Origin of the sequence: Rhizorhapis sp. (genome assembly GCF_035276005.1) — a bacterium.
GTDB lineage: Bacteria > Pseudomonadota > Alphaproteobacteria > Sphingomonadales > Sphingomonadaceae > Rhizorhapis.
The window spans coordinates 56339-112416 of the sequence record NZ_DATEMB010000059.1; the positions used below are offsets into that span (position 1 = coordinate 56339).

Sequence of the window (56078 nt, forward strand, 5' to 3'; positions counted from 1 at the left end):
CTGACTTCCAAGGATGTCGCCCCGCCGCAATCTGCCGTGCCGGTGCCGGTGGCGGAGAAGCCTTAATTTATCGACCTCTCTTGTAGACGAATTTTCAAAATACTGCCCAGCCCCGAAGGACCGGGCAGTATCTCCCCTGTTTAACGCTTGGTAGTCCTGCTGCTGAACAGCTTGGCGCTGCGTTCATGATGCTGTGCGATCTGCTCCATCAGCTTGTCGAGCGACGCCATGCCATTCCCGATCAGAATTTCCTCCGGCGGCGGCAGGCGGAACTCCACATTTTTGCGCCCGTCGCGGGCTGCCTCCTTCACCGCATCGGCGGCCTCCATCGTTGAGCGTACGAAGGCTCCAAGGACGGTGTTCTCGAAAATGACTGGATCGATGCCGCCGAACTCCACGGGCGGCCGCGGATCGTCGATCCTGGGCGGCCATTTGCGGTAGATTTCGATAAGGTCCCAGATCCGCTCCGTCACCCAACATGGCCCATAGATCCTGCCAAGATGGATGCGGAGGGCCTCGCCCAACTCCGATACTGGCTGACGGGGATGATATTCCTGGAAGCCGGGATATTGGAAATGGCTTTCCACTGCGGAAACATAGAGGCAGTGGGTGGTGAAGCCCGGAGGGTTGAGCCAGACTGCCAAGTTCACGAAATAGCGCCCGATTTTCTTCCAATCATCATTGTTCGCGGCCTTCAGCGCGTCGATGTTGGTATCCATCCAGTGGTGCCAGGTGGAATCCGTGGCCACTCGCCCAACGCCGGCCTTGTGCCCGTCATAGGCAGAGATCATGGGAAAGGATGCGCGGGCGGGCTGCGGCCCTTTCAGGAAATTATAGGGCGGGTCGCCCAAGGTGCTGCCATAAGCGATCACCTGCGGTTCGGGCTTGTCTCCGCCGCCAATGGCATCGGGATATTCAGCTTTTGCGCCGCCGCCGTCAAAATCAAAGGTTCCGTTCAACGGCACGCTGCCTGTGTCGACGCACAGCCCCTCATGCGCATGATCCGGCATGACGTTAATGGGTCCGAGGGTCGGATGGCAAAGCACCGGATGGGGGCGCTTTTTCCAGAAAACGGGCCAGAAGGAGCGTTGCCAGGCGACCCAATTGATCGGCTGGGGCTTGAGATCGGCCTGGTGCACGCCATTGCTCAGATCCAGCGGTCCTCCGGGCGCGCCGGGCTCATAGGCCGCCGAGGGCGGGCGGAGCGTATCGATCCGGGCCGGCGTGAATTGGGGCGGCACGCCGTCCGCGTTGGTCCACCGGCGCATGGAGCCCAGCCGGGGAATGCGATGGCACATGGAGGCGCCGAGGAAATGATGGTCGCCCGTGCCGAACAGGCCACCCTTTCTTTCGTTCATCCATGAGGAAAGCTTGGCGAGCTCCGCATTGCTGGCGGGGAAAGCGGAGGGCTGATCGATAGGTGCATCGCTGGTGTTCCCGCTGTTGCCGGGCGCGAAGCCGAAGCACCAGATCTGCTCATATTTGTCGATTACCGGGGTGCCGCCGTCCGTCATGTTGAAGCGGAAACCGCGATATTTGGCTCCATATTGGCCGGGAGAGGCCACCACCGACGGCGCTTCCCCGTTACGTATGGCCACATCGACATGGAAGTGCATGCAGCCAACCTTGCTGTTGCGGATATGCTGTATGACCGTGCTGATGCCGAAACCGTCGGCGACAGGTTCTATGGCTATGCCAGTGTCGACAACGACCAATATGTCCACATGCGTTTTGAACTTCCATGGAAGCAACAGATCGGCCAGCGGGCGCTTGAATTCGCTGCTGACATTCAGATGGCTTAATGTCTCAATTGCGTTTTCCACGATCTCTCTCCTCCAAACACAGAAGAAAACCGTACATTCCGACATGGAATGCACGAGATCGCGAGCCGACGGTTGGTGATTATGCGGTCTGATGCCGCAAGGAAGCCTTATATATCAGTCCATTGTGAAAATATTGGACAAATCGGACGGCGCGGAAGTCAAAAATCCGCGCTGAACCGGAGAGCCAGTCCCAGATCATCGGGATAGCTCGCAATGTTGCCGCTCTCCTTGCGATAATAGAGATTCGCCGTCAGGTCTCCGAAGGAAAGGGGACGGCTATAGGCCGCCTCTGCATTGATTTCCCGCCCCGACGGCGCGAGATTGTACCGCTGCACGGCATAGCTCGTCTGAAGCGTGCGATAGTCATAACCGTTGGGAAGTGTCAGGGCGAGGCCGCCGGAACTGATGCGAAGGGGTTGCGACAGGCGGAAGGCCATCCGGTCGCCGCTGCCGAAAAGCCCCTGTTTCGCCGCGTCGATGGCAAAGCTGCTGCTCTTGAGGAGCGCGCCGTCCTGCAGGGCTCCGCCGGATGCGGCCCAGGTCCATCCTTGGCGCCAGGCCGCACCAAGTGTCCAGCCATTACCGGCCATCCAGCGAAGATCGCCGTCGACGAAGAGCGTCCTTGCCGAACCAGCACCGAACAGCGGATTGAATCGCGCGCCAAGGACGGTGCTGTCCTCGCTCATATGGCTCGCCGTCAGGGACAGGGCGGCGGACCCGAATTGCCTGTCAATGCCCACGCTCACCAAGCTGTAGGGGCGGCGATCATAAGGATTGTGGGAAGAACCGGACCATTCCCGCCGGACAAGCGCATCGCCGCTTTCGCCCGCTAGGGTGAGGCCTAGGCTGCCTAGTTGGCGGCGTAGCGCGAAGCTCGCGCCGGGGGCGTTGCGGAAGCCTTCCGACCCTGAGGCCGGGGCTATCAGGAAGGCGGGCTCGTTGCTTCCCCGGACAATCGCCGCGAGAGAGCCCGCGCTGTAGGAAAAGCCGATAGCAAGATCAGTGGCTGCATTGATCCGCGTTGCTATATAGCCCGCTTGCGCTCGCGCTTGCCCCGCTTCTTCGCTGCTCAGCATCAAGGGTGTGATGCTTGCGTTGCCGTTCCGGCCGGGAGCGATGGAGACCGCCAACCTGGCGCCGCCCGCCATAGCGGCGAAGGAACGCTCGCCCGTCTGAAGCCGCGGAGCGAGCAGGAGGGAGGGCGTGTCCATCCGAAGCGACGAGCCAAGGTCCATGCCATAGGCGCGGCCATAGCTGTCCAGGATGACGGTCGAAAGGCTCGCCGTGGAAGCGGCATCCCCCATGGGCGCTGACAGTTCGCCATTGCCGGTCATGGAAACAGGTGTCGAACTTCCCGCAAGCGATGTGGTGCCTTGGGGTGCAAAGGCTGCGGCAATGTCCAAAATTCCTTGCCCATAGACATTATCGTCCCCGGCAGCACCGGCGTCTCTTGCCGAATTCATCAGCAACTGCACTATCTGGGCGCTGCTGAGGTTGGGAAAGGCCTGAGCGAGCAGAGCCGCCGCCCCGGCGATCTGGGGCGTGGAGAAGCTGGTGCCTGAAAAGGAAAAAGGTGAGGGCTCGCTCAAAAGATGAATGGACTGGACATTCTCTCCCCGTGCGGAGAGCACCGCTGACTGCGCATTGCCGGCCAGATTGCTGAACGGCGAAATGTCCCCGCTGCTGTTTATGGAGGTGGCAATGATGACAAGGCCATTGCCGGCAGACATGATGGCTGTAGCGAAGGGGCTGGGGTTGTTCGGATCATATGCGGGATTGGTTTCGCCCCGCTCATTTCCGGCAGCGACCACGATGATCACGCCCGCAGCCGTCGCCCGGTTGACGGCTGCAAGCAGGCTGTTGCTCGCGCCATTGCCCCCCAATGAGAGATTGACGACGCGTGCCCCGCTCACGGTTGCGTGGTCGAGCGCCGATGTAATGTCACTATCGAAAAATGTGCATCCGTCATCCGTTGTACAGCTTCCGGGCCGGTCGGCACGTAGCGCCATGATGGTGGAGTTGAACGCGATCCCCATGATCTGGCTGTCATTGCGCGCGGCGGCCAATATGCCGGTGACCGCAGTGCCATGGCCGTCTTCATCCTGATAGCTGCTGTTGCCGCCGAAGGCGCGGGAGGTGCCCCGGTCGATCCGGGCTGAAAACTCGGCATTGGCTATATCAATGCCGGTATCGATAACGCCGACCGTGATCCCCTGACCCGAAGCGCCATTCTGCCACGCGGTGATGGCGCCGTGGAACACCGCGCCATCGGTACGCCGGTATTCCGAAGTATCGAAATTGGTAATCGAAGCTGCAGGAGGCGGCGCGGGGGTGGAGTTGGTTCCGCCACCGCCACCTCCGCAAGCGGCGAGGCTCATCAGCATGGCAAGCGTGAGGCTGGTTGGCGCCCACCGGTGTGGCATCATCAGTAAAGTCCTTTGGAATCAATGGACTGATGGCCTATCATATTAGCACTAAACAAAGTTTACACTCACTCTATTATTGAAGCCTGCTTGCCCTTCCTCCAGGTCCCGTCTAGGCAGGCGGCATGCTTCCCGCCCTGGCCCATATCGGCAACTGGATTTTCGATCTGGATAACACCCTTTATCCGGCGAAGGCGGATCTTTTTGGCCTTATCGATGTCAAGATGGGCGAGTTCATTCAGGGCCTCCTTGGATGTGACGCCGACGAAGCCAAGCGTGTGCAGAAGCGCTATTTTCTTGAGCATGGCACGACGCTGTCCGGGCTGATGCGTCATCACGGCACTGACCCGCGCGAGTTCCTGGATTATGTGCACGACATTTCGCTGGACCGCATTGCGCCGGATCCCGAACTGAACGGCCATATCCGCGCCTTGCCGGGGCGAAGGCTGATCTTCACCAATGGCGATGCTCCTTATGCGGTGCGCGTGCTGGAAAAGCTTGGCCTTGGCGATGCGTTCGAGTTTATCCACGACATTCATGCCTGCCAATATGTGCCCAAGCCTGATCCTTCCGGCTATCGGGAACTCTGTGCGCGCTATGATCTTGATCCTGGCAGCAGCCTGTTTTTCGAAGACATGGCCCGCAATCTTAAGCCCGCCAAGGCGATCGGGATGATGACGGTCTGGGTGAATAATGGCTCGGAGGCAGGCCATGTGGGTGCACATCCCGACTTTATTGATTATGAGACGCACGATCTTGCGCCATTTTTGGCGGAAATCCTGAAAAATTGAGGAAAATGATGAACGAAACGCTGATCTCTACCATTGAAGCCGCATGGGAAAATCGGGCTGAGCTCGGCTTTTCCACCGAAGGGGCCGTGCGCGAGGCGGTGGCCGAGGCGCTGAACCTGCTCGACCTTGGAGAAGCACGCGTTGCAGAACCGGACGGCGAAGGCTGGAAGGTCAATCAGTGGCTGAAAAAAGCGGTACTGCTGTCATTCCGTCTCAACGACAATGCGCTGATTCCTGGCGGGCCCGGTGGCTCCCATTGGTGGGATAAGGTGCCTTCAAAGTTTCAGGGCTGGGGTGAGACGCAGTTCCGGGCGGCTGGTTTCCGGGCAGTTCCCGGTGCGATTGCCCGCCATGGTTCGCATATTGCCAAAAATGTCGTCCTGATGCCCAGCTTCGTCAATATCGGCGCCTTTGTCGACGAAGGAACTATGGTCGACACCTGGGTGACGGTGGGAAGCTGCGCACAGATCGGCAAGAATGTGCATCTGTCGGGCGGCGTCGGGATTGGCGGCGTGCTGGAGCCGCTTCAGGCCGATCCGGTCATCATTGAGGATGACTGCTTCATCGGCGCGCGTTCCGAAGTGGTGGAGGGCGTACGGATCGGACGCGGTTCGGTTCTCTCCATGGGCGTTTTCATCACCTCAACCACAAAGGTCGTGGACCGCAATAGCGGCGAGATATTTGTCGGACAGGTGCCGCCATATTCGGTGGTTGTGCCGGGAAGCCTGCCCGGGAAGCCGCTGCCTGACGGAACGCCGGGGCCGCACCTTGCCTGCGCGGTCATCGTGAAGCGCGCGGACGCACAAACGCGGTCGAAAACAGCGATCAATGATTTGCTGCGGGATTGAGATTTTGCGTCAGGGCCTGATGGTTTTTCCTTGACCCGTTCGACCCAGGCGAAGTCGAGACAAGGTGCCAAGCCAATGTCCATCGACTTCGCTCGGGACGAGCGGGTCAATTTAACGTCATCAAACTCTGAGATCTGGCCAGCCTCAATTCATCCGGCTCTTGGCGAGCGGCATGCCTAGCAGCCGCTCATATTCCTGTTCGGCGACACCATAGAGCCCGTCGGTATAATTTATGAGCGCGTTCAGGTCGGTGATGGTTACCGCCCCGCGCGTGGCGCGAATAAGGCCTGCGCCCTCCAGATTGTGAAGAGCCACCGTAACGCCGGCGCGCCGGACGCCCAGCATCGTGCTCAAAAATTCGTGCGTGAGCGGCAATGAATCGCCATCTCCGCGGTCATGCGCCATGGCGAGCCAGCGTGCCAGCCGCTGCTCCACATGCGCCTTGCCCGTCGCCAATGCGGTCTGGGATGCTTGGATCAAGAAGGCCTGGACGAACCGGCTGAAGCGTTGGCGAATGGCTGGACTCTTTTCCATCACCATTTGAAAATCGGCGCAATCGATGCTGAGCGATGTCGCAGGAAGCTGTATGACCGCCGTATTGGGCGAATATTCCGCGCTCAGGATACATGGCATTCCCGACATGCCTTCCCGCCCGACGATCCCCACTTCCACTTGCCGGTCCTGTGAGGCGGTAGCCACGATCGACAGCAGGCCGGACTCCAGAAAATGAATTTGAGTGACTGGCTGTTCGGGTGCTTCGAGTATCGTCCGAACCGGAAGTTCATGCCAACTCAGCAAAGGGCCAATCAGATTCATGTCGGCGCGAGACAAGCCAGCCAGCAATTTATTGGAAGATTTTGAAAGATCGTTGGGAGTGCCGGACATCGGCCATATTTCCTTTGGGACGTAAAAACGGATTCAATCGCCCTCAGTTCAGGACTACAAGACTTAGCATCTGCTTATAGAAACCTGGACCGGCTGCAACACAAGGTACGCTTTCGTACCGAGAGATTCTCCCTACTTTGTTATGAGAAATTACGTTTGGGAATGCAGCATTTCTGCGTAACCTCAGAAACAACTGTACGAATTCGTACGATAAAACAGTTTGAAAATGAACGCTAGTTCCAATATCTTGGATAGGTTGGCATATGGTCCATATATTACTGATGTGAATATGGATGGGGGAGCGCTTGGACGTGGGACGATGTTGTGCTTTTCGACGGGCTGCAGCCTTAATGGGGCAGCCTGACAAGCGCCGCCAATCCCGACCTGACATTGAACAGGAAGTGCTTTGCCCAGTGGCTTGATGTGGCCGGGGCATATCGTTGCCCTGCTGACCGACGCCCGGAATTCGCTGCAAGTGAAGCGAGAGATGTGCGGCCTGGCGAGGGGATCGAAGGAAAAGCTGTGATGCTAAGTCAAAATGATGTGGAATATTTCACCCGACGCCTGGAAAGCGAACGACGGATGGCCAGTGAGGCGATGGATGGGGCGGCGCGTCGGCTGCATATAAGACTGGCAAGCGAATATGCCCGGCGCACACGAAAAGCCGGAAGCTACAAGGTCATTTCATAATCAGCCCCTCGGGGTTTAGATCAAGAGTTCAAGGCGCGCGTGCAGGCTTTTGCGACCCAGCAGGCCGCGTGCCAGACTGCCGACGCCCCCAGCCCGAGGTTGGGGGCGGGCTCTTTTTTATCGCGCTTCGGCTGCCCGCTTTCCTTTGATCAAATGCCGGCCAGCACTGTGCCCCAGTGCGGCAATCTTCCCTCCCGCTACCGTGACGAACCGGCTTGGCGGAGACGGGAAAGGCGGCGGTGGAGGCCGGAAAGTCCGGGGTGGGGGCCGGGCAATGGGGTCTAGGCATTGCTGTCGTCCGGCCCCCGTTTGAAGCGAAACGCTCAGGGACGTTCCCAGTCTTGCACCGGCCATGCCAAATTTTGCGAAGCGGCTTTCAAGGCCGATCAGCGTGGTGAAGGCCGGTTAACCAATAACGGTTCCTGTCAATTCCGCCGACAGCCTATGCGCTACAGGCCTCTTGTTTCTGGCGCGGAAAGTGGCACATGGGGCGGCATGGATGTGAAAGAATTTCCGACGGGCGAACTGATGCGGTTGTCGCCTCTGGTTGCACGGGTGCTGGCGCCCAATCCGTCGCCCTTCACCTATACCGGAACACAAACCTATGTGGTGGGCGAGAGCGATCTGGCGGTGATTGATCCAGGTCCCGATGATGCCGAGCACCTCGCCGCGTTGATGCGTGTGATCGGCGGGCGGCCGGTTCGTGCGATCATGTCGACGCATACGCACCGTGACCATAGCCCCGGCAGCCGGCCCCTTTCCGAAGCGACCGGCGCTCCCATCATCGGCTGCGCTCCGCTGGCGCTGCAAGACGACGGCCCCCGTGCCGATGCGGCTTTCGATGAGGGCTATGCCCCCCATCGGGTGCTGCTTGAGGGCGATCATGTTCAGGGAGAGGGTTGGACGCTGCAGGCGGTCGCCACCCCCGGCCACACGTCCAATCATCTCTGTTTCGCGCTGCTGGAAGAAAAGGTGCTGTTCACGGGTGATCATGTCATGGGCTGGTCGACCAGCGTCATCTCTCCCCCGGACGGCGATATGGCGGCCTATATGGCGAGCATGCAGAAGCTGCTCGGCCGGGATGACCTGATCTATTATCCCGCCCATGGAGAGCCGGTCGATCAACCGCAGCGCTGGGTGCGGTCGATGATGGGGCATCGCAAGCATCGCGAGGGGCAGATATTGCGGTATTTGCGTGCCCATGAGACGGCATCTATCCCGGAAATGGTCGAAAAGATGTATAAGGGCGTCGATCCGCGGCTTTATGGCGCTGCGGGCCGGTCGGTGCTGGCTCATCTGCTGGACTTGCAGGCGAGAAATCTCGTCTTCAGCGAAAATGACCGCTGGAAAATAGCTGCATAATCGCTCCGAACACCTATATCGGCGGTTGAGGAGCCAATTGGAGGACATGATGGACGCACGTGGCGGAGTGGGCGGAAGCCTTGCGGGGCTGGACCTTCGCGCCGAGATCGACCGGCTGCGCAAGGAACGGAACGCCGTCATCCTTGCCCACTATTATCAAAAGCCGGAGATTCAGGATCTGGCCGATTTCGTCGGCGACAGCCTGGACCTTTCCCGCAAGGCGCAGGCGACCGACGCCGATGTCATCGCCTTTTGCGGGGTCCGCTTCATGGCGGAAACCGCGAAAATCCTGTCACCGGAAAAGATCGTTGTGCTGCCGGACATGGATGCCGGCTGTTCGCTTGAGGACAGTTGCCCGCCCGACAAGTTCAAGGCGTTCCGGGAGGCGCATCCGGATCATATCGCGCTCAGCTACATCAATTGCTCGGCCGAGGTGAAGGCGCTGTCCGACATCATCGTTACCAGTTCGTCCGCCGAGAAGATCCTGGCGCAGATTCCAAAGGGCCAGAAGATCATCTTTGGTCCCGACAAGCATCTGGGAGGCTATCTCTCCCGCAAGATGGGGCGCGAGATGCTGCTGTGGCCGGGCGTCTGCATCGTGCATGAGGCGTTCAGCGAAACCGAGCTGCTGAAGCTGAAGGCGCAATATCCCGACGCCCCCATTGCGGCGCATCCCGAATGCCCGGCGCACATTGTCGATCATGCCGACTATGTGGGGTCGACCAGCGGTATCCTGGATTACGCAGGCAAGATCGAGGGTGACACGCTGATCGTGGCCACCGAACCGCACATCATCCACCAGATGGAAAAGGCGATGCCGCACAAGACCTTCATCGGAGCGCCGGGTGCGGACGGCAACTGCAACATCTGCCCCTATATGGCTCTCAACACGATGGAGAAGCTTTATCTGGCGCTTCGCGACCTCCAGCCGCGCATCGAGATGGACGAAGAGCTGAGGCTGGCGGCGAAGAAGAGTCTGGACCGCATGCTGGAAATGGCCAGCGGCACGGTGGGGCAGGGGGATGTCGGCAGGCCGATGGTGACGGGAGCCTAAGTTCGAATTAGTGGCCAAGCCTTCGTCCCACGACTTCGCTCGGGGCGAGAGAAGTCGAAAGGGATCCGCTGCCGTGACCTTCACACTCGATCGTTTCAACCTGCCTGCCTTCATTGCCGCTACCTTGGCGGAGGATTTGGGGGAAGCGGGCGATATCACTTCGGACGCTGTCATTCCCGCCGATGCGATCTTCACTGGAGTCATGGATAGCCGTGACGCAGTTACCGTGGCGGGGCTTCCCATTGCCGAGGCTTTTTTCCGTGTCCTCGATCCCGACGTCGAGATCGAGCTGCTGGTTCAGGATGGCGACAGCGTATCTGCGGGCACCGAACTTATGCGCCTCAAGGGGCGGGCGCGGGCGATGCTTACCGCCGAGCGATCGGCCCTTAACAGCGTCCAGCATCTGACCGGTATCGCTACCATGACGCGGCAATATGTGGACCAGATCGCCGGGACCGGCGCGACATTGCTCGATACCCGCAAGACCATTCCAGGCCTGCGCATGCTGGAGAAATATGCGACGCGGATGGGTGGCGCGACCAATCATCGCATGGGCCTTTGGGATGCAGCGATGATCAAGGACAATCATGTCGCGGTCGCTGGATCGGTCGAGGAAGCGGTGCGGCGGGCTGCCGCCGCGGGGATAGAGTGCATCATCGTGGAGGTCGACCGCGTCGACCAGATCGAACCGGCCCTCGCAGCCGGTGCCACGCATTTGCTGCTCGACAATATGGATCCAGCGACGCTCAGGAGAGCTGTGACTTTGGTGAGCGAGCGCGTTCCGACGGAAGCCTCGGGCGGGGTCCGATTGGACACTATCCGGGAAATTGCCCAAACGGGCGTTACCTATATCAGCGTCGGCCGCCTTACCCAATCGGCTCCTGCGGCTGATGTCGGGCTCGATTTCACCCCTCGATGATCACGCCCGCGGGGTGGTGCTTATCGAGGTGGCGCTTGATGATCCGCAAATTCTTGCTGTTCGATTTGAAGAACAGGTCGAATGCGTCGCCCATGAAGGGAATGGCGCCAAGCGCGGTATCCACGGCCACATTGGCGCCCATCCGGGCAAGCTGAAACTTTGACATGCCAAGGTTGCGCGCCTCCCAGATGATCCAGGCGCCCATCGCGGCGGTGGCGATGTCTCCAACCACGGGAATGAGGCCAATGATGCTGTCGAGGCCCACGCGCCGGCGAGTGCCGGGGATTGTGAACAGCCCCTCCAGCATCGCCTCCAGCGCCTCGATCCGCGCCCTTACCGAGGCGGGATCCCGCCCCATGCCCGGCATGCGGCGAGCGAGGTCGTCGAACTGGTCCTGGGAAATGCGCATCATCTGCTCCTTGTTCAGGACCTATCTGGGCTCTGCGAGCAGTTGGTTCAATGGATGCAGCCCGCGCGGGCTTGGTTGGAAAGCGCGCAGGCGCCTCGATACCAGCGACCAGCGCACCGGCGCGCCGAGCGGAATATAGCCGCCATGGCTGATCATCAAGGACTCTGCTTCGTCGAGCTTCCTCAGCACTTCCTCGATATTTTGCGCTCGCTGCGCCTCCTTGATGCGCTGGTCGGCCTCGGCGCTGCATGACAATTCATGCGCGCAGCCGATACGGCCGAGATACCAAAGGGGGCTGTCATAGGGCGCCACTTCGTCGATAAGACTGAGATCGGCTTCCTCCTCGGCGCCCACCCGGACCGACGGCACTCCGATGCGGGCGAAATCCGAGGTCAGCATGCCGAACAGCAGGTTACTGCCGGGCCCGCGGGGAAGGGCGATGCGGAGCGGTGCGATCGCCCCATGTCGGCTTTTCCATCCCGCAACGACTACACTCGCATATTGCCGCCGCTGCTCGATGCCCAGGGCGGCCCAGCGGGGTTGCAATGGCGGCCGAGGCATTGCGAGCCCCTCGGGCAGTAGCGCACCTGTCACGACCCAGCCTGCCAGCGAGAAGAGCGTGGGCAGCCTTTCACGCTCGATTGCCATGGAAAGAGCCTCCCGGTTGGCGGCTTCGGCAAGAAAGCCCTCCTTTCCATGAATGGCCATGCCGAACAGGCCCTGCACAGGATCCACGCGAATGTCCCGGCTATCGACCTCGGCAAAGTTCAGGAGCGGAAGATCGGTATAGCGGCCGCCCAGGACAAGCGCGGCCTTGCCCTCACGGAAGCGCACAATGGCTACCGCCGTCCGCTCGGCTCTGACCACCCGGTTGGCGGTACGGGCGGGCTTTTCACCGGCTTCTTCAGTATCGCCGGAGTCGGTAACTGGCGTCAGCATCCAGGCCTTTTCCCGCCTGTCGCGGCGATAGGGACCGGCTCCGCCATTCTTGCCGGTGATGCCCAGTTCGGGCTGGGCCAGTATCTGCAGGAAATTGGGGCGGGGAGCGGACAGCCGCACTTCGACGACCTCGCCGGTCATCGCCAATATTTCCTCAACGGCATCAAGGTCGCCGCGAAGCGAGGATCGATTGGCCTTCTTCACACGGGCAGAAAGGATGCGTGCAACCTCCTGAGAGGTAATCTTGTCGCCGTCGGGCCAAAGCGCATTCCGCAAACGGAAGATGTAGCTCTTGCCATCGTCCACCACGATCCAGCGTTCGGCGAGCGCTGGCTGGATTTCCCCACGGGCATCGAAGGAGACCAGACCTTGAGCGGTCGCCTCCATCATCAGCTTGGCGGCGGGACGCGGGAGCCGGTCAAGTGGATCGGCAAGGTCGGCCGGAAATCCTACGACGCTCACCACAACAGGGCCCCGGTCTTCATCTCCGGTGCAACCTGCGAGCGTCAGCGCGCCCAATAGGGCGACAACGGTCTGCCGGAGATAGGGGAAAAGCCGCATCAGATTCCCTGCTGTAACCGTAGGGTATAGCTGGGGTGTATATTGCCTGGATTGTCTCGCCAACCCGCTATTCGTGGCGAAACCAGCGAGCGGCTCACATAGAAGTAAAGCGGGAGGACGGGCGCGTCCTGTGTCAGGATTCGCTCTGCAACACGCATTTTTGTTCCGCGAAGCGCCGGGTCAGGTTCGGCCATGGCAGTGTCGAGCGCTGCGTCAAAGTCCGGGTTGGCATAGCCTGAATAATTGGCCGGCCCCGCGTCGGACCGATGTACGGCAAGGAAATTTTCGCTCGCGGGAAGGTCGGCGATCCAGCCAGATCGCGCGAGTTGGAAATCGCCCGCCCGCAAGGCCGCGAAATGGAGCGCCGCCTCGCTGTTGAGCAGGGTCGCCTCGACGCCGAGCGGCTTCCACATGGCCGAAAGCGCTACCGCGACGCGGCGGTGATCGGTATCGCTGTTGAACCGGATTTCGAAATGCAGCGGCCGTTCCGGGCCATAGCCCGCGGCCTGGAGCAGAGTTCGCGCCACCGCCAATCTTTTGCTCCGTGGCCAATCCGCCCAGAGGGGACGAAGAGGGGACAGGCCATCGAGCCCCGGCGGAATGACGCCCCAGGCGGGCGGGTTGCCGATGTTCAGCAAGGGGCCCGCGATCCATTTTCTGTCGACTGCGATACTGAGCGCTTGCCGGACCCTAACGTCGTCAAAGGGCGGCTTGCGTGTGTTGAAGGCGAAATAATAGGCGCCATAATAGGGAGCCACATGCATGGAACTGGACAGATGGCGTCTCAGCCATTCTGTGCGGCTGGCAGGAAAATCGCTTGTGGTGTCTGCCGTCCCTGAACGGAACCGGCGAAGCGCGGTCAGGCTGTCGTCAACCGGTATCCAGTCGATCATTCGCACCGCTGGCGGTCCGTCATGCCAGGCCGGATTGGCTTCAAGCGTCATGCGGTCGTTGAGGGACCAGGAAACAAGTCTATATGCGCCGCTGGTCACCATCGGGCGTTCGGCGGTCCACCGATCGCCCAATGCTCCCATGCGGTGGACCGGCAGGGCAGCCATTGCCGGGTGAGCAAGCAAGGAAGGGAGCGAGGGGAAAGGCCTGACTAGCCTGATGCGGACTTCCGAAGGACTTACCGCCTGCACGTCCTTGATCATGGCGAACAGGGCGCGATGAGGCGAGGCTGTGGCGTCCGCATTCAGCCGCCGGAAAAGCCTTGCAAAAACATTGGCGTTGATCGGTTCGCCGTCTGAAAAGCGGAGTCCTGGGCGAAGGAAAAAGCTCCATTGCAGGCCGTCTGAACTGGCTTTCCAATTCAGTGCCAGGCCGGGCACTGCCCTGCCTGAAGCATTGTGGCGGGTGAGGCCCTCGAACTGATCGGAGGCAATGCGCAAAGAGACCAGGTCGGAATATTTCTGCGGATCGAGTCCTTTCGCCTCGGCATCGGCCAAGCGCATGATCCGGTTCTTCGGCAAGCCTTGCGCGTGCTTGTCAGTGCATCCCGATCCCAGGGGAATGGAAAGGCAGAGGATCAGGAGAGCAAGGCAACGCAAGATCATTACGCCACCCTAATGGCAGCGGGAAAGCTTTGCTATTTCATTCGGGCCGTCATCAGCTTGTTTCCGTCCGGCTGATTGAGGTTGCTGATGACGCCCGCCTTCACCAGCAACTCGCCAGTTCTGCGGGCAAGATTGGGGTTGGCCAGCACCCCTTTCAATATCTCATAGGGGGTCCGGCCTACATTGGCCGGGGTCGCGGACAAATCGTTCCAATGACGCGCCGCACGTCTGCTGTCGCCATTTTGGCCATAAGCCAACGCCAATGTGATTGAATAAAGGGGCATCTGATCCGGCACTGCTGTAGGCAAGCTCAAGGCCAGACCAAGCGCTGCCCGCTTCTCTCCCCGTTCGCTCATGGCCGCGATGACCGGAACTGAAAAAAATGCCGGGAGCTGAGGGTTCATCTGACGGGCGACGACAAGATATTTTTCGTGGTCGGGATCGTTGCACTGGAACAGGATCATTCCGACACGAGCATAATATTCCGGTTCATAAGGATTGAGCTCCAGCGCCCGCAGGCCCAGATCCTTGGCCAGCAGGCAGCGTCCGTTTTTCATTGCGAGCGTTGCTGAGACCATATTGGCTTCCGGCGAATAGGGATCGAGGAGCAGCGCCTGCCTTGCCTGGATTTCCGCCCTGGCCATCAGCCTGAAAGCCTCCTGCGGACGAAATCTGGAAAGCCTGGAATTTACGATTGCGGAAGCGGCAAGGATCAACGGCGAAGCGCCATTTTCCAGGGCCAGCGTTTGGTCCAGGCATTTACGGGATTTTTGCAATATCTGCTCACTATACCACAAGCGATAGTCAGCATTTTTCAATAGACAGACATAGCCTGGCTGCATGGCCGCGGCATGATGTTGCCGTTCCTGCGCAGCGATGATGCCGAAGCTGCCGATCAGATTGGCCGCGGGCAGTCGCAGTACCTCCGCCAGGGCACCCTCCCGTCCCGCCAAGGCCAGATGGTCGGTCCAGATTCGGTCGCCAGTCCTTGCATTCCACAAGGTTAGATAAAGTTCGTCGCCATTGGGACCGGCAAGGACGCTTTGCAGACGATAGGCATAGTCTGTGGATATTTGTTGTTCAGCCTTGCCGCTTTTCGGCCGGTCCATGGAGTGGACATTAACGACCCAGGACCGGTGCAGGGCGTCTCCCAAGGCCTGGTCGACCGAGGAGGCAAGGCTGGCCGACGAATTGACGCCGCGTTCCACCGGCAGCAGCAGCATCTCAGGCGGTCTGGTAATGCTTTGCTTACCGCCGCCCAGCAATGCTTCGCCAAAGCCCCGGTAGAGTAGCAGAAGCATCAGAAGCGCCAAGGCAACCAATGCAACGAGAAATGCGGGGCGGGGATTGCGTCTGTCCGGGGCTTTGGCGGCTGTGGGCTGAGGCTGCTTCGGCTGATATGCCTGGACCGGTGGAGAGGGGGGCGGTGCGTCTTCGCCTTGCGGATGGTCGTCCGGCGCTTCAGTCTTCGCGTGGCGTTCTGCCCTTGGATAAACGGGGTGCAGATAAACCCGATAAGCGCCGTTAGGGATGATCAGGCGCTCGCCGCTGGGAAAGCCATTGCGAGCATAATGAGCGTCCAGCATCCGGCGAAGGCGGCCGATCTGCACTCTTGGATAACTGTCCGTCTGCGCATCGAAGTCGGGATCGCGGCCCAGCCCGTCCACAGCGACGCTGTAGGCCTTCAACTGGTCGCCATTTCCGGCCAGCGTCTGGTCGATCAGAAAGCGAAGCAGCCGCCGCATCACGGGGGAGCGGGAAAACTCCTCCGACTCAAAGATTCGATCCATTTCGGACGCGAACCTGAAACGATTGGCTGCGGATTCTTCGCCCATTACCTCAACTTTCCTCTCGCTGGCGCTTCAGCTCGATAGAGGCGAGAGCACTAAGTATCGGTTACATCACAATATTTTCATGTTACCCGTAAATGCCATCATTGCAATGCCGTTTGTCGCTCTGCCAGAGGCGCCCGGCTGAAGGGAAGGTCGAAGCGGCATTTCGCACCAGCGCCAATGAAAATTCGTGCTTCTGCCAGCCCTCCCTTGGCGCTCTCCGATCCGGACATTGTTGGCCGCGAAAAACCAGCGAAAATTCTTCATGTAACGGTGACATCGCGCCTGATACTCCTAAGTGCCGGGGCGAGAGAGGAAAATGTGGATCTGTTGCTGACCAGCGCCGCATCCGGAGGCAAATGATCCAGGACCCGGCAGTAATCAGCGACGAGCTACACGGGATCATATCCGTGCTGTCCTTGGCCGTGTATCTGGTCGCACGGCCGCGGTTCCGCGAGGGATAGCCCCGTGTATGTAGGCGTAGGCCAATTGCACTGCCGCTCCCCACACGGTGTGCAGGGGGCATCGTCTACGACCTTCCCTGAGCCGGGAGCAGCTTATCCCCACAGTGCTGCTGCCGGCTCAGGAGATTTGCCGCCGCCCTATGATGTGGACTTTGGCGGCCCGCGCACTAAATGGCTTTTATGCCGCCAGAACCAGCCGCCGAAGACCAGCCTGTTCCGCCAGTGTTGGCGACGCTCAGGCGATTTCTGCTTTATCTGTGGCCTGCCGATGCTCCGGCCTTGCGCCGCCGCGTTGTCATCGCGCTTCTGTTCGTACTGCTTGGCAAGGCGGCAGGGCTGGTCATGCCCTTTGCCTATAAGGGCGCGATTGACCGGATGGCCCCTGGCTTGCAACCGGCAGTGGGCCTCGCGATTGCGCTGGTGGTGGCCTATGCGGGGGCGCGCTTTGCTTCGGTCCTGTTCGACAATGTTCGCAACGTCGCTTTCGAAAGGGTTGGGCAAGAGGCGACTCGGCGCCTGACCGAGCATGTGTTCGGGCATCTGCACCAGCTTTCCTTGCGCTTTCATCTGAACCGCAAGACAGGAGCCGTCACCAAGATCATTGAACGCGGGACCAAGAGCATCGACGTGATGCTTTATTTCCTGTTGTTCAATATCGCTCCCACCGTCCTGGAGCTAGGTGCGGTCTGCGTGATCTTTTTCGCGAAATTCGGTCCGGGAATGGTGGGCGTCACGCTGTTGATGGTGGGCATCTATATCTGGTTCACCCGGGTGGTGACGGAGTGGCGCACCAAGTTGCGCAAGGACATGGTGGACCTCGATACCACTGCCTACGCCCATGCCGTGGACTCGCTGCTCAATTTTGAAACGGTTAAGTATTTCAACGCGGAAGCCCGGGAAGAGGCCCGCTTCAGCAAAGCCGTGCGCACCTATGCCGACGCGGCGGTGAAAAGCGAGAACAGCCTTGCACTGCTTAATATCGGTCAGGCGCTGATTACCAATCTGATGATGGCGGGCGCCATGGGTTATACCGTCTGGGGGTGGAGCGAAGGCAAATTCACGACCGGCGATGTGGTGCTGGTGAACACGCTGCTGGCGCAGCTTTTCCGGCCGCTCGACCTGCTGGGCATGGTGTACCGCAATATCCGCCAGGGGCTGATCGACATGGAGGCGATGTTCCAGCTTATCGATACGCGTGCCGACATCGTCGATGTGCCCAACGCTCCGCTGCTGCAGGTGGAGGCGGGCGCGGTACGGTTCGAAGATGTCCATTTCGGCTATGGCAATGACCGGAAGATTCTGCACGGGTTGGATTTCAATATCCCTGCTGGAAAGACGCTGGCGATTGTAGGGCCCTCGGGCGCCGGAAAATCCACCATCGCGCGGCTGCTCTTCAGGTTCTACGATGTGGATGCGGGCCGCATCCTGATCGATGGCCAGGATATATCGAAGGTAACGCAATCATCACTTCGGGAGCAGATCGGCATCGTTCCGCAGGATACGGTGCTGTTCAACGACACCATCGGCTACAACATCGCTTATGGCCGTGCGGATGCCGATGCGGACGAGATCGAAGCGGCCATGCGCGGAGCGGCGATTGCGGGCTTCGTCCACGCCATGCCTCAGCGGCTTGATACCCGCGTGGGTGAGCGGGGACTGAAGCTCTCCGGCGGTGAGAAGCAGCGCGTGGCCATTGCGCGCACGCTGCTCAAAAACCCGCCCATCTTGATATTGGACGAGGCCACCAGCGCCCTTGATAGCCGGACCGAGGCGGATATACAGGCGACGCTCAACGCCATAGCCAGACGGCGGACCACCATCATCATCGCCCATCGCCTGTCCACGGTCGTGGATGCCGATGAGATCATCGTGCTGGATGGCGGGCGAGTGGCCGAGCGGGGAACACATACCGGCCTGCTTGCGCGGGGCGGGCTATATTCCGCCATGTGGATGCGCCAGGCCGCCGAGCGTGAGGTGGAGGAGGCTTAGGATGCCACCCCAACCCCTCCCCTGAAGGGGAGGGGCTATGGCCACTCCCAACCAAAACTTCCCGCCTTCCCCTTCATCAGTCACTCATTCCCGGCACTGATATCCCTAGGTTCGAGTTTCCCCCTTTCCCCCATGGCGCGCCCCCTCTATCACCGCGCCGATGCCTGTCGATCCGCTGCATATTCTACACCAAGTCTTTGGTTTTTCTGCATTCCGCGGAGTCCAGGCGGACGTGGTGGAGCGAGTCCTTTCCGGCCAGCACACCTTGGCGATCATGCCGACGGGCGCGGGTAAGTCGCTTTGCTATCAGCTTCCGGCAGTGGCGCTGGAGGGCTGTTGCGTCGTTATTTCGCCCCTCATCGCGCTGATGCATGACCAGCTTCGTGCGGCGCAGGCGGTTGGGATCAGAGCCGCCAGCCTGACCTCCGTCGACACCGACTGGCGCGAGACTCAGGAGCGGCTGCGTTCAGGCCGGCTCGACATCCTTTATGTCGCGCCGGAGCGTGCTTCAGGCCAGGGCTTCCGCGATTTGCTGCGCGCGTCGCAAATCGCCATGTTCGCCATCGATGAAGCGCATTGCGTTTCCGAATGGGGACATGACTTCCGTCCGGATTACCGCATGCTCCGGCCGCTGCTGGACGATTTTCCGGCGATCCCGCGCCTTGCCTTGACGGCTACGGCCGACGCGCACACGCGGCAGGATATTCTTGTCCAGCTCGGCATTCCTGCCGCGGGCATGATCATTTCAGGCTTCGACCGGCCCAATATCCGCTATGCCGCGCATCCCCGCGCCGGGCTTTCGCGGCAGATTGCCGATCTGGTCGCCAGCAGGCCCGGACCCGGCATCATCTATGCGCAGACCCGGATGGGGACGGAAAAGATCGCGGAGGGGCTTTCCAGCATGGGCCGCGAGGTGCGGATCTATCACGCGGGCCTGTCGCCCGAGGAGCGGCGCTCCAACCAGGCCGCCTTCATCGCCAGCGAGGACATGGTGATGGTGGCGACTATCGCGTTTGGCATGGGCATCGACAAACCGGATGTCCGCTTCGTGGCCCATGCTGGTCTGCCCAAGTCGATCGAGGCCTATTATCAGGAAAGCGGCCGGGCAGGCCGGGATGGTGAGCCAGCCGAGGCTCATCTGTTCTGGGGCGCGGATGATTTCGCCAAGGCGCGGCAGCGGATATTTGAGCTCGACGAAGGGCGGCAGACCGGTGAGCGGGCGCGGATCGCTTCCCTGGGCGCGCTGGTCGAAACGGCAGGGTGCAGACGCGCTATCCTGCTTCGTCATTTCGGGGAGGCGCCGCCCCAACATTGCGGCAATTGCGACAATTGTCTCAATCCCCCTCAAGGAGTCGACGCAACGGAACTCGCCCGCAAATTTCTGTCAGCCGTCTATCGCACCGGCCAGAGCTTTGGCGCGGGCCATATCGAGGCGGTGCTGACCGGTTCGGCTAATGACAAGGTGGCGCAGCGCGGTCATGACAGGCTTTCGGTCTTCGGCATTGTGGAGGCTGGGGAGGCGGCGCTTATCAAGCCGGTTTCTCGCGCCCTGTTGCTCCGGGACGCGCTGCAGGCCAATGAGCATGGCGGGCTGGAGCTTGGTCCGAATGCGCGCCCTATCCTGAGGGGCGAACAGCCGGTTACCTTGATTCTGCCGCCTAAAAAGGACCGGCGCGGGCGGCGCGACAAGCAACCCAATCCGGTCGGCGATCCCCTGTTCGATGCACTTCGCGCCTGCAGGCGCGAGTTGGCGCTGGAGGCGGGCGTCCCGCCTTATGTGATCTTTCACGACAGTACGCTCCGGGAAATGGCTGAGCGGAAGCCCACAAGCATTTTCGAGCTGTCGCAGATTTCAGGCGTGGGTACCCGCAAGCTGGAAGCTTATGGACAGCCGTTTCTGGAGACGATTGCCGGATATTCCCGCTGAACAGGGTTGCGCCGGGCATCGCCAATGCCGATAAGGCGCGCAGGCCAGGAAAGGACGCCGCCATGCTCAAGACCCTCACGGACGAAATCTTCGTCGCGCCGCAAATCTCCATTGCGGATATAGAGACGGCCAAGGCGCTCGGCGTGACCCTGGTGGTTAATAATCGTCCGGATCACGAGTCCCCCGATCAGCCGGAGGGGATGGAGATCGAAGCCGCAGCGAGGGAAGCTGGCCTGGACTATGTGGCTATCCCGGTCACGCATGCAGGCTTTTCAGCCTGGCAATTGGATGAGATGGAAAAGGCGCTTTCGGGAGCCAGCGGCAAGGTGCTCGCCTTCTGCCGGTCGGGTACGCGCAGCACGCTCCTTTGGGCGCTCACCCGAGCAAGGGCAGGCGACAATTGCGACAAGCTGAGCGCTCTTGCCGCAAAGGCGGGTTATGACCTGACGCCGATCCGGCCGATGATGGACGCTCTTTCGGCTGGCCGTTGAGCGGTCGATTATTCCTTGGACCGTGGCTGGAATGCCGCATTTCTGGCCGCTGTCCCTATTGGGGATAGGCCAATCTTCTCTTATGGCGGCATGCACATAAAGAGAGGACATGATGAAAAAGCTGCTCCTGGGCGCCGCGGTCGCCGCCCTGTTCCCCCCAGTTGCATTTGCGCAAAGCGATCAGCCGATCATCGTTACCGGGGAGGGATTGCCGCTGCCGCCCGGAACGCCAGCCTATGGCAGCGTGGTTATTGACCGGGAGCGGCTGACGAATGATGCCAGCAACAGGATAGAGGACGTCCTGCGAGACATAGCCGGCTTTGCGCAGTTCCGCAGGAGCGATAGCCGTTCCGCCAATCCATCGGCCCAAGGCGCGACGCTGAGAGCATTGGGAGGCAATGCGTCCAGCCGGGCGCTGGTGTTGCTTGACGGCGTGCCCCAGGCCGACCCCTTTTTCGGCTATGTACCCTTCACCGCACTCGTGCCTGAACGGCTGTCGCTGATCCGGGTAACCCGGGGCGGCGGAGCGGGAGCCTTTGGCGCAGGGGCGGTGGCTGGCACAATCGAGATGGCGAGCGCCGGTAGCAACTTGCTGCCCGATATTTCGGCCAGCGCTTTTTACGGCAGCCGGGATTCTACGGAGCTTTCTGCTACGGTCACGCCGGACCTGGACGAAGGCTTTGTGTCCCTCTCCGGCCGCTGGGACAGGGGAGACGGGTTCCAGACGACCCCGGAGGATCAGCGTAACGCTTTCACCGTTCCTGCGGCCTATGATGGCTGGTCGGTGGGCCTGCGCGCCGTGACACCCATATCCGATGACCTGGAGCTGCAGGCGCGGGGCCTCATCTTCCGGGACGAGCGTACCTTGCGCTTTGCGGGCGCCGATAACAGTTCCGAAGGACAGGATGCCTCCATTCGGCTGGTGGCGAAGGGACCCTGGCAGGTTGATGCGCTGGCCTATATCCAGGCGCGGAACTTTTCCAACATCGTGATCAGTTCGACGACGTTCCGGAAAACGCTGGATCAACGCAATACGCCTTCAACGGGCTTGGGCGGCAAGATTGAGGTGAGACCCCCAGTGGGCGGGTCGCATGTGCTCCGGCTGGGCACGGACGTCCGCCTTGCGCAGGGGGACATGTACGAGGGCGCCTATAACGCCAGCACTGGCATGGTCACTGCGCGGCGTCATGCGGGGGGCGATACCAGCACGCTCGGCTTCTTCGCGGAAGACGACTGGACCGTCGGCAAGCTGGTCCTGACCGGTGGGGCGCGGGTCGACCGGTGGACCATCAGCAATGGCTTTTTCCGGCAGGCTGGAATGGTGAACATCGACAACCGCTTTGCCGATCGTGATGGATGGCGGGCGACGGGCAGGGCGGGGGTCTTGTTGAATGCCAGCGAAGCGCTGGCGTTGCGGGCGGCGGCCTATACGGGTTTTCGTCTGCCGACCCTCAATGAGCTTTATCGTCCTTTCACTGTCTTTCCGGTCATGACGCAGGCGAATGCCGCTCTGAAGCTTGAGCGGCTTAAGGGCGTGGAGGCTGGGATAGACCTGCGTCCGTTTGAGGGCCTTAGGCTAGGGGTGACCGCCTTCTACAACAAGCTGGAAGACGCCATCGTCAATGTCACCACGGGCACCAACTTGCGCCAGCGCCAGAATGTGGACGCCATTGTGGCCAAGGGAGTCGAGTTCACCGCCGAGGCAAGGCTTCAGGGCGTTTTCCTGTCCGCATCCTATGCCTATAGCCATGGCGAGGTGAAGGCGTCAGCAACGCAGGCTGCTTTGGACGGCATGGCCCCGGCACAAAGCCCGCGCCATATGGCCAGCGCAACGCTCGGGTGGAGCCCGGTTTCAGGCCCGGCGCTGTCGGCAACGCTGCGCTATGTCGGCAAGCAATATGAGGATGACTTGCAGACTGATGTTCTACCTGACGCGCTGACCGTGGATGGCGTCGCCAGCCTTCCGATTGCCCAGGGCTTGCGTCTCGTCGCGCGGGCGGAGAATATTTTCGATGAGGAAGTGGTGACCCGCAATGTGGCGGGCAGCATTGATCTTGGCACGCCAAGGACGCTGTGGCTCGGAGTGCGTTTCGAGCGGTGAGTTTTGGCGTGGGAGTGCGACGTTCCATCTGACCTAATCTCCGCCGTCCCTGCCCTTCGACTGCCCGCAGGGCGGGCGCTTAGGATAAACTGCGGCTTTCGGCCGCAGACAGGGACTCCGCTTCACTTTGAGAAGGTTAAGAAACAGCGGGTCCCCTGCCTCCGCAGGGGCGACGGTTCAGTTTTTCCTGAACGACTTGCAACGACCCGATAAGCAACGCCAATCCTCCCCTACCCAAACAAAAGGCCCGGGATCGCTCCCGGGCTTTCCTTATTCGGTCCTGAAAGGATCAGGCGCTGTAGTACATGTCGAATTCGACCGGGCTGGGGGTCATTTCCCAGCGGGCGACGTCGGCATATTTGATTTCGATATAGGCGTCGATCTGATCCTTGGTGAACACGTCACCCTTCAGCAGGAACTCATAGTCGCCTTCCAGCGCCGTCAGGGCTTCGCGCAGCGAACCGCAGACGGTGGGGACTTCGGCCAGTTCTTCCGGCGGCAGGTCGTACAGATTCTTGTCCATGGCTTCGCCGGGATGAATCTTGTTCTGGATGCCGTCGAGACCTGCCATCAGCAGCGCCGAGTAGCAGAGATAGGGGTTGGCCATCGCGTCGGGGAAGCGGAATTCGACGCGCTTCGCCTTGGCGCCAGTGCCGTAAGGAATACGGCAAGAGGCCGAACGGTTGCGGCTGGAATAGGCCAGCAGAACCGGTGCTTCATAGCCCGGCACCAGACGCTTGTAGCTGTTGGTGGTGGGGTTGGTGAAGGCGTTCAGCGCCTTGGCGTGCTTGATGACGCCGCCGATGAAGTAAAGGCAGGTGTCGGAAAGGCCCGCATAGCCATTGCCGGCGAAGAGGGGGTTGCCCTTTTCCCAGATCGAGATGTGGGTGTGCATGCCCGAGCCATTATCTTCCTTGATCGGCTTGGGCATGAAGGTCGCGGTCTTGCCATAGGCCTGGGCCACCATGTGGACGACATATTTGTAGATCTGCATGCGATCGGCGGTTTCGACCAGCGTGCCGAAGGTCAGGCCAAGTTCATGCTGGGCCGAGGCCACTTCATGGTGGTGCTTGTCGCAGGGCAGGCCCATTTCAAGCATGGTCGAAACCATCTCGCCGCGGATGTCCATGCAGCTGTCGACCGGAGCGACCGGGAAGTAGCCGCCCTTGGCGCGCGGACGGTGGCCGAGATTGCCGCCTTCGTAGGACTTGCCGGTGTTGGTCGGCAGTTCGATGTCATCAATGGCGTAGTAGCTGGTGGAATAGGTGTTTTCGAACTTCACGTCGTCGAACATGAAGAATTCGGCTTCCGGGCCCACATAGACCGTGTCGCCGATGCCGGTGGCCTTGAGGTAAGCCTCGGCGCGCTTGGCGGTCGAGCGGGGGTCGCGCGCATAAAGCTCGCCGGTGCCCGGCTCGACGATGTCGCAGAAGAGGATCAGCATCGGAGTGGCGCTGAACGGATCGACATAGGCGGCCTCCAGGTCCGGCTTCAGGATCATGTCGGATTCATTGATCGCCTTCCAGCCTTCAATTGACGAACCGTCGAACATGAAACCGTCGGTCAGTTCGTCTTCTCCGACGACGGTCGATACCATGCTGAGGTGCTGCCACTTGCCCTTGGGATCGGTGAAGCGAAGGTCGACCCACTCGATCTCCTTTTCTTCGATCATTTTCAGAATATCTTTGGGCGTATTCGCCATTTCGCTTACCTTCCTTTTTTCAAATACTTGTGATGTGGAAGAAGCGGGCCGTTGCGACCGGGCCCGCATCATTCAGTGGGCGCGATCCTCAGATCGCGTCTGAATCCCTTTCGCCCGTGCGGATGCGAAGAGCGGTTTCGACCGGAACGACGAAAATCTTGCCGTCGCCGATACGTCCTGTCTGGGCTGCGGCGGCGATCGCCTCCACTACGCGCTCGGCCAAGTCGTCCTCGACAACGACCTCCAGCTTCACCTTGGGCAGGAAGTCGACGACATATTCGGCACCGCGATACAGCTCGGTATGGCCCTTCTGCCGGCCGAACCCCTTGGCTTCGGTCACGGTGATGCCGGATACGCCCACTTCGTGCAGCGCTTCCTTTACCTCGTCCAGTTTGAACGGCTTGATGATCGCTTCAATCTTCTTCATTCTTCGACTTCTTCCCCCTGTAGCGGATCGACCGCTGCAGCCTGGCTGCAGGACGCGCATAGAGACTCGCGCGCAACCGCACGCTCTTGCACAATCAATTAGCGTGCCAATTTTCGAATCGCCAGAACGGCGTGGGAACTTTTGGAAACTTTGTGGATTCTGCCCGGTTTACGGGCACGATACAGGCATTTTGCACAAGAATTGTGCAGTCATGAGTTTTTGCAGCGGGGAGTTTGTTGCGCTGCAATGTGTAAGCGCAAACAAACGCGCGGCCTTGCCTCGACATCCCGCGCCGTCGAGTCGAGATTTCAATTACTGATACTGCAGGAACTTTGCCGCAGGGGCTTCCGTCGGGAGCCTGCGTCCCGTCAATAAGGAGGCCGGTCCAGGCCCGCCGGGCTCTTCGTGAAGATCTCGCAGCCCGTTTCCGTGATGCCGATGCTGTGTTCGAACTGGGCCGACAGCGTGCGGTCGCGCGTCACCGCTGTCCAGCCATCCTCCAGCATCTTCACTCCAGGCTTTCCGATGTTGATCATCGGTTCGATGGTGAAGAACATGCCCGGTTTCAGTTCTGGACCGATGCCGGGGCGGCCGACATGGACGACCTCGGGAGCATCATGGAAGACCCGGCCGAGGCCATGGCCGCAGAAATCGCGGACCACGCCATAACGGTATTTCTCTGCATGGCGCTGTATCGCATAGCCGATGTCTCCCATCGTGTTGCCGGGTTTGGCCTGCTCGATGCCCAGCATCAGGCATTCATAGGTGACGTCAACAAGCCGCTTGGCCTTGATGGGGGCGTCGCCGACAATGAACATGCGGCTGGTGTCACCATGCCAGCCATCGACGATCACCGTCACGTCGATATTGGCGATGTCCCCGTCCTTCAGCGGCTTGGGGCCGGGAATGCCGTGGCAGATAACATTGTTGATCGAGATGCAGCAGCTATGGGTGTAGCCGCGGTAGCCCAGCGTAGCAGGCACGCCGCCTCCGCGGAGCATATGGTCCCGCGCGATGTCATCGAGCTCTTCGGTTGTGACGCCGGGAACGACATGGGGAACGACCGCGTCCAGCACTTCGGCGGCAAGCTGTCCGGCCTTGCGCATACCTGCAAAGCCTTCAGCATCATGGAGCTTGATGGCGCCCGAGCGCGCTGCGGGGCTGTCCTTGGTGACGGTCACATATTCAGTCATGGAGTTCTTATAGGTATGCCGCGGCAGTTTTGCGAGAGGGCACTTTGCCTGCCCGCGCTGGCGCGTTAAGAGATTGCCATGACCGAGCCCCGTATCTGGACTGCCGCACTGATCGTGATTGGCGATGAAATCCTTTCGGGCCGGACCCCCGACAAGAATATCTCGCAGATTGCGCTCTGGCTGAATGTCCAGGGCATCCGCTTGAAGGAAGTGCGAGTGGTGCCCGATGATCAGGCCGCCATCGTAGAAGCGGTGAACGCCCTTCGTGCGCGCAATGATTATCTGTTCACGACTGGCGGCATCGGGCCGACCCATGACGACATTACGGTGGATGCCATTGCGGCGGCTCTTGGGGTGGGCGTTGTGGTCCATCCCCAGGCGCGGGCCGCGCTGGAGCAATATTACGCCACGCGCGGCGGTCTTAACGACCAAAGGCTTCGCATGGCGCGCGTCCCGGAAGGGGCGGACCTGATCGAAAACCGGCTTTCGGGTGCGCCGGGCATCAGGATCGGAAATATCTTCCTGATGGCTGGCGTTCCGTACATCGCCGGCGAGATGCTGGAAGCGCTCAATGGCGCTCTCGATGGCGGAAGGCCGTTGCTTTCCGAAACCGTCGGTTGCTGGGTGCCTGAAAGCGAAGTGGCCAATTTGCTGGCGGACACCGAAAAGGCGCATGAAGGCTGCCAGATCGGAAGTTATCCTTTCTTCAGGGAGGGGAGGGTAGGCGCCAACTTCGTGGTGCGTTCGACCGAGCCCGCAATTCTTCATGCCTGCATTGACGATCTTGCCCGCCGTTTGAAGGCCAGGGGCTTCGATGTCGTGCTGGGCGAGATTTGACGGCCAGCTCAGGAAGACACGAGCGGCCTGTTGGAACGCTGAACCGGTCCTGACAGCAATGGACCGATGACCCCTGCAACGAGCTCGGAACCCTCATTGGTGAGGTGATCATCGTCGCGGAACAGGATTTTTCCATTCGCGATGGTGCGGCAAAGCGTCCCTTGGCAGAAGGAGCTTCTTGGCAGAACCACCTCTATCCCCCGATGCCGTTTCGCGATCGCCTTGAGCGTTCCATCGGCAATCGAACCCCAGCGGACGTCTCGCGTCTGCTGAGTGGCGCAGGCATTGGGATCGCCCTCCAGCTTATAAGCCCTGGCAAAGCATGTGGCTGGCCAGATGTCGAACTCAGGGGTCGAGCCCACCAGGATGATGTGGGTTTGGGCCGGGACATGCTGCCGAATGGCCGCGAGCAGTCTTTCAGCCGCCCTGGAGAGCGCTGCCGCGCCGAGAGCTTCCTGCTGTTCGGGGTCCGGTGAGGCCTGCTTGGCAAGGCCCGCCAGCTCTGAAGACCAGCGGATGCTGAGGACGATGGCGCGGAGTTGAGGCTGACGCCCAGCCTCTTCCAGCGCGGCTCGGTGGAATGCCGCGCACGGCCGGTCAAGGGCAGGAACCTCATCATAACCGAGGATGAGCGGACTGCATCCGGAGACGGTAGCCTGACGCACATTGAATCCCTGCGTCCTCGCCTGGTGGGCGAGACCGGGCATCAAATGGTCGCCATGGGAGTCGCCCCATAGCAGGACCTCATAGCCCTTGGCACCAACGGAACCCGCAGAGCATTGCTCGACCGGCCCCAGATCGGCGGTGCCCAGATTATTGTGACAGCGCGCGCGATAAGGATTGATGCTTGCCATTGCCGCCTGAGCCACCTTGACCTTTGGCGAGGCCAGTTCCGCAAAGCCTCTTGTCGCATAGGCGGTGGCGCCTGCACTGGCGAACAGCCCGAGTGTCATGCCGCTGGCGGCAAGCACCGCACGGCGGCTGATCCTGCTTTGCCCCTGCTGACGGAATGGCCGCTCCACAAAGCGCAGGGAAAAGGCTGCGAGAGCAAAGGCCGCGCTCACCGCCAATGCCGCCTCGGCCGGATGCAGCGGCCGGTTGAGCGCAATCTGCGAGAGGACCAGCGCGGGCCAATGCCAGAGGTAGAAGCCATAGGAAATGAGGCCCGTGAACAGGACTGGACGCCAGGAGAGCAGCTTTCCTGCCCAAGTAAGACCTCCCTTGCCCGCATGGATGAGCATCATTGTGCCAAGACAGGGCGGGACGGCGCTGAGCCCCGGAAAGGGCGTTGAAGGAGAGTAGAGGAACATTGGAACGAGAATGAGGGCAATGCCGGCCCATGCTGTGGCTTCCCGCTGCCGATCGGAGCGCAATGGCGGTACTGCGCCAATGGCAAGCAGGGCGCCAAAACCCAGTTCCCAGGCGCGATAGGGCAGGAGGTAGAAAGCCTGCGTCGGCGCCATGCGGACCATCGCTTCGGCGGCAAGAAGCGAACCAATGACCGCGAGCCACACAAATCCACGCAGTGTTCTTTCCCGCCCCAAGGCCACCAGCGCCGCGATGATGAGTGGCCACAGGATGTAGAATTGTTCCTCCACAGCGAGCGACCAGGTGTGGAGCAGGGGCTTGTCATGCGCTGGCTGATCGAAATAGCCGCCTTCCCGCCAGAACAGGATATTCGATCCAAAGAGCGCGACGGCAATCAGGCTTTGGCCATATTGCTCAAGCTCGGTCGGGGGAAGGATCAGCACCGCCCCGATGGTCGTGAGAACCAGCATGAAGAGGAGCGCAGGCAATATCCGCCTGAACCGCCGCTCATAGAAGCCCGCGATGGAGAACTTCCCTGCCAAGGCGTCCGACGCAATGATGGAGGTGATCAGGAAGCCCGAAATGACAAAGAATATGTCGACCCCGATAAAACCGCCGGGCAGCAGCGTGGGGAAGGCGTGATACAGCACCACGCCGCCCACGGCGATCGCGCGCAGACCATCTATGTCGGAACGATATTTCGGCGCCATGGCCCCTGCCGCTTGCCCCTGATCCTGTTAGATTTGGAGCGAAAGTTTCCGGCCTTTCGGGACAGTTCGCAAGCTGTAGCAACGTCCCTTCGCCTTGCTATTGAGGCTATTGGACCTGAACTTCCGGACAGGGCTGCCTGGCTATCGGGCCATGATACTGGCCGCCACGGCCTCGGCCACCTTGATGCCGTCAATCGCAGCGGAGAGGATGCCCCCCGCATATCCCGCCCCTTCGCCTGCAGGGAACAGGCGTTCCACATTCAGGCTTTGAAAATCCTTGCCTCGAGTGATGCGGAGAGGAGAGGAGGTGCGGGTTTCCACTCCGGTCATGACTGCGTCGGGATGGTCATAGTTGGTAATCTGGCGACCGAAGACGGGCAGCGCCTCCCGCATTGCCTCCACCGCGAAAGCCGGGAGGCATTGTGAAAGATCAGTCATCGTCACGCCCGGCTTGTAGGACGGTATCACCTCGCCAAGTCCGGCGGATGGACGGCCAGCAAGGAAATCTCCGACCTTCTGTCCCGGCGCCCAATAGGATGACCCGCCCGCGACAAAGGCTTGCGATTCCCAATGCCGCTGGAAGGCGATCCCAGCGAGCGGACCATCGGGATAGTCCCGCGCTGGATCTATGGCGACGACCAGGCCGGAATTGGCGTTGAACTCGGCGCGGGAATATTGGCTCATGCCATTGGTGACAACGCGGCCGGGTTCAGACGTCGCAGCTACGACCCGGCCCCCTGGGCACATGCAGAAGCTGTAGACGGTGCGGCCGTTGGAGCAGTGATGCGCCAGGCTGTAGGCAGCGGCGCCGAGATCGGGATGCCCGGCGCATTTGCCGTAACGGGCGCGGTCGATCCAGGATTGGGGATGCTCTATGCGCACGCCGATGGAGAAGGGCTTGGGCTCCAGATAGACGCCCCGGCGGTGCAACATCTCAAAAGTCGGCCGCGCGCTGTGGCCGATGGCAAGGACGACATGATCGGCCTCAAGGAAGCTGCCGTCATTGAGGTGAAGGCCGCGCAGGCGATGCTTTCCGTCCGGCCGCATCTCAAGCTCCAGATCGTCGACCCGGTGCTGCCAGCGATATTCGCCGCCCAGTTCCTCGATCGAGCGGCGCATGCTTTCGACCATGGAGACAAGGCGGAAGGTGCCGATATGGGGATGCGCCTCCCATAATATGTCGTCCGGGGCACCAGCCTTCACAAATTCGTGCAGAACCTTGCGGCCAAGGAAGCGGGGGTCCTTGGTCCGGCAATAGAGCTTGCCGTCGGAGAAGGTGCCCGCGCCGCCTTCACCGAACTGGACGTTGGAATCGGGGCTGAACTCGGCGCGCCGCCAGAGGCCCCAGGTGTCCTTGGTCCGTTCCCGCACCACTTTGCCGCGGTCGAGGATGATCGGCCGGAATCCCATTTGCGCCAGGATCAGGCCAGCAAACAGGCCACAGGGCCCCGCACCAACAACCACGGGACGAAGGCCGGTCCAATTGGCAGGCGCTTTGGTGGGGAACCGGTACTCCATATCCGGCGTGGGGCGGACATCGGAATCCTTGGCAAAGCGCGCGAGCACTGCTGCCTCGCCGGCCAATTCCAGATCGAGGGTATAGACAAGCTGGATGGCGCTTTTACGCCGCGCATCATTGCCCCTGCGAAAGACCTCGTAACGGATCAGCGCATCAGGTTCGATGCCCAGACGGGCGCAGATGGCGGCCGGCATGTCTTCCGGCGCATGATCGAGGGGCAGTTTCAGTCCGGACAAGCGCAGCATCGCTCGCCCATTAGCGAGGATAAGCCCTCGCGTCGACAGATCAGTGGCTGATAGTGGTCATGGTGCCTATGCTTCGTCGGCAGCTTCCTCACCGCGTTCGCTGGCGTCGGGTTTCAGCGGCGGCATGATCCAGAGCGTGAGCAATGTGATGAGCGAAAGAACCACTGCCACGTCGTAGCTGCCGAGACCGGAGGCGACGCCGATGGCGCCTGTTATCCAAAGGCTGGCCGCTGTGGCTGTGCCCCTTACCGAACGCTTCTGCTGGAGAATGGCGCCGCCGCCCAGAAAGCCGATGCCGGCGATCACTCCTTCGAGCACGCGGGCAACCGCTGATGGATCGTGCGCCATCATTGCCTCGATGCCCTCTACAAAGCCGCAACTTGCAACCGCCACCAAGGGAAAGGTCCGCAGGCCTGCGCTCCGTTCCGCCTTCTCCCGGTTCCAGCCGATTGGAAGGGCAAGAGCATAAGCAACACTCAAGGCGATGAGATGGGGTAGGACAGCAAGTGGGTCGATCATGGCCGAATGCACACTCCTATCTGGGACCGGACATGCGAATGACATTGGCCAAGGAACGGCGCTATCCGGTTTATGTTTCGCCCTCGTTGTGAGTTTTTGCTTTTGGGACCGCCGGACGTTAAACCAAAAAACGTCGGCCACGAAAAAGGCGCCTGGTGAGGCGCCTTTCTGTTGCGGTATCGCATTGGCCGCGAAGCCAGGAGAGTAAGGCGCTCCCATAAGGGAGCGCCTCATGCGATCAGTTGACGGAGTCCTTCAGACCCTTGCCAGCCTTGAACTTGGGCTGTGCAGAAGCCTTGATGGTCATCGGCTCGCCGGTCCGGGGGTTGCGTCCGGTGGAAGCCTTGCGCTTGGTGACCGAGAATGTGCCGAAGCCGACCAGGCGGACTTCGTCACCCTTCTTCAGGGCACCGCTAATTGCGTCGAAAACGCCTTCGACAGCCTTGCTTGCATCGCTCTTGCTGAGACCGCTGCTCTCAGCGACCGTACCAATAAGATCCTGTTTGTTCATGCCCTGGGAACCCCCTTGTTCTGGATGTTAAATAGGAATCGCGGCTAGGCCGCACATAAAGGCGAACTCCCGTGCTCCTGTCAAAGGGAAAGCGACGAAAAAAACGCCAAAAAGCGTGATCTTATGCCTAACGAAACGAAAATTGTAAAAATCGGACATCAATGGCGCAGCGCAGCATCGGATTCGCCCTGAATCGGGCTAACCGGCTGAGCCGCAAGGTCGTCTTCTTCCGTCCAGTCGATGGGTGTCAAGGGTGAAGTCAACGCCCGCAACAGTACCTCATCGACATGCGAAACCGGGACGATCTCGAGTCCTTCTTTAACATTGGCCGGAATTTCCGCCAGATCCTTCTCATTTTCAGCAGGAATCAGCACGGTCTTGATCCCGCCGCGCAGGGCCGCCAGGAGCTTTTCCTTAAGACCGCCGATCGGGAGGACACGGCCGCGCAGGGTGACTTCTCCGGTCATCGCCACGTCATTACGGACCGGAATGCCGGTCAGTGTGGAAACGATCGAAGTCACCATACCGATGCCAGCGGAAGGCCCGTCCTTGGGCACCGCACCTTCCGGCAAGTGGATATGGATGTCCTTGCGGTTATAGATGCTGGGCTTGATCCCATAGCCGGGCGAACGCGCCTTCACATAGGAGAAGGCCGCCTGCACGGACTCGGTCATTACCTCGCCCAGCTTGCCGGTGGTGCGAATCTGTCCCTTGCCAGGCACCGTGACGGATTCGATGGTGAGCAGTTCGCCGCCCACTTCGGTCCATGCGAGCCCCGTGACGGCGCCGATCTGATTTTCTTCCTCGCCTACGCCATGACGGAATTTTCGTACACCGGCATAATCGGCCAGATTTTCAGGCGTGATAATGGCCGTGTCCGTCTTGCCTTCGAGAATCCGGCGCAGCGCCTTGCGGGCGAGGCGCGCAAGCTCGCGTTCCAGCGTGCGGACACCTGCCTCCCGCGTATAATAGCGGATCAGATCGCGGACGGCGTCTTCGGTAACTTCGAATTCGCCTTCCTTCAGGCCATGTGCCTCGATCTGCTTTGGCAGCAGGTGGCGTTCGGCGATCTGGACCTTTTCATCCTCGGTATAGCCTTCGAGCCGGATGATCTCCATGCGGTCGAGTAGCGGCTGAGGAAGGTTGAGCGAGTTGGCGGTGGTCACGAACATGACGTCTGAAAGATCGATGTCGATCTCCAGATAGTGATCCTGGAACTTGCTGTTCTGTTCGGGATCAAGCACTTCAAGCAAGGCGGATGCCGGATCGCCCCGGAAATCCTGTCCGAGCTTGTCGATCTCGTCGAGCAGGAAGAGAGGGTTGCTCGTTCCGGCCTTTTTGAGGTTCGATACGATCTTGCCGGGCAGCGAGCCGATATAGGTGCGGCGATGGCCCCGGATTTCGGCTTCGTCCCGCACGCCGCCCAGCGACTGGCGCACGAATTCGCGGCCCGTTGCCTTGGCAATGCTGCGGCCAAGCGAGGTCTTGCCGACACCCGGAGGGCCTACGAGGCAGAGGATAGGACCCTTGAGCTTGTTGGTGCGCGCCTGCACCGCCAGATATTCGATGATCCGGTCCTTGACCTTTTCCAGTGCGAAATGGTCGGCATCAAGGACCTCCTGCGCGATTTTCAGGTCCTTCTTGAGCTTGGACTTCTTGCCCCAGGGAAGCCCGAGCAGCACGTCGAGATAGTTGCGCACCACGGTGGCTTCCGCCGACATGGGCTGCATGCTTTTCAGCTTCTTGAGCTCGCCTTGCGCTTTGGTCCGGGCTTCCTGGCTGAGTTTCAGCTTCTGGATCTTGGCGGTGAGCTCGGCGAGTTCGTCGCCGCCGTCCTCGCCCTCATTGCCGAGTTCGCGCTGGATCGCCTTCAGCTGTTCGTTGAGATAATATTCGCGCTGGGTCTTCTCCATCTGGCGCTTCACGCGGCCGCGAATTTTGCGCTCCACCTGAAGCACGCCAAGCTCGCCCTCCATGAAGGCGAAGACCATTTCCAGGCGCTTGACGGGATCGGCCTCGACCAGCAGCGATTGCTTGTCTGCAACCTTCACATTGATATTGGCCGCCACGGCATCGGCAAGGCGCGCAGCATCATCGATTTCGCTGAGCTGGACCGGCGTTTCGGCGGGCAGCTTCTTGTTGAGCTTCGCATAATTTTCGAACTGCTCGACAACAGAGCGCATGAGGGCCTGAGCCTCAGGACCGGTTGCGGGTTCCTCCTCAATGGCAGTCACATTGGCGAGGATATATCCTTCCTCCGCCGCCAGAGCGTCCAGCTTTGCACGCTGTTTGCCTTCAACGAGGACACGGACGGTCCCGTCGGGAAGCTTCAGCAGTTGCAGGACCGTTGCGATGACGCCGAGGTCATAGAGCGCGTCGCGGTCGGGATCATCCTCCGCCGGATCCAATTGCGCCACCAGGAAAATATCCTTGTCCGCCTCCATGGCCTTTTCGAGCGCCACCACGCTTTTGTCGCGGCCAACAAAAAGCGGAACGATCATCTGCGGAAAAACCACAATGTCGCGCAGGGGCAGCAAGGGGTAGGATTTCGTCATATTTACTCCAGAGCGGACGCGACGGATGGGAGAGGGAGCGTCCGGCTTGTCCCCAATATGGTGTAAGGGTGCAACATATCAATATTCTTCCCTCCCGCGCGCGCAGGGGCGGAGGAGGGCGTGTAGTGCCAGACGAGAACGTAGGGCCTCCCCAATCCCTCCCGCCTGCGGGAGGGGAATGACGGTCAAAACGGCAGCTTGAAGCCCGGAGGCAGCGGAATGCCTGCGGTCATCTTGCTCATTTCCTGCTGGCTTGCCTGATCAGCCTTGGTGCGCGCGTCATTGAAGGCGGCGGCTACAAGGTCCTCGGTCATCTGCTTCTCGCTGGGCGCAAGCAGGCTTTCGTCGATGGAAACGCCCACGATACGGCCTTTTGCCGTCGCGCGTACCCGGACGAGGCCGCCGCCGGAGACGCCCTCCACCTCGATCTTGTCGAGATTGGCCTGTGCTTTTTCAAGCTCCGCCTGGACATTCTTTGCCATGCCCAGAATTTCGTCGAGATCCTTCATGCGGTTGCACTCCATTGGTCTTTTTCGTCGATCGGCAGCAATTCCGCATCGGGGAACGCCGCCATGGCAGCTTTGACGACCGGGGTGTCCAATATCGCCTGCCGCGCTTCGGCCTCGGCCGCCTGTTCCTGTTCCAGCAGGCTGGGTTCGGCTGGGCCGTCGCCGGTGACGACTTGCCAGTTCATCCCGGTCAAACTCTTGAGGACCGCCGCCGTATCCCGGTTGAATTCGGCGGGCAAGGGCTGAACGGGCTTTATGACAAGCTCGGGCGGGGCGTAGCGGATGAGGCCGACATAATCGTGCATCTGCTGAGCAAGGTGCGGCTTGCCCTTTTCCCAGAGCAGTTCGATGAGGGCGCGGAAATTTTCAGGGACCTGTCCCCCGGGCGCTTTGGGAGCCTGAGCGAGGGGGAGGCCGGGTTCATCGGCAGGCGGCGGAGCTGCTGCGGGCGTCTGGGTGGGGATGCCCCCTTCCTTCAGGAGCCGCGCAAGTTCGCCGGGATCGGGAAGGGTGGCGGCGTGCAGGACGCGGAGCAGCGCCATTTCGCAAGCCTCGATCGGCATCGCAGCGCTCGCCACCTCGTCATGGCCCTTGACCAGTAGCTGCCAGAGGCGGTGGAGCGTTGCAAAGCCCATCTGGTCCGCCCAGTCCGAAAGCATTGCGCGCTCTTCTTCGGACCGCATCGGGTCCCCGTCATTGCGGCCGGCCTTCGCAACCGTGATGGCATGGCAGATTTCGAGCAGGCCGCGCATCAGCGCCACCGGCTCGACGCCCAGCATATGCTGTTCATTGATGGCGGCGAGGAGTTGTTGGGGTTCGCCCTCCAGCAGATGACCGAAGAGGCGGCGAACCGCGCCCCGGTCTGACAGGCCGAGCATGTCCCGGACCTGCGCGGCGGTGACCCTGGCTTCCCCCTCCATATCGGCATGGGCGATCGCCTGGTCGAGGATGGAGAGCCCGTCTCGCGCCGAACCCTCCGCAGCCTGCGCGATGAGGGCGATCGCCTCGGGTTCGGCGGCGACGCCCTCCTGGTGGACCACATGTGCGAAGTGCGCCGCCAGCTTTTCGGCGGGGATACGGCGCAGGTCGAACCGCTGGCAACGGGAAAGCACCGTCACCGGCACCTTGTTCACTTCGGTGGTGGCGAAGAGAAATTTGACATGCGGCGGCGGTTCCTCAAGCGTCTTCAAGAGCGCGTTGAAGGCGTTCTTGGTGAGCATGTGGACTTCGTCGATGATATAGACCTTGTAGCGCGCGGAGACGGCGGCATAGCGCACCGCCTCTATGATCTCCCGCACATCGTCGACGCCGGTGTTGGATGCGGCGTCCATTTCGATGACATCGATATGCCGGCCTTCGGCAATGGCCTTGCAGGGTTCGCAGACGCCGCAGGGATCGATGGTGGGGCCGCCCTGACCATCCGGTCCGACGCAGTTAAGCGCCTTGGCGATCAGGCGGGCGGTCGACGTCTTGCCCACGCCGCGCACGCCGGTCATCAGAAAGGCATGGGCCAGGCGGTCGCGCTTGATGGCATTTCCCAGCGTCTGCACCATCGCGTCCTGGCCGATGAGCTGCGCGAAATTCTGCGGCCGGTATTTGCGTGCGAGGACGCGATAGGGTTGGACGGAATCGGTCATGGCAGCACTTCTACCCGTTCGTCCCGAGCGAAGTCGAGGGACGTTGCGCAGGCGCCCCTGGACTTCGCTCGGGACGAACAGTGGAAGGGGATAGCATTTTCGAGGAAAGGGTGGGAGCCGGAACGACCCGCAGCGAATTCGTTGTGGCTGCTTCCGTCAGGATCTGACCAGGTTGGCGAGAACTACGTCCGCCCGACTCCCGCGCGCCATATGGGGGATTTAGGGCGGCGGCGCAAGGGGGCGCAAAGTCCACTGGCCTTGCGCTTCGACCTCGACTAAAGAGCGTCGCGCATATGCATGTTTTCGCCAATCCTACGCGGTTTCTTTCCATTGCGCGGCCATTAACGCCCTGGCTGTTCTGGGGCGGTTTGCTGCTGCTTTCAATCGGGGCGGCGGCGGGGCTGCTCTATACACCGGCCGACTATCTTCAGGGCGATAGCGTGCGGATCATGTATGTCCATGTACCCGCCGCCTGGCTGGGCATGGGCGGATGGACCGGTCTTGCGATCGCCAGTTTGATGCAGATCGTGTGGCGGCATCCGCTGGCGGGCGTTGCAGCGCGCGCCATAGCTGTGCCGGGCGCACTGTTTACCGCCATCTGCCTCGTCACCGGGTCGATCTGGGGACGGCCGACCTGGGGTACCTGGTGGGAATGGGATGGGCGGATGACGAGCATGCTGGTGCTGCTCTTCCTGTATCTTGGCTATATCGCCCTTGCCAATGCGAGTGCCGGGGAAAGTCCTGGCAACAGAGGCAGCGTCAGCCGAGTGACAGCGATTTTTGGCCTGGTGGGCGCGATCAACATCCCGATCATCAACCGCTCGGTCGTGTGGTGGAACAGCCTGCATCAGGGGCCGAGCATCACCTTGCGCGGATCGACCATCGACAATTCGATCCTGTGGCCGCTTGGTTTTACAGTGCTTGGCTTCAGCCTGCTGTTCGGGGCGATCGTACTGATGCGGATGCGGGCGCTGCTGGCGCAGAACAAGGTGGAGGCGCGGCTGCAAAGGCTGGCGCGGACTTAGGGCTTCTCAGGTGGATCACTGGCTCTTCATCATTGCAGCCTATGGGCTGACCTTCCTCGGCACGGCTGGCGTATGCCTTTGGGCCTTTTCGGCCATGCGGCAAGCCGAGCGGCGTGCGGAACAGTGGACGAGGGAAAGGTAAGGCCGTGGCGATGAAGGCGAAGCATCAGCGGTTGATCCTCGCGCTCGTGGCGCTCTTCGCACTGGTGGGTGCGGGGCTGCTGGCCGCATCGGCCCTGAAGGACGAAGCAGCCTATTTCTATGCACCCAATGACGTGAAGACCAAGGGCGTGGAGGCCGGACGCGCCATTCGCCTAGGCGGCATGGTGGTCGATGGAAGTCTCAAGCGAGAAGCGGACGGCGTGACGATCCGCTTTGACGTGACCGACGGCAAGGCCACGGTGCCTGCGAAATTCAGCGGCATTGCACCCGATCTATTCAAGGAAGGATCGGGCGTGGTTGCAGAGGGCTCCTTTGATCGTTCGGGCACATTCGTCGCGAACAATCTGCTTGCCAAGCATGACGAGCGCTACATGCCGCGCGAGCTTGAGGGCATGCAATATGATGCGAAAACGCATGAGATGAAGGGGACGAAGTGAGTTTGTTTTTTCTGCTCCAGCCCGGCCTCATTCATGAGATGACAGACCTTTGTATACGCAGTTTTCTCTTTTACGTCGTCCCTGCCCGCGCAGGGACGACGGAGGGGGACAATGTGAATTATGCAAAACTTCCAAAATGTAGGGGATTGCATGATCGCTGAGACAGGTCTTGCCGCGCTCTGGCTTGCTGCGGCGCTGGCGGCGTTGCAGTTCGGGCTGGTGTGGGCCGGCGTCAAGGGCGCGAAGGATGAGTTGCTGACCGCCGTGCGACCGGTGGCCGTGGTGCAGGGGCTGCTCTGCGCGCTCGCCTTTGCGCTGCTGATCTGGCTGTTCGTGCGCTCCGACATGTCGGTGAAGCTAGTGGCGATGAACAGCCATTCGCTAAAGCCGATGCTCTACAAGGTTGCGGGAACCTGGGGGAACCATGAAGGCTCGATGCTGCTCTGGGTAACCGTCATGGGGCTCGCCGGGAGCGCGGTGGCGCTGTTCGAACGGACGCTGCGGCGCGACACGCATATGGCGACGCTGGGCGCTCAGGCGGTGATCAGTCTTGGTTTCTACGCTTTCCTGCTGTTCTCCTCCAATCCGTTCGAGCGTTTGAACCCGCCCGCGCAGGATGGGCAGGGCCTCAACCCGCTGCTGCAGGATCCGGGGCTCGCCTTCCACCCGCCAACGCTCTATTTCGGCTATGTTGGCCTCTCGGTCGCCTTTTCCTTCGCTGTTGGCGCCCTCCTGACCTGCAATGTGGATGCGGCCTTTGCAAGGGCGATGCGGCCATGGGTGCTTGCATCCTGGATATTCCTGACGCTGGGCATCACGGCGGGAAGCTATTGGGCCTATTATGAACTGGGCTGGGGCGGCTGGTGGTTCTGGGACCCGGTGGAGAACGCATCGCTGATGCCCTGGCTCGCGGCGACGGCGTTGCTCCATAGCGTGACGGTGCTCGCAACACGAGACGGGCTTCGCGCATGGACGATCATGCTGGCAGTGGTGGCCTTCTCCATGTCGATGGTGGGGACCTTCCTAGTCCGTTCAGGGATTTTGACCAGCGTTCATGCTTTTGCCGTGGACCCGGAACGCGGCAGCTTCATCCTGGCGCTGCTGACGCTTTATATCGGGGGCGCGCTTGCGCTGTTCGCCCTGCGGGTTGGCACCGTGCGTGAAGGCAAGCAGTTCGAAGCAGTCAGCCGGGAAGGAACGCTGGTCGTCAATAACTTGCTGCTGTCGGCGATCTTGGGGATCGTACTGGTGGGCACGCTTTACCCCCTTGGGGTCGAGGCCGTGACAGGCGAAAAACTGTCGGTGGGACCGCCCTATTTCAACAGTGCGGCGGGTCCGCTGGCGCTGTTGCTGGTGGTCATCATGGCGGCGGGACCGGTCACGCGCTGGCAGAAGGACCGGGCGCCGGTGGTGGGCAGGCGGCTTTTGGTCCCGGCGGCGGTTACCATCATTGCGCTCGCCGCGCTGCTGGCATTTGCTGCCGGACGGATTGGAGTATTGCCGCTGCTCGGTCTGACGCTTGCCTTCGGGGTGGGTGTTGCCAGCCTTGCCCCGCTCTGGAAGCGTAATCTTCGCCGGACGCCGCTCTTTACCTGGGGTATGGTGATTGCGCATCTGGGCGTTGCCGTCAGCCTGGCGGGCATGGCTTCGGAAAGCGCCTTCAACAAGGAAAGGCTGATTGCCGCCCGACCTGGCGACAAGGTGGAGATTGCGGGCTGGACCGTGACGTTTGACAGCATCTCTCCCCTCGCAGGACCCAATTGGACGGCGCTTGAAGGTGTGATGCACGCGAGCCGCGGTAGCTCTGAGACAGTGGAAATGCGTCCGCAGGCGCGTTTTTTCCCTTCACCCCCAACGCCTACGACAGAGGCGGCGCTGCTCACGCGCTGGGATGGACAGCTTTATGTCGTGCTTGGGGAGCAGGTGGATGATGAGCGCTGGCAATTGCGGATCTGGTGGAAACCCTTTGTAACGCTCATCTGGGCGGGCGGCATCATGATCGCGTTGGGCGGGGCTCTGGCGCTGGTCGGGCGGGTGCGGCGGTCCTGGACGGCTGCGATTCGGAGGGCCTACGCATGAGCCGCTGGCTGCTATGGGTGCCGTTGGCGCTGTTTGGTCTGTTCTTCGTAATATTTGCGACCGGAATCATGAAGCCTGCCGACCGTACGATCGAATCACGGATGATTGGCAAACCGCTTCCGGCCTTCGTGCTACCGGCAGGCGTGCCTGAACGGCCGGGACTTTCCACGGCTGATTTCAGGCGGGGCGAGCCGCGCTTGCTCAACATATTCGCAAGCTGGTGCGTCCCCTGCGCCGCCGAAGCGCCGCAACTGGCGGCCCTCAAGGAGGCAGGGGTTCAGATTGAGGGCGTGGCGATTCGCGACAGCAGGGAGGACCTGACGCGCTTCCTTGGCCGCTGGGGCAATCCCTATGCGCGGATCGGTTCCGATGTGGACAGCAGCGTCCAAATTGCGCTTGGCTCTTCTGGAGTACCGGAAACCTTCGTGATCGATGGCAAGGGCCTGATCGCTTATCAGCATATCGGCGAGATCCGGAAAGAGGATGTGCCGATGTTGCTGGAAAAGCTGCGGGAGGCGCGGTGATGACCCATTTTCCTTCGTCCTTGTGCAAGCAGGGACCCCGCTTTTTCCTCGGGGCAGTTTTGAAGAGAAGCTGGGCCCCTGCCTTCGCAGGGGCGACGGCTTTACCGGCCGTTTTAGCCCTCTTCAGCCTTCAGGTGCCAGTCGAGGCCCAAACCGCTGTCCCGCCCGCTCCTTATGCCGACCGGCAGCTCGATGACCCCCGGCTGGAGGCGCAGGCGAAGTCCTTGATGGAAACCATCCGTTGCCTGGTTTGCCAAAGCCAGTCGATCGCCGACAGCAATGCCAGCATGGCGGGGGACATGCGGTCGCAAATCCGGCAGCGCATCCTTGCCGGGGAGAAGCCGGAGCAGATCCGTAAGTGGCTGGTGGAGCGCTATGGCGCCTGGGTGACCTATGCACCGCCCGTTGAGCCGCTGACCTGGCCATTATGGGCCGCGCCGGTGCTGCTGCTGGCTGTCGGGCTATGGCTATTGCGCGGGCGTTTGAAGCGGCACAAGCGAAGGAACACCCCGTCATGAACGGTTGGATCATGGCCATCGGGCTCGCCATACTGGCTGGGGCCGCCATCGTCCGCTTGGGCAGGACGGAACGGTCTAGCTTCGAAATCATTGCGGCCGCTTTGCTGATTGGGCTTGCAGGCTATGCCTGGCAGGGGAATCCCTCCCTGGCCGGCTCTCCTGTTCGCGCGGCTGGCGAGGATAATGCCTTTGACGAGGACGCAGCGAAGCTTCGCAAGGAAATGGGCGAGCGATTCAGCGAGGCCGGGCAGTGGCTGGTCCTCTCCGACGCCTTCAACCGGCGCGGAAAGCATGAGGAAGCTGCCAACGTCCTGCGTGTCGGACTGAAGCAGTATCCCGATGACGCCAATTTATGGCTGGGCCTTGGCAATGCGCTGATGGTGCATGGAAATGGCGTCCTGTCTCCGGCCGCCGAATTTGCTTTCCGCAAAGCGATCAACCTCGCTCCCGAGATGCCCGCACCCGCTTATTTCTACGGCCTGGCCCTGGCTCAATCCGGTCAGCCGCAGCAGGCGGACAAGATCTGGCGCGATCTGTTAGCCAGGGCTCCTGCCGATGCGGAATGGCGGGCCGACATTGAAACCAATCTTGGTATATTGGAGCGCGCCATGAACGGCGGTGCGCCCATGGGTTCCACGTCCGGAAATGAGACGACCGGTCTGGAACAATGATGCTGTTCGACCACTTGTTGCACCGCACCACCAGCCATGCTAGGGCGCGCGGTCATTGCCGGTAAGGCCCCTTTGAGATGGGGTGTGCGGGGGCGCAATAGAGCGATTATGACGCTGGAATCCTTGTAAAATGGCAGATGCCTCCACTCCTGGAACAGCGGCTGCGCAGTTGGACGATTCTGCCCCGGCGGCGCCCCTCCATCATGGCCATGAGGATCAGGCGCTGCTGAAGCTTGCCGTTGGAGCCATCGGCATCGTCTTCGGCGACATCGGCACCAGCCCGCTCTATGCCTTCCGCGAAACCTTTGCCGGGCACCATAAGCTGACGCTCGATCCGGAGCATATATTGGGCGTCATCAGCCTGATGTTCTGGTCGATGATGCTGGTGGTGACGCTGAAATATGTCACGATCATCATGCGCGCCGACAATAAGGGTGAAGGCGGGAGCCTTGCCCTGCTCGCCCTGATCAGTGGCCGGACGAAGACGCAGCGCTGGTCCCGCAGCATCATCATGCTGGGCGTATTCGCCACCTCGCTCTTCTATGGCGACAGCATGATCACCCCGGCCGTGTCGGTGCTGTCGGCCGTAGAGGGTCTCGCGGTCGTCAATCCTGCCCTCGATGCGCTGATCGTTCCCATTGCCGTGATCATCCTGATTGGCCTCTTCGCGATCCAGCGGGGGGGAACGAACCGGGTTGCGGCGATGTTCGGGCCAATCATGATGGCCTATTTTCTGACGATATCGGTGCTAGGCATCGTCAGCATTTGGCATACGCCCCATATTTTGATCGCCTTCAATCCCTGGTGGGCGATCAATTTCTTCATGATTGACGGCTTTGCGGCCTTTCTGGCCCTTGGGTCAGTGGTGCTGGCCGTGACGGGTGCCGAGGCGCTCTATGCCGATATGGGCCATTTCGGACGCAAGCCGATCCGCGTCTCCTGGCTCTTCTTTGTGCTGCCCGCTTTGATGATGAACTATATGGGCCAAGGCGCGCTGCTGTTCCGGGAGGGCATCCCCGCGCTGGAAAGCCCCTTCTACAATCTGGCGCCGGTGTGGTTCAGGCTGCCCCTGGTCGGCATAGCGACCCTTGCCGCGATCATCGCCAGCCAAGCGGTGATCTCCGGCGCATTTTCGGTGACGCAGCAGGCCATCCAGCTTGGCTTCATGCCGCGCTTGCGGATTTCCCATACCAGCGCCTCAACCGCCGGACAGATTTATATCCCGCTGGTGAACTGGGGCCTAATGGTAATGGTGATCCTGCTGGTGCTGAGCTTCCAGAATTCCTCGGGGCTCACCTCTGCCTATGGCATTGCGGTGACCGGTGCGATGCTGATCGACACGGCGCTGCTGACGGTGCTGATCTTCCGTCTGTGGCGCTGGCCGCCGCTCTGGGCCATACCGCTGCTCAGCGTGTTCTACATCGTCGATATCGCCTATTTCACGGCGAACCTGACAAAGGTGCCCGATGGCGGCTGGTTCCCGCTGATGGTGGGCCTCGTGATCTTCACGCTGCTGACAACCTGGGCCAAGGGACGGCAACTCATGATGGAACGCATGCGCGAGGCGGCGATGCCCATTCCGATCTTTGTGGCTTCGGCGGCAAATAGCGCAGTGCGGGTGCCGGGAACAGCGGTGTTCATGACGTCGACCCCTGACGGCGTGCCGCACGCGCTGCTCCATAATCTGAAGCACAACAAGGTATTGCACGAGCGCGTCATCCTGCTGACGGTCAAGATCGCCGACGAGCCGTTCGTCGAGGAGGAAGGCCGCCGCAAGCTGGAGGATTTGGGGCGCGGTTTTTTTCGCCTCGTGCTGAAATATGGCTTCATGCAGGAACCGGACGTGCCCGCTGCCCTGAAGCAGATCACGGAGTGCGGGGCCGAGTTCAAGATGATGGAGACCAGCTTCTTCCTTGCGCGGCAGACCTTGCTGCCTTCCGCGCGGCCAGGCATGGCTCTGTGGCGGGAGAAGGTGTTCGCCTGGATGCTGCGCAATGCGGAAAGCGCGATGGAATTCTTCCGCTTGCCGACCAACCGGGTCGTGGAGCTAGGCAGCCAGGTCGAGATTTAGGGAGCGGGGAGGGCTGTGCCCCCTGAGCTTGCCCAAGCCAAGTTCAGGCAGCGCTGCTGTCTATGCCGAGTTCGGCCAGCTTGCGGTAAAGGGTCGACCGTCCGATGCCCAGGCGACGGGCCACCTCGGTCATCCGGCCGCGGTAATGGCCGATGGCCAGGCGAATGACGTCGGCCTCGATCTCTGCAAGCGTGCGGATATGCCCGTTGGTCTGGTACAGGGTAACGCCGACGCCATGGTCGGTAAGGCGCTCGCGCGGCCCATTATTCTTCAGCTTCGCCTCGATCTGCGCCGCAATCTGCGGGAAGTCGCCTGGGGTCAACGCGTCGCCGTCGCAAAGGACGGCTGCGCGGAACAGGGCATTTTGTAGCTGGCGGACATTGCCGGGCCAGGGATGCGCCATCAAAAGGCCAAGCGCCTCCGCAGTGATGCCCAGACTGCGAAGGCCCGGCTGAGTGGCGATCCGGGCGAGCAGGTGACGCGCAAGAGCCGGTATGTCGCCCGTACGCTCCCTTAGCGGCGGAATGGTGAGCTGAACGACATTGAGGCGGTAAAAAAGGTCTTCGCGGAAACGGCCGGTATCCACCTCTTCTTGCAGGCGGCGGTTGGTGGCGGCAATAACGCGCACATCCACCTGCTGCGGCATACGGGCGCCGATGGGCTGCGCTTCGCCATTTTCGATAACGCGAAGCAGCTTGACTTGCGCGTCCATGGGCAACTCGCCGATCTCGTCGAGAAAGATTGTGCCGCCATCGGCATCGATGAAACGCCCGATCTGACGCTCGAACGCCCCTGTAAAAGCGCCTTTTTCGTGACCGAAAAGCTCCGATTCGACCAGATTGGCCGGGATGGCGCCGCAGTTAACGGTCACCATCCTCTGCTTAAAGCGTGGAGAGGCAGCATGGATGGCGTGGGCAATGACTTCCTTGCCTACACCGCTTTCTCCTTCGATCAGGACGGGAATCCGGGCGCGGGCGGCCTTGGCGGCAATGGCGAGCGCCGAGCGGAACTGCGGCGCGGAGCCCACAATCTCCTCAAAGGCCAGCGGGGCCGGCATTTTCTCCGACAGGGGGCGCAGTTCGCCGATGTCCGGCGCCAGCGAAATGGCGGCATGCAGCGCGGCGAGCAGCCGGTCAGGGGCAATGGGCTTGGAAAGAAAGTCGGTCGCCCCTGCGCGCATCGCCTCCACGGCCACCGCCACGCTGTTCTGGGCCGTCATGACCAGAATGGGAAGGGCAGGGCGCCGCTGCTTGATTTCGGCAATCAGTTTTGCGGCGTCAAAGGCCGGTTCCCAATGGTCCAGCAATATGGCGTCAAGCCGCATGCCATCCTGCGTGCCCAGCATGGCAATGGCCGTTTCGCCATCATTGGCGAAGATGGTCCGCCATCCCGCGCGCATCGCCAATGCCGCGATCAGCCGGCGTTGCGCCGGTTCGTCATCGATCAGCATCAGCAGGGGCGTGCCGTTATGCGCCATTAGAAACCCTTCATTGTCACAGGGTGCTAGCAATAAAAGGATGAAGTAAAGACTGGATTAATCTAAGCGCGATTCTTTGCGAGGCCCGGACTTGAGGGCTGGGGTACATGCGGCTACATAGGCCGCGATTTTTATACATGTGAAGGGGAAAACCTATGGGCTCCAACAGCAATATCAATGATGCGGTCAAGACCTATCACGGCTTCCTGGGGCTGATGAAATGGGGCACGATCGCTAGCCTGGCGGCAGGGGCTCTTGTTGTATTCCTGATCGCCTGACGCCCTAGAAACCCATGAAAATAGCTGTTCTGAAAGAGCAGGCCGAAGGTGAGCGGCGGGTATCCGCCACGCCTGAAACGGTCAAGAAGTTCATTGGTCTGGGCGCCGCCCTGGCCGTTGAACAGGGAGCGGGCGAATCAGCCGCTATTGCGGACGCCGATTACGCCGCTGCAGGCGCAGTGATTGGCAGCCGGGCGGAGACGCTGAAGGATGCGGACATCATATTGGGCGTGCAGGGGCCGTCGGTGGAGAGCCTGAATGGGGTCAAAGCCGGCGCGATGCTGGTCGCGGGGCTCAATCCCTTTGGCGAGCGGGCGCGGGTCGATGCCTACGCCAATGCGGGACTTGAGGCGCTGGCGATGGAATTCATGCCGCGCATCACCCGCGCGCAATCCATGGATATCCTTTCGTCGCAGTCCAACCTTGCCGGCTACAAGGCCGTACTGGATGCCGCCGCCGAATATGGCCGGGCCTTTCCAATGATGATGACGGCGGCCGGAACCGTGTCGGCGGCGCGCGCCTTCATCATGGGCGTGGGCGTTGCGGGGCTTCAGGCGATCGCGACCGCACGCCGCTTGGGTGCCCAGGTCTCGGCGACCGACGTCCGGTCAGCGACGAAGGAGCAGATTCTCTCCCTTGGCGCGAAGCCGATCTTCGTTGAAAACGTCGCGGGGATCGAGGGCGAAGGGTCGGGCGGCTATGCGACGGAAATGTCCGATGAATATCAGAAGGCGCAGGCCGAACTGGTATCCTCGCACATCGCCAAGCAGGACATCGTCATCACCACCGCGCTGATCCCAGGTCGGCCTGCGCCGCGCCTTATCAGCGATGCGCAGATCGCCACGATGAAACCGGGCAGCGTCGTCGTCGACCTTGCTGTCGAACAAGGCGGCAATGTCGAAGGCGCGGTTCTTGGCCAGGTGGTCGTGAAGCATGGCGTCAAAATCGTTGGCCACAAGAATATGCCGAGCCGCCTTCCTTCCGACGCGTCCGCGCTTTTCTCGCGCAACCTGTTCAACTTCCTCTCGGCCTTCTGGGACAAGGAAAAGAACGTGCCGGTGCTCGATGAAGAAATCGGCACTGCGATACGCCTGACCCAGGGCGGCAAGGTTGTGAGCCAGAGATTGCTTTCAAGCTGACATCATGTCCGTTCGTGTCGAGCGAAGTCGAGACACGTTCGCACTACACCAACGTCCCTCGACTTCGCTCGGGACGAACGGGGAGTAGGAATATGGATTTTATCTCCATTCTGTCGATTTTCGTGCTGGCGTGCTTCGTCGGCTATTATGTGGTCTGGTCGGTGACACCGGCGCTCCACACGCCGCTGATGGCGGTGACCAACGCCATTTCCTCCGTCATCATCGTGGGCGCGCTGATCGCCAGCGCGGAAGCCAGCAGCATGACCGCCAAATGGCTGGGCCTTGTTGCGGTTGCCATGGCGGCGGTCAATATCTTCGGCGGCTTTGCCGTCACTGAGCGCATGCTTGCCATGTACAAGAAGAAGGAGCGCTAAGCATGCACGAAGTCGCTGGCGTTCCTGCCTGGGTCGCACTCGCCTATCTGATTGCGGGCGTCTGTTTCGTCCTGGCCCTTCGCGGCCTTTCAAGCCCTGCGTCAAGCCGCCGGGGTAACAAGTTCGGCATGACGGGCATGACCATTGCCGTCGGCACCACGCTCGTCACGCATGACATTGCGAGCATTGGCGAAATCGTTGCCGCCATTGCCGTGGGCGGTATCATCGGCTTCATCATCGCGCGCAAGATCGCGATGACCGCAATGCCCCAACTTGTCGCAGCCTTCCACAGCCTCGTCGGTCTTGCCGCCGTGCTGGTGGCGGCGGGTGCGTTCCTCAGTCCGCAGGCCTTTGGCATTGCGGGTCCTGATGGGGTCATCCATCTGGTGAGCCGGGTGGAGATGGGCCTTGGCGTTGCGATTGGCGCCATCACTTTCTCAGGTTCGGTCATCGCCTTTCTGAAGCTGAACGGCAATATGTCCGGTGCGCCGATCATGCTGCCCGCGCGGCATGTGATCAATCTCGGCACGCTCGCGGCCATCATTGGCCTTATTGCTTATTTCCTGACCGATCAGAGCCCCTGGGTGTTCTGGACGGTGACGGCGCTGTCCTTCATCATCGGCTTCCTGCTGATCATCCCGATCGGCGGCGCGGATATGCCGGTGGTCGTGTCGATGCTGAACAGCTATTCCGGCTGGGCCGCAGCGGCGATGGGTTTCACCCTGGGCAACAGCGCCATGATCATCACCGGTGCGCTGGTGGGCTCCTCGGGTGCGATCCTTAGCTACATCATGTGCAAGGCGATGAACCGCAGCTTCATCAGCGTCATAGCGGGCGGCTTCGGGGCCGAGAGCGGCGGCGGCGCTGCGGCTGCCGCAACCGACCGGCCGTGGAAGCGCGGATCGGCCGAGGACGCTGCCTTCCTCATGGGACAAGCCGAACAGGTCGTCATCGTTCCGGGCTATGGCATGGCCGTCGCGCAGGCCCAACATGCGCTGCGTGAAATGGGCGACCTGCTCAAGGAAGCGGGCGTCAAGGTCAAATATGCCATCCATCCGGTGGCAGGCCGTATGCCGGGCCATATGAACGTGCTGCTTGCCGAAGCCAGCGTGCCCTATGACGAGGTGTTCGAGCTGGAGGACATCAACAGCGAGTTCGCCCAAACCGACGTCGCGTTCGTCATCGGCGCCAATGACGTGACCAATCCCGCGGCGAAGACCGACAAGACCTCGCCCATCTACGGCATGCCCATTCTCGACGTGTCGAAGGCAAAAACCGTATTGTTCGTGAAACGCTCCATGGGCGGTGTGGGTTATGCCGGCGTTGATAATGATGTCTTCTACATGGATAACACCATGATGCTCTTGGCCGACGCCAAGAAGATGGTAGAGGAGATCGTGAAGAATCTCGATTAGACAAAGGGTAGCAATGCGGAAAATTGGCCTCATTGGAGGTATGAGCTGGACGTCGACCGTCCGCTATTACCAAATCATCAACGAGGCCATAGGCAAGCGGCTGGGCGGGCTTCACAGCGCGCCCATGCTGATCGAAAGCTTGGATTTCGCAGAGGTTGCCAAGGCCCAGACCGAAGAGGAATGGGCCCGCACCGCAGAGGTGCTGATCGGCGCGGCGCAGCGGCTTGAAACAGCCGGGGCGACCGCGCTCATCATTTGCGCGAACAGCATGCATCGGGTCTATGACGAGGTTGCAGCGGCCGTGTCGGTTCCTATCCTCCATATCGCCGACGCCGTTGGCGGGAAAATGAAGGCGGATGGGGTGAAGAACGCCGCGCTCATCGGCACCCGCAATGTGATGACGGAGCGATTCTACCGCCAGCGCCTTGTGTCGCACGGCATCTCCCTGATCCCGCCCGACATGAAATGGGCGCAGGAGATGGATCGCATCATCTATGACGAACTGGCTCTCGGCAAGGCGACGCGGGCTTCCGAGCGGACGATGAAGACGATCTTCACGAACATCTATCAAGCCAATGTGCCGGCGGTGGTGCTGGCCTGCACCGAGTTGGAGATGATCGTGGACGTCCGGGCGAATGTGCTGCCGATCTATGATGGCACTAGCTTGCATGCTTTGGCGGCGGCGGAGCATATTCTGGGAGAGTGAGGCAGGTGCTTCTAGCAAACCAGCTGTCTTGCATGCGTCATCTTTTGCAGCTTTGACGTCGGGAGATCGATTTCCGCCTACGCGGGAATGACGATGTTCTTGAAATAATGCAGACTTCCGCTTTCGCAGGAGCAGCAAGCAAAGGGGCGTCAGATGAGTGAATGGATCATCGGCATTATCGGCGGCTCCGGCCTCTATGCGATCGAGGGATTGCAGGACGCACAGTGGATTGCCGTTGATACGCCCTGGGGCAAGCCTTCGGACGAGCTGCTCATTGGCTATATCAATGGGACGAAATTCGTTTTCCTTCCCCGTCATGGGCGGGGACACCGGCTTTCGCCGACCGACATCAATGTGCGCGCGAACATCGATGCCCTGAAGCGCGCCGGATGCACGGATATCCTCTCCATTTCGGCGGTGGGATCGCTGTGGGAAGAATTGCCGCCAGGACGGTTCGTCATTGCCGAACAGTTCATTGACCGCACTTTCACCCGGCCCGAGAGCTTTTTCGGAAAAGGCTTGGTCGCGCATGTCAGCATGGCCGATCCCGTTTGTCCTAGGCTGTCCATGTTGGCGGCCGATGCCGCGCGGGCAGCGGGCGCGGACGTCAGCGAGGGCGGAACCTATCTCGCGATGGAAGGGCCGCAATTCTCCACACGCGCCGAAAGCCGCCTGTACAGGGATTGGGGCTGCGACATTATCGGAATGACCGCGATGCCGGAGGCAAAGCTCGCACGGGAGGCCGAGTTGCCTTATGCGCTGGTGGGCATGGTGACCGACTATGATTGCTGGCGCGAGGAAGAAGATGGGGTGGAGGTCGCCGACGTTCTGAAGGTCCTGCATTTGAACGCCGATCTCGCCCGCAGCCTGGTTCTGGAACTGGCGAGGCGGTTGCCCGAAGCGCGGACGCCGTCGCCGATCGACACTTGCCTTGACCATGCGATCATAACCGCACCCCAGGCACGCGACCCTGCAATGGCCGCCCGGCTGGACGCGATAGCGGGACGGGTGCTGAAGATGGCCGGCCAATGAAGAAAAAATGCGGGCTCAATCTGGCGGAATTTCTCCCCTATCAGCTTTCCATCACCTCCAATGCGGTGAGCGGGGTCATTGCTCGCGAATATCAGGCGCGCTTTGGTCTCAAAATCCCCGAATGGCGCATCATGGCGATACTGGCTGAACGCGGCGTGATGAGCCAGCGCGAGTTGGTGGCGGCAACGCTTATGGACAAGGTCACAGTGAACCGTGCGGTCAAGGGACTGGTGGAACGCAGCCTGGTCCGGCGTCTGCCGGTCCTGAAGGACGGCCGTTCGCATGGGCTTGAACTCAATGCGGCAGGCGAGGCGCTGTATGGCGAGATCGTGCCTGCGGCATTGGCGATGGACGCCCGGCTTTCAGGCATCTTGAGCGCTGACGAGCGAAGGCAGCTTTCAGCGATGCTGCGCCGAATGAGGGAAGCCGCCGACGCGATCTCGGGTGATTGCGGATAGCAGGAGGCCGATGGCCGACTTCCTCTTCGCGCTTCCGCGATGGGAGTTTCAGGCCGAAATCTGATCGATCCAGTCCTGCAGATTATAATGATTGGTGACGCGGGCGATCTTGCCATCCCGAAATTCAAAGAACGTGCCGACCCGCAGCTTATAGGCCTGCCCCTTGGCGGGCGGCAGGTCGCTGTCCGTCTTGAGATATTCGCCCGCGAGCATGAATTCCGCAGCGCCGCGCGTGCCATCTTCGCTGACGAAGAGCTGCGGATCGATCACCTGTTCGCGATAGCAATTGTCCATATGGGCAAGGAACTCGCGGAAAAGGCCTATGCCCTGGCGCGGTTTGCCCTGGCAGGGTTCATGCAGCACATCATCCGAGAGGAGCGCGAGCATGCCTTCGCTGTCATGGGCATTGAAAGCAGCGTAATAGGTCTCCAGCATTTCGCGGCTCATTCGTCATTCCTCCGAAACCGGTACGAGCCGCGCACCTAAGGACCTGAAGCCGATGGCTGCAAGCGATTCTCGCGCAAAGGCCGCAAGAGAGGGTCAGACCACTTTCAGATAGTCGAAATAGGAGCCATCCGGCGGTCCATCCAGCGCCGCCATGACAGGTTCCAGCACGCCTTCCGGCAAGGAACTGAGTGAAGATCCATGGGCTTCTTCGGATACCCATTTTTCGATGAAGATGAAGCGGCGTTCATTGCCGGTGTCGCGGAGCAATTCGACGCCCTCGCAGCCCTTCACGGTGCGAACCCCACTGGCCAGATAGGAGAGCGCCGATTCCAGCGCGGCGTCTTCACCTTCCCTGGCGTGCATGATGTAGAGGCGTGCTACGGTCATAATCGAGCCTTTCTAAATGTCCTCTACCAGTCTAGCATAAAGGTCCGGCCGGCGGTCGCGGAAAAAGCCCATTCCTGCCCGGTGCGTGCGTGCCCGGTCGAGGTCCAGCGTGGCGACGAGGGTTCCTGTCTCTTCCCTTCCGCACTCTGAGACGAAATCGCCCCATTCGTCGGTGATGAAGCTGTGGCCGTAAAAGGTCTGGCTGTCCTCCTGCCCCACGCGGTTGGCGGCGATCACGGGCATGACATTGGATACCGCATGTCCCACCATGGCGCGGCGCCACATGCGGCTGGTGTCGAGATCGGCGTCATAGGGCTCAGAGCCGATGGCCGTCGGAAAGAAGAGCAGCTCCGCGCCCATAAGGGCCATGATCCGCGCCGTTTCCGGATACCATTGGTCCCAGCAAATGCCGACCCCTATGGTGCCATAGCGGGTTTGCCACACCTTGAAGCCGCTGTTGCCGGGGCGGAAATAATATTTCTCCTCATAGCCCGGACCGTCGGGAATATGGCTTTTCCGATAGACGCCCATGATTTCGCCTGCGTCATCGATCATGGCGAGGGAATTATAATGATGCTGTCCGTCCCGCTCGAAGAAGCTGGTGGGGATGTAGACGTTGAGCTCGGCGGCCAGCTTCCGCATGGCGAGCACGGCGGGATGATCATTGAGCGGCCGGGCGTTGGCGAAGAGGCGTTCCTCCTCGACCTTGCAGAAATAATGGCCCTCGAACAGTTCGGGAGGCAGGATGATTTTCGCGCCGCGCGCAGCGGCCTGCCCCACCAGAGTGGAGACCGCAGCGATATTCTCCTGAATGTCCTCCGAGAATGCGAGCTGAAGCGCGGCGACGGTTACCTGAGTCATGAGCTTTCCTAAAGCCGGATACCAAAACGCGCGGCGATGCCGATGGTCATCAGATAGAGCAGAAATGTGACGGTGCAACCGGCTGCGAGCGAGAACCAGAAATTGTACCCCTGCCTCAGCATCCAGGGCAGGAGCAAGAACATCGGCAGCGTCGGAATCACGTAGAAAAATGTCGCCTCGGCATGATCGGCAAGCCGGCCCTTGTCCCCGGTGTCGTGCCAAAGCCAGATCATGGCCAGGATCGAGAGCAGCGGCAGGGACATGACAAGCGCGCCCGCTGCAGGACTTTTACGGGCGATAAGGGCGACTGCCGCTACGATGATGCCGGAAATGACGGCGCGCACCAGCAGTTCCATTATCAGCTCGGCATTTGCTGGCTGATACAGTGAAAACTGCCGCCGCCGGTCAATATGGCGTCGCTCATCACCCCGACAATCTCCCGGCCGGGGAAAAATGGCCGCAGGGCATTGAGCGCGGCCTGGTCATTGGGCTGGCCGTAAAGCGGCACGATGACGGCGGCATTGCCAATGTAGAAATTCATATAGCTTGCCGGAACGATCTTTCCGCTCTGACGATAGAGGCCGGGGGAGGGCATGGACACCACCTCCAGACCGAAAGCGCGGGCGCGTGCCTTGGCATCGGCATAGATGGCGGCGTTGGGGTCGTCCGCTCCGGCAGGTTCGGGAACCGCGAGCAGGCCCTCGCCCACAAAACGGGCGAGGTTATCGACATGGCCATCGGTATGGTCATTGACCAGTCCCTGGCCGAGCCAGAGAATATCGCTGTAGCCCAGGCTTCCCGTCAGCAGCGTTTCGATCTTCCGGCGGTCGAGTTGCGGATTGCGATTGGGATTGAGCAGGCATTGCTCGGTTGTCACGGCAAGGCCAGTGCCGTCGGTGTCGACAGCCCCACCTTCGAAGATCCAGTGACCCTTTGCGCAGGGGAGGTCGGTCTGCGCCGCGAGAAGGGCGCCAATATCCCGGTCACCCGGCATGTCGTAGCTGCCGCCCCAGCCATTGAAGTCGAAATCGACCAGCGCCCGTTCACCGTCCCGCTTGACCGCGATCGGGCCCGTATCGCGCAGCCAGACGTCACCAAAGGGAAGGGCGTGCACCTGCACGGCTTCGTTGACGAGTGCGCGCGCGGCTTCGGCGGAGGCTTCGTCGGCAGCGATCAGCCGGACCTCTTCGCCCCGGCCCTCCGAATGCACCGCATTTGCAAAGGCCGCCACCTGAACCCGAGCCTCTTCGAACGCATCGGGCCACTCAGCGGGATTGCTCGGAAAGCCGATCCATACCCAGTCATGCAGCGCCCATTCAGCGGGCTGGCGGTAAGTCATCTTCTTGGTCCTGCTGTGATGGCGGCGGTTTACACCATAGTTGGCTCCGTGAAAGGGGCAATGCGATGGAAGACGTTGGAAAGACGATTTCGGGCGCGTAATGGAACTGGGAACGGCGGGTGAATGTTTGATATCCGGACCGTGACAGGAGAAATTGGAATGAAGTACCGGATAGCCTTGACGGCCACGGCAGCGGCAATTGCTCTTGCCAGTTGCATGGCTGACGCTGGGACGGGGAGTGCCGGATCGAGTGGCCCGCCAGCAGCCATCAGCGCGGCGGAAAAGCAGCAGGGCGCAAAGGCGCACCCCGAACTTCTGAAGGAGTTCGGCGGCGTCCATGCGGGAAAGCAGGCGGGCTATGTGACGGAAGTGGGGCGAAATATCGCAGTCCAGTCCGGCCTGTCGAATGCGCGGAGCGATTTCACGATCAGCCTGCTCAACACGCCCGTCAACAACGCTTTCGCGATTCCCGGCGGTTATGTCTATGTCACGCGCCAGTTGATGGCGCTGATGAATGATGAGGCGGAACTGGCGGGCGTTCTGGGGCATGAGGTAGGCCATGTCGCCGCGCGCCACAGCCAGAAGCGGCAGAGTGCGGCGACACGGAACACGATATTGGGCGCGATCGGGCAAATTCTCGTGGGTGCGGTGGCTGGAGATTCGCAGCTTGGCCAGTTGCTGCAACGGGGGATCGGCACGGGCAGCCAACTCCTCACCCTGCGCTTTTCACGGACGCAGGAATATGAGGCAGACGACCTTGGCATCCGTTATCTTGCGTCGGCCGGCTATGACCCGCAGGCGCTGTCGTCCATGCTGGCATCGCTTGCCGCGCAGACCGCACTTGAAGCAAGGACCGCAGGCAAGGATGCCCGCTCCGTTCCCGAATGGGCGAGCACGCACCCTGACCCCGCATCCCGCGTGAGCCGGGCCGCGCAAAAGGCGGCAACCGCGGGCGGGCGCGGAAAATTGAGGAACCGCGAGGCGTTTCTCGCTGCCCTTGATGGGGTGACCTATGGCGATGATCCAAAGCAGGGGGTGATCGAAGGCAGCGAGTTTCTGCATCCCGATTTGAAACTTGCCTTCACCGCGCCTGCTGGTTTTGGGATGCAGAACGGCACTGACGCAGTGAGTATCAGCGGCTCAGGCGCGCAGGCGCAATTTTCCGGGGGTCCCTATAATGGCGATCTGGACAGCTATGTCCGCTCGGTATTCCGGGCGCTTGCCGGGAACAGCAGCAATGTGGATGTCGGATCTATTTCCCGGACGACCATCAATGGTCTTCCTGCCGCTTATTCGACCGTCAGGGCCAACACCCAGTCGGGGCAGGTGGATGTCACCGTCTTCGCCTATGAGTTTGGCCGCAACCGGGCCTTCCATTTTGTGGGGCTTGCTCAGGCCGGGCAGGGGGCAGGCGCATTGGCGCCCATGTACCGCTCCCTCCGCCGCCTGACGGATGCGCAGGCCGCTACGATCAGGCCGCGCCGGGTGCAGGTGGTGACGGTGAAGGCAGGCGACACGCCAAACAGCCTATCGGCGCGCATGGCCTATAATGATTACAAGCTGGACCGCTTCCTGGTGCTGAACGCGCTTCAGCCGGGCAGCGCGCTAAGAGCAGGGCAGAAGGTCAAGATCGTGACTTACTGACAAGAAAAAGGCGGCGGGACGTGAGTCCCGCCGCCCTGCGATAATGAAAAGTGGATTAGGCTGGGTCCGCCGGAGCCGCGGGGGCCGCGGGGGCGGAACCATCCAGGTTTTCAGAAACATTTTCAAAGGTGCTCGTCAGGTTCTCACCCAAGCTCGTCATGGCGGTGATGGCCGCAACGGCGATTAGAGCGGCGATCAGGCCATATTCGATGGCGGTCGCGCCCTTCTCGTCACGAAAAATCTTGCGGATGAACTGCATGTTGGTCTCCTTGGTCTCAAGCTTCAAACTTACCCGGCT

General features: G+C 60.9%; 53 protein-coding genes and 1 other RNA gene (1 of these 54 cut by a window edge). 29 read left to right on the forward strand and 25 right to left on the reverse strand.

The genetic code is table 11. The features are described 5' to 3' along the window. Positions 1-66 carry the final stretch of a tetratricopeptide repeat protein gene (locus VJS46_RS13255; RefSeq protein WP_414708024.1) on the forward strand. Its footprint begins 462 nt before the window's first position, so the window shows 66 of its 528 coding nt (coding positions 463-528); the start codon falls outside the window, past its left edge; its stop codon occupies positions 64-66. 74 nt (positions 67-140) lie between these two features. On the opposite strand, the gene VJS46_RS13260 is transcribed toward VJS46_RS13255, so the two are convergent. Then, entirely contained in the window at positions 141-1823 is a 1683-nt protein-coding gene (locus VJS46_RS13260) for a hypothetical protein (protein WP_324060537.1), read from the reverse strand. A gap of 158 nt (positions 1824-1981) precedes the next feature. Further along, positions 1982-4249, reverse strand: coding sequence for a S8 family peptidase (locus VJS46_RS13265; RefSeq protein WP_324060538.1), 2268 nt, complete (start codon positions 4247-4249; stop codon positions 1982-1984). Positions 4250-4371: 122 nt separating this feature from the next. On the opposite strand from VJS46_RS13265, the gene VJS46_RS13270 reads away from it, so the two are divergent. Further along, a complete protein-coding gene (locus VJS46_RS13270; protein ID WP_324060540.1) occupies positions 4372-5037 on the forward strand; it encodes a pyrimidine 5'-nucleotidase in 666 nt (221 codons plus the stop codon). Between the two features lie 8 nt (positions 5038-5045). Then, entirely contained in the window at positions 5046-5885 is an 840-nt protein-coding gene (gene dapD, locus VJS46_RS13275; protein WP_324060588.1) for a 2,3,4,5-tetrahydropyridine-2,6-dicarboxylate N-succinyltransferase, read from the forward strand. A 144-nt stretch (positions 5886-6029) separates the two neighbouring features. Here the strand turns inward: dapD and VJS46_RS13280 are convergent, their stop codons facing one another. Continuing rightward, positions 6030-6770, reverse strand: a complete 741-nt coding sequence (locus VJS46_RS13280) for a Crp/Fnr family transcriptional regulator (protein WP_324060541.1) — start codon at positions 6768-6770, stop codon at positions 6030-6032. A gap of 525 nt (positions 6771-7295) precedes the next feature. On the opposite strand from VJS46_RS13280, the gene VJS46_RS13285 reads away from it, so the two are divergent. The 4 genes from VJS46_RS13285 to nadC all read left to right on the forward strand — a co-directional run bounded on the left by VJS46_RS13285 (position 7296) and on the right by nadC (position 10795). Continuing rightward, entirely contained in the window at positions 7296-7460 is a 165-nt protein-coding gene (locus VJS46_RS13285) for a hypothetical protein (RefSeq protein WP_324060542.1), read from the forward strand. 495 nt (positions 7461-7955) lie between these two features. Next, entirely contained in the window at positions 7956-8822 is an 867-nt protein-coding gene (locus VJS46_RS13290) for an MBL fold metallo-hydrolase (RefSeq protein ID WP_324060543.1), read from the forward strand. A gap of 49 nt (positions 8823-8871) precedes the next feature. Then, positions 8872-9876, forward strand: coding sequence for a quinolinate synthase NadA (nadA, locus tag VJS46_RS13295; RefSeq protein ID WP_324060589.1), 1005 nt, complete (start codon positions 8872-8874; stop codon positions 9874-9876). A gap of 73 nt (positions 9877-9949) precedes the next feature. Then, positions 9950-10795 carry a carboxylating nicotinate-nucleotide diphosphorylase gene (gene nadC, locus VJS46_RS13300; protein ID WP_324060544.1) on the forward strand — a complete coding sequence of 282 codons (846 nt, stop codon included), beginning with the start codon at positions 9950-9952 and terminating at the stop codon, positions 10793-10795. Here nadC and VJS46_RS13305 read toward each other — a convergent pair. Genes VJS46_RS13305 through VJS46_RS13320 form a run of 4 tightly spaced genes read right to left on the reverse strand, consistent with a single transcriptional unit; the run spans position 10782 to position 16095 of the window. Further along, positions 10782-11204: a DUF4112 domain-containing protein gene (locus tag VJS46_RS13305; protein WP_324060590.1), complete on the reverse strand. Its 423-nt coding sequence runs from the start codon at positions 11202-11204 to the stop codon at positions 10782-10784. The two genes, nadC and VJS46_RS13305, sit on opposite strands and share 14 nt — an antisense overlap. Before the next feature lie 21 nt (positions 11205-11225). Continuing rightward, on the reverse strand, positions 11226-12704 hold the full coding sequence (locus VJS46_RS13310; RefSeq protein ID WP_324060545.1) for an ABC transporter substrate-binding protein: 1479 nt from the start codon (positions 12702-12704) through the stop codon (positions 11226-11228). Then, entirely contained in the window at positions 12704-14260 is a 1557-nt protein-coding gene (locus VJS46_RS13315; protein ID WP_324060546.1) for a peptide ABC transporter substrate-binding protein, read from the reverse strand. The genes VJS46_RS13310 and VJS46_RS13315 overlap by 1 nt, the downstream gene beginning before the upstream one ends. 32 nt (positions 14261-14292) lie before the next feature. Further along, a complete protein-coding gene (locus tag VJS46_RS13320) occupies positions 14293-16095 on the reverse strand; it encodes a hypothetical protein (protein ID WP_324060547.1) in 1803 nt (600 codons plus the stop codon). A gap of 177 nt (positions 16096-16272) precedes the next feature. Here VJS46_RS13320 and VJS46_RS13325 point away from each other — a divergent pair, with 177 nt between their 5' ends. From VJS46_RS13325 to VJS46_RS13345, 5 genes are all read left to right on the forward strand, one after another. Further along, complete coding sequence (locus VJS46_RS13325; protein ID WP_324060548.1) at positions 16273-16455, forward strand: hypothetical protein; 183 nt, start codon at positions 16273-16275, stop codon at positions 16453-16455. Between the two features lie 281 nt (positions 16456-16736). Further along, positions 16737-18545, forward strand: a complete 1809-nt coding sequence (locus VJS46_RS13330) for an ABC transporter ATP-binding protein/permease (RefSeq protein WP_324060591.1) — start codon at positions 16737-16739, stop codon at positions 18543-18545. 160 nt (positions 18546-18705) lie between these two features. Further along, positions 18706-20472: a DNA helicase RecQ gene (gene recQ, locus VJS46_RS13335; RefSeq protein WP_324060549.1), complete on the forward strand. Its 1767-nt coding sequence runs from the start codon at positions 18706-18708 to the stop codon at positions 20470-20472. Positions 20473-20534: 62 nt separating this feature from the next. Continuing rightward, positions 20535-20963: a TIGR01244 family sulfur transferase gene (locus tag VJS46_RS13340; protein ID WP_324060550.1), complete on the forward strand. Its 429-nt coding sequence runs from the start codon at positions 20535-20537 to the stop codon at positions 20961-20963. A gap of 112 nt (positions 20964-21075) precedes the next feature. Then, positions 21076-23064 carry a TonB-dependent receptor plug domain-containing protein gene (locus VJS46_RS13345; RefSeq protein WP_324060592.1) on the forward strand — a complete coding sequence of 663 codons (1989 nt, stop codon included), beginning with the start codon at positions 21076-21078 and terminating at the stop codon, positions 23062-23064. Positions 23065-23353: 289 nt separating this feature from the next. Here VJS46_RS13345 and glnA read toward each other — a convergent pair whose 3' ends face one another. The 3 genes from glnA to map form a co-directional block, all read right to left on the reverse strand. Then, positions 23354-24766 carry a type I glutamate--ammonia ligase gene (gene glnA, locus VJS46_RS13350; RefSeq protein ID WP_324060551.1) on the reverse strand — a complete coding sequence of 471 codons (1413 nt, stop codon included), beginning with the start codon at positions 24764-24766 and terminating at the stop codon, positions 23354-23356. 88 nt (positions 24767-24854) lie between these two features. Further along, positions 24855-25193, reverse strand: a complete 339-nt coding sequence (locus tag VJS46_RS13355) for a P-II family nitrogen regulator (protein ID WP_184475046.1) — start codon at positions 25191-25193, stop codon at positions 24855-24857. Between the two features lie 368 nt (positions 25194-25561). Further along, positions 25562-26386 carry a type I methionyl aminopeptidase gene (map, locus tag VJS46_RS13360; RefSeq protein ID WP_324060552.1) on the reverse strand — a complete coding sequence of 275 codons (825 nt, stop codon included), beginning with the start codon at positions 26384-26386 and terminating at the stop codon, positions 25562-25564. Between the two features lie 78 nt (positions 26387-26464). Between map and VJS46_RS13365 the strand changes: the two genes are divergently transcribed. Next, on the forward strand, positions 26465-27223 hold the full coding sequence (locus VJS46_RS13365; protein WP_324060553.1) for a competence/damage-inducible protein A: 759 nt from the start codon (positions 26465-26467) through the stop codon (positions 27221-27223). Positions 27224-27231: 8 nt separating this feature from the next. Here VJS46_RS13365 and VJS46_RS13370 read toward each other — a convergent pair whose 3' ends face one another. The 8 genes from VJS46_RS13370 to ffs all read right to left on the reverse strand — a co-directional run bounded on the left by VJS46_RS13370 (position 27232) and on the right by ffs (position 36940). Further along, positions 27232-29241: an acyltransferase family protein gene (locus tag VJS46_RS13370; RefSeq protein WP_324060554.1), complete on the reverse strand. Its 2010-nt coding sequence runs from the start codon at positions 29239-29241 to the stop codon at positions 27232-27234. Positions 29242-29382: 141 nt separating this feature from the next. Further along, entirely contained in the window at positions 29383-31005 is a 1623-nt protein-coding gene (locus VJS46_RS13375; RefSeq protein WP_324060555.1) for an NAD(P)/FAD-dependent oxidoreductase, read from the reverse strand. A gap of 66 nt (positions 31006-31071) precedes the next feature. Continuing rightward, positions 31072-31524, reverse strand: coding sequence for an MgtC/SapB family protein (locus VJS46_RS13380; RefSeq protein ID WP_324060556.1), 453 nt, complete (start codon positions 31522-31524; stop codon positions 31072-31074). Between the two features lie 238 nt (positions 31525-31762). Next, positions 31763-32035 (reverse strand): HU family DNA-binding protein, encoded by a 273-nt coding sequence (locus VJS46_RS13385; protein ID WP_324060557.1) that lies wholly within the window; start codon positions 32033-32035, stop codon positions 31763-31765. A 158-nt stretch (positions 32036-32193) separates the two neighbouring features. Continuing rightward, entirely contained in the window at positions 32194-34590 is a 2397-nt protein-coding gene (gene lon / locus VJS46_RS13390; RefSeq protein ID WP_324060558.1) for an endopeptidase La, read from the reverse strand. Between the two features lie 185 nt (positions 34591-34775). Continuing rightward, positions 34776-35099 (reverse strand): YbaB/EbfC family nucleoid-associated protein, encoded by a 324-nt coding sequence (locus VJS46_RS13395; protein WP_324060559.1) that lies wholly within the window; start codon positions 35097-35099, stop codon positions 34776-34778. Continuing rightward, complete coding sequence (locus tag VJS46_RS13400) at positions 35096-36736, reverse strand: DNA polymerase III subunit gamma/tau (protein ID WP_324060560.1); 1641 nt, start codon at positions 36734-36736, stop codon at positions 35096-35098. Before VJS46_RS13400 ends, VJS46_RS13395 begins: the two co-directional genes overlap by 4 nt. Positions 36737-36842: 106 nt before the next feature. Further along, positions 36843-36940, reverse strand: an RNA gene (gene ffs, locus VJS46_RS13405) — signal recognition particle sRNA small type. Between the two features lie 89 nt (positions 36941-37029). Here ffs and ccmC point away from each other — a divergent pair. The 8 genes from ccmC (at position 37030) to VJS46_RS13445 (ending at position 44223) form a co-directional block, all read left to right on the forward strand. Next, the gene (gene ccmC, locus VJS46_RS13410; RefSeq protein ID WP_324060561.1) at positions 37030-37761 is read left to right on the forward strand and encodes a heme ABC transporter permease CcmC; all 732 of its coding nucleotides are present in this window, start codon (positions 37030-37032) and stop codon (positions 37759-37761) included. 10 nt (positions 37762-37771) lie between these two features. Then, positions 37772-37903: a hypothetical protein gene (locus VJS46_RS13415; RefSeq protein ID WP_324060562.1), complete on the forward strand. Its 132-nt coding sequence runs from the start codon at positions 37772-37774 to the stop codon at positions 37901-37903. Positions 37904-37913: 10 nt separating this feature from the next. Then, a complete protein-coding gene (gene ccmE, locus VJS46_RS13420; protein WP_324060563.1) occupies positions 37914-38360 on the forward strand; it encodes a cytochrome c maturation protein CcmE in 447 nt (148 codons plus the stop codon). A 150-nt stretch (positions 38361-38510) separates the two neighbouring features. Next, a complete protein-coding gene (locus VJS46_RS13425; RefSeq protein WP_324060564.1) occupies positions 38511-40439 on the forward strand; it encodes a heme lyase CcmF/NrfE family subunit in 1929 nt (642 codons plus the stop codon). Next, positions 40436-40963 (forward strand): DsbE family thiol:disulfide interchange protein, encoded by a 528-nt coding sequence (locus VJS46_RS13430; RefSeq protein ID WP_324060565.1) that lies wholly within the window; start codon positions 40436-40438, stop codon positions 40961-40963. The genes VJS46_RS13425 and VJS46_RS13430 overlap by 4 nt, the downstream gene beginning before the upstream one ends. Positions 40964-41097: 134 nt before the next feature. Then, positions 41098-41481, forward strand: coding sequence for a cytochrome c-type biogenesis protein (locus VJS46_RS13435; RefSeq protein WP_324060566.1), 384 nt, complete (start codon positions 41098-41100; stop codon positions 41479-41481). After that, complete coding sequence (locus VJS46_RS13440; protein ID WP_324060567.1) at positions 41478-42152, forward strand: tetratricopeptide repeat protein; 675 nt, start codon at positions 41478-41480, stop codon at positions 42150-42152. The genes VJS46_RS13435 and VJS46_RS13440 overlap by 4 nt, the downstream gene beginning before the upstream one ends. A 130-nt stretch (positions 42153-42282) precedes the next feature. Beyond that, positions 42283-44223 (forward strand): potassium transporter Kup, encoded by a 1941-nt coding sequence (locus tag VJS46_RS13445; protein WP_324060568.1) that lies wholly within the window; start codon positions 42283-42285, stop codon positions 44221-44223. Between the two features lie 43 nt (positions 44224-44266). On the opposite strand, the gene VJS46_RS13450 is transcribed toward VJS46_RS13445, so the two are convergent. Then, entirely contained in the window at positions 44267-45700 is a 1434-nt protein-coding gene (locus VJS46_RS13450; RefSeq protein ID WP_324060569.1) for a sigma-54 dependent transcriptional regulator, read from the reverse strand. 155 nt (positions 45701-45855) lie between these two features. Between VJS46_RS13450 and VJS46_RS13455 the strand changes: the two genes are divergently transcribed. The 7 genes from VJS46_RS13455 (at position 45856) to VJS46_RS13485 (ending at position 51102) form a co-directional block, all read left to right on the forward strand. Continuing rightward, positions 45856-45978: an aa3-type cytochrome c oxidase subunit IV gene (locus tag VJS46_RS13455; RefSeq protein WP_324060570.1), complete on the forward strand. Its 123-nt coding sequence runs from the start codon at positions 45856-45858 to the stop codon at positions 45976-45978. A 14-nt stretch (positions 45979-45992) separates the two neighbouring features. Further along, a complete protein-coding gene (locus VJS46_RS13460) occupies positions 45993-47117 on the forward strand; it encodes an NAD(P) transhydrogenase subunit alpha (protein WP_324060571.1) in 1125 nt (374 codons plus the stop codon). A gap of 92 nt (positions 47118-47209) precedes the next feature. Further along, positions 47210-47491: an NAD(P) transhydrogenase subunit alpha gene (locus VJS46_RS13465; protein WP_324060572.1), complete on the forward strand. Its 282-nt coding sequence runs from the start codon at positions 47210-47212 to the stop codon at positions 47489-47491. Positions 47492-47493: 2 nt separating this feature from the next. Then, positions 47494-48906, forward strand: a complete 1413-nt coding sequence (locus VJS46_RS13470) for an NAD(P)(+) transhydrogenase (Re/Si-specific) subunit beta (protein WP_324060573.1) — start codon at positions 47494-47496, stop codon at positions 48904-48906. A gap of 13 nt (positions 48907-48919) precedes the next feature. Beyond that, the gene (locus tag VJS46_RS13475; protein ID WP_324060574.1) at positions 48920-49612 is read left to right on the forward strand and encodes an aspartate/glutamate racemase family protein; all 693 of its coding nucleotides are present in this window, start codon (positions 48920-48922) and stop codon (positions 49610-49612) included. Between the two features lie 153 nt (positions 49613-49765). Next, complete coding sequence (locus VJS46_RS13480) at positions 49766-50644, forward strand: S-methyl-5'-thioadenosine phosphorylase (protein ID WP_324060575.1); 879 nt, start codon at positions 49766-49768, stop codon at positions 50642-50644. After that, positions 50641-51102 carry a MarR family winged helix-turn-helix transcriptional regulator gene (locus VJS46_RS13485; RefSeq protein ID WP_324060576.1) on the forward strand — a complete coding sequence of 154 codons (462 nt, stop codon included), beginning with the start codon at positions 50641-50643 and terminating at the stop codon, positions 51100-51102. The genes VJS46_RS13480 and VJS46_RS13485 overlap by 4 nt, the downstream gene beginning before the upstream one ends. A gap of 48 nt (positions 51103-51150) precedes the next feature. Here the strand turns inward: VJS46_RS13485 and VJS46_RS13490 are convergent, their stop codons facing one another. The 5 genes from VJS46_RS13490 to VJS46_RS13510 all read right to left on the reverse strand — a co-directional run bounded on the left by VJS46_RS13490 (position 51151) and on the right by VJS46_RS13510 (position 54136). Then, the gene (locus VJS46_RS13490) at positions 51151-51549 is read right to left on the reverse strand and encodes a ketosteroid isomerase-related protein (protein ID WP_324060577.1); all 399 of its coding nucleotides are present in this window, start codon (positions 51547-51549) and stop codon (positions 51151-51153) included. A 93-nt stretch (positions 51550-51642) separates the two neighbouring features. Then, positions 51643-51936, reverse strand: a complete 294-nt coding sequence (locus VJS46_RS13495; RefSeq protein WP_324060578.1) for an antibiotic biosynthesis monooxygenase family protein — start codon at positions 51934-51936, stop codon at positions 51643-51645. A 12-nt stretch (positions 51937-51948) separates the two neighbouring features. Then, on the reverse strand, positions 51949-52797 hold the full coding sequence (aguB, locus tag VJS46_RS13500; RefSeq protein WP_324060579.1) for an N-carbamoylputrescine amidase: 849 nt from the start codon (positions 52795-52797) through the stop codon (positions 51949-51951). A gap of 8 nt (positions 52798-52805) precedes the next feature. Continuing rightward, positions 52806-53153, reverse strand: a complete 348-nt coding sequence (locus tag VJS46_RS13505) for a DUF3147 family protein (protein WP_324060580.1) — start codon at positions 53151-53153, stop codon at positions 52806-52808. A gap of 2 nt (positions 53154-53155) precedes the next feature. Continuing rightward, on the reverse strand, positions 53156-54136 hold the full coding sequence (locus tag VJS46_RS13510) for an agmatine deiminase family protein (RefSeq protein WP_324060581.1): 981 nt from the start codon (positions 54134-54136) through the stop codon (positions 53156-53158). 159 nt (positions 54137-54295) lie between these two features. Between VJS46_RS13510 and VJS46_RS13515 the strand changes: the two genes are divergently transcribed. After that, positions 54296-55780 (forward strand): M48 family metalloprotease, encoded by a 1485-nt coding sequence (locus VJS46_RS13515; protein ID WP_414708022.1) that lies wholly within the window; start codon positions 54296-54298, stop codon positions 55778-55780. Between the two features lie 55 nt (positions 55781-55835). Here the strand turns inward: VJS46_RS13515 and VJS46_RS13520 are convergent, their stop codons facing one another. After that, on the reverse strand, positions 55836-56039 hold the full coding sequence (locus VJS46_RS13520; protein WP_324060582.1) for a Flp family type IVb pilin: 204 nt from the start codon (positions 56037-56039) through the stop codon (positions 55836-55838). Positions 56040-56078 lie beyond the last annotated feature (39 nt).

What these genes read in the sequence shown, in the direction of transcription:
- VJS46_RS13330 (WP_324060591.1), top strand. Translation starts at nt 16,737, where the DNA reads ATGCCGCCAGAACCAGCCGCCGAAGACCAGCCTGTTCCGCCAGTGTTG.
- VJS46_RS13480 (WP_324060575.1), top strand. Translation starts at nt 49,766, where the DNA reads ATGAGTGAATGGATCATCGGCATTATCGGCGGCTCCGGCCTCTATGCG.
- VJS46_RS13455 (WP_324060570.1), top strand. Translation starts at nt 45,856, where the DNA reads ATGGGCTCCAACAGCAATATCAATGATGCGGTCAAGACCTATCACGGC.
- VJS46_RS13325 (WP_324060548.1), top strand. Translation starts at nt 16,273, where the DNA reads ATGAAAATTCGTGCTTCTGCCAGCCCTCCCTTGGCGCTCTCCGATCCG.
- VJS46_RS13320 (WP_324060547.1), bottom strand. Translation starts at nt 16,095, where the DNA reads ATGGGCGAAGAATCCGCAGCCAATCGTTTCAGGTTCGCGTCCGAAATG.
- VJS46_RS13400 (WP_324060560.1), bottom strand. Translation starts at nt 36,736, where the DNA reads ATGACCGATTCCGTCCAACCCTATCGCGTCCTCGCACGCAAATACCGG.
- VJS46_RS13485 (WP_324060576.1), top strand. Translation starts at nt 50,641, where the DNA reads ATGAAGAAAAAATGCGGGCTCAATCTGGCGGAATTTCTCCCCTATCAG.
- ccmC (WP_324060561.1), top strand. Translation starts at nt 37,030, where the DNA reads ATGCATGTTTTCGCCAATCCTACGCGGTTTCTTTCCATTGCGCGGCCA.
- VJS46_RS13355 (WP_184475046.1), bottom strand. Translation starts at nt 25,193, where the DNA reads ATGAAGAAGATTGAAGCGATCATCAAGCCGTTCAAACTGGACGAGGTA.
- VJS46_RS13375 (WP_324060555.1), bottom strand. Translation starts at nt 31,005, where the DNA reads ATGCTGCGCTTGTCCGGACTGAAACTGCCCCTCGATCATGCGCCGGAA.
- VJS46_RS13505 (WP_324060580.1), bottom strand. Translation starts at nt 53,153, where the DNA reads ATGGAACTGCTGGTGCGCGCCGTCATTTCCGGCATCATCGTAGCGGCA.
- recQ (WP_324060549.1), top strand. Translation starts at nt 18,706, where the DNA reads ATGCCTGTCGATCCGCTGCATATTCTACACCAAGTCTTTGGTTTTTCT.
- VJS46_RS13340 (WP_324060550.1), top strand. Translation starts at nt 20,535, where the DNA reads ATGCTCAAGACCCTCACGGACGAAATCTTCGTCGCGCCGCAAATCTCC.
- VJS46_RS13280 (WP_324060541.1), bottom strand. Translation starts at nt 6,770, where the DNA reads ATGTCCGGCACTCCCAACGATCTTTCAAAATCTTCCAATAAATTGCTG.
- VJS46_RS13270 (WP_324060540.1), top strand. Translation starts at nt 4,372, where the DNA reads ATGCTTCCCGCCCTGGCCCATATCGGCAACTGGATTTTCGATCTGGAT.
- VJS46_RS13470 (WP_324060573.1), top strand. Translation starts at nt 47,494, where the DNA reads ATGCACGAAGTCGCTGGCGTTCCTGCCTGGGTCGCACTCGCCTATCTG.
- VJS46_RS13425 (WP_324060564.1), top strand. Translation starts at nt 38,511, where the DNA reads ATGATCGCTGAGACAGGTCTTGCCGCGCTCTGGCTTGCTGCGGCGCTG.
- nadA (WP_324060589.1), top strand. Translation starts at nt 8,872, where the DNA reads ATGGACGCACGTGGCGGAGTGGGCGGAAGCCTTGCGGGGCTGGACCTT.
- VJS46_RS13440 (WP_324060567.1), top strand. Translation starts at nt 41,478, where the DNA reads ATGAACGGTTGGATCATGGCCATCGGGCTCGCCATACTGGCTGGGGCC.
- VJS46_RS13365 (WP_324060553.1), top strand. Translation starts at nt 26,465, where the DNA reads ATGACCGAGCCCCGTATCTGGACTGCCGCACTGATCGTGATTGGCGAT.
- VJS46_RS13385 (WP_324060557.1), bottom strand. Translation starts at nt 32,035, where the DNA reads ATGAACAAACAGGATCTTATTGGTACGGTCGCTGAGAGCAGCGGTCTC.
- dapD (WP_324060588.1), top strand. Translation starts at nt 5,046, where the DNA reads ATGAACGAAACGCTGATCTCTACCATTGAAGCCGCATGGGAAAATCGG.
- VJS46_RS13380 (WP_324060556.1), bottom strand. Translation starts at nt 31,524, where the DNA reads ATGATCGACCCACTTGCTGTCCTACCCCATCTCATCGCCTTGAGTGTT.
- VJS46_RS13290 (WP_324060543.1), top strand. Translation starts at nt 7,956, where the DNA reads ATGGATGTGAAAGAATTTCCGACGGGCGAACTGATGCGGTTGTCGCCT.
- VJS46_RS13450 (WP_324060569.1), bottom strand. Translation starts at nt 45,700, where the DNA reads ATGGCGCATAACGGCACGCCCCTGCTGATGCTGATCGATGACGAACCG.
- VJS46_RS13465 (WP_324060572.1), top strand. Translation starts at nt 47,210, where the DNA reads ATGGATTTTATCTCCATTCTGTCGATTTTCGTGCTGGCGTGCTTCGTC.
- lon (WP_324060558.1), bottom strand. Translation starts at nt 34,590, where the DNA reads ATGACGAAATCCTACCCCTTGCTGCCCCTGCGCGACATTGTGGTTTTT.
- VJS46_RS13510 (WP_324060581.1), bottom strand. Translation starts at nt 54,136, where the DNA reads ATGACTTACCGCCAGCCCGCTGAATGGGCGCTGCATGACTGGGTATGG.
- VJS46_RS13345 (WP_324060592.1), top strand. Translation starts at nt 21,076, where the DNA reads ATGAAAAAGCTGCTCCTGGGCGCCGCGGTCGCCGCCCTGTTCCCCCCA.
- glnA (WP_324060551.1), bottom strand. Translation starts at nt 24,766, where the DNA reads ATGGCGAATACGCCCAAAGATATTCTGAAAATGATCGAAGAAAAGGAG.
- ccmE (WP_324060563.1), top strand. Translation starts at nt 37,914, where the DNA reads ATGAAGGCGAAGCATCAGCGGTTGATCCTCGCGCTCGTGGCGCTCTTC.
- VJS46_RS13370 (WP_324060554.1), bottom strand. Translation starts at nt 29,241, where the DNA reads ATGGCGCCGAAATATCGTTCCGACATAGATGGTCTGCGCGCGATCGCC.
- VJS46_RS13495 (WP_324060578.1), bottom strand. Translation starts at nt 51,936, where the DNA reads ATGACCGTAGCACGCCTCTACATCATGCACGCCAGGGAAGGTGAAGAC.
- VJS46_RS13515 (WP_414708022.1), top strand. Translation starts at nt 54,296, where the DNA reads ATGAAGTACCGGATAGCCTTGACGGCCACGGCAGCGGCAATTGCTCTT.
- VJS46_RS13310 (WP_324060545.1), bottom strand. Translation starts at nt 12,704, where the DNA reads ATGCGGCTTTTCCCCTATCTCCGGCAGACCGTTGTCGCCCTATTGGGC.
- VJS46_RS13315 (WP_324060546.1), bottom strand. Translation starts at nt 14,260, where the DNA reads ATGATCTTGCGTTGCCTTGCTCTCCTGATCCTCTGCCTTTCCATTCCC.
- VJS46_RS13475 (WP_324060574.1), top strand. Translation starts at nt 48,920, where the DNA reads ATGCGGAAAATTGGCCTCATTGGAGGTATGAGCTGGACGTCGACCGTC.
- VJS46_RS13460 (WP_324060571.1), top strand. Translation starts at nt 45,993, where the DNA reads ATGAAAATAGCTGTTCTGAAAGAGCAGGCCGAAGGTGAGCGGCGGGTA.
- aguB (WP_324060579.1), bottom strand. Translation starts at nt 52,797, where the DNA reads ATGACTCAGGTAACCGTCGCCGCGCTTCAGCTCGCATTCTCGGAGGAC.
- map (WP_324060552.1), bottom strand. Translation starts at nt 26,386, where the DNA reads ATGACTGAATATGTGACCGTCACCAAGGACAGCCCCGCAGCGCGCTCG.
- VJS46_RS13445 (WP_324060568.1), top strand. Translation starts at nt 42,283, where the DNA reads ATGGCAGATGCCTCCACTCCTGGAACAGCGGCTGCGCAGTTGGACGAT.
- VJS46_RS13285 (WP_324060542.1), top strand. Translation starts at nt 7,296, where the DNA reads ATGCTAAGTCAAAATGATGTGGAATATTTCACCCGACGCCTGGAAAGC.
- VJS46_RS13395 (WP_324060559.1), bottom strand. Translation starts at nt 35,099, where the DNA reads ATGAAGGATCTCGACGAAATTCTGGGCATGGCAAAGAATGTCCAGGCG.
- VJS46_RS13265 (WP_324060538.1), bottom strand. Translation starts at nt 4,249, where the DNA reads ATGATGCCACACCGGTGGGCGCCAACCAGCCTCACGCTTGCCATGCTG.
- VJS46_RS13430 (WP_324060565.1), top strand. Translation starts at nt 40,436, where the DNA reads ATGAGCCGCTGGCTGCTATGGGTGCCGTTGGCGCTGTTTGGTCTGTTC.
- VJS46_RS13305 (WP_324060590.1), bottom strand. Translation starts at nt 11,204, where the DNA reads ATGCGCATTTCCCAGGACCAGTTCGACGACCTCGCTCGCCGCATGCCG.
- VJS46_RS13520 (WP_324060582.1), bottom strand. Translation starts at nt 56,039, where the DNA reads ATGCAGTTCATCCGCAAGATTTTTCGTGACGAGAAGGGCGCGACCGCC.
- VJS46_RS13490 (WP_324060577.1), bottom strand. Translation starts at nt 51,549, where the DNA reads ATGAGCCGCGAAATGCTGGAGACCTATTACGCTGCTTTCAATGCCCAT.